40 protein-coding genes and 1 pseudogene (1 of these 41 cut by a window edge) are annotated in these 42,379 nt (G+C 63.4%); 28 read left to right on the forward strand and 13 right to left on the reverse strand.

The window, feature by feature from the left end:
* Positions 1-448 carry the 5' portion of an SDR family oxidoreductase gene (locus BJQ17_RS14720; protein WP_014859677.1) on the reverse strand. The gene continues 257 nt to the left of window position 1, outside the view, so the window shows 448 of its 705 coding nt (coding positions 1-448); it begins with the start codon at positions 446-448; its stop codon lies beyond the left edge, outside the window.
* 99 nt (positions 449-547) lie between these two features.
* A complete protein-coding gene (locus BJQ17_RS14725; RefSeq protein ID WP_070096267.1) occupies positions 548-1,441 on the reverse strand; it encodes a LysR substrate-binding domain-containing protein in 894 nt (297 codons plus the stop codon).
* Between the two features lie 213 nt (positions 1,442-1,654).
* On the opposite strand from BJQ17_RS14725, the gene BJQ17_RS14730 reads away from it, so the two are divergent.
* The 10 genes from BJQ17_RS14730 to BJQ17_RS14775 all read left to right on the forward strand — a co-directional run bounded on the left by BJQ17_RS14730 (position 1,655) and on the right by BJQ17_RS14775 (position 12,761).
* Positions 1,655-2,209 carry a helix-turn-helix domain-containing protein gene (locus tag BJQ17_RS14730; RefSeq protein WP_003248847.1) on the forward strand — a complete coding sequence of 185 codons (555 nt, stop codon included), beginning with the start codon at positions 1,655-1,657 and terminating at the stop codon, positions 2,207-2,209.
* 27 nt (positions 2,210-2,236) lie between these two features.
* Positions 2,237-3,583 carry a glutamine synthetase family protein gene (locus tag BJQ17_RS14735; protein ID WP_003248849.1) on the forward strand — a complete coding sequence of 449 codons (1,347 nt, stop codon included), beginning with the start codon at positions 2,237-2,239 and terminating at the stop codon, positions 3,581-3,583.
* Between the two features lie 84 nt (positions 3,584-3,667).
* Complete coding sequence (locus BJQ17_RS14740) at positions 3,668-4,441, forward strand: gamma-glutamyl-gamma-aminobutyrate hydrolase family protein (protein WP_012053133.1); 774 nt, start codon at positions 3,668-3,670, stop codon at positions 4,439-4,441.
* 69 nt (positions 4,442-4,510) lie between these two features.
* Complete coding sequence (locus tag BJQ17_RS14745; RefSeq protein WP_003248853.1) at positions 4,511-5,869, forward strand: aspartate aminotransferase family protein; 1,359 nt, start codon at positions 4,511-4,513, stop codon at positions 5,867-5,869.
* Positions 5,870-6,052: 183 nt separating this feature from the next.
* The gene (locus BJQ17_RS14750) at positions 6,053-6,607 is read left to right on the forward strand and encodes a helix-turn-helix domain-containing protein (protein ID WP_003248854.1); all 555 of its coding nucleotides are present in this window, start codon (positions 6,053-6,055) and stop codon (positions 6,605-6,607) included.
* Positions 6,608-6,729: 122 nt separating this feature from the next.
* Positions 6,730-7,245, forward strand: a complete 516-nt coding sequence (locus tag BJQ17_RS14755) for a ProQ/FinO family protein (protein WP_003248857.1) — start codon at positions 6,730-6,732, stop codon at positions 7,243-7,245.
* Between the two features lie 401 nt (positions 7,246-7,646).
* A complete protein-coding gene (locus BJQ17_RS14760; protein ID WP_003248859.1) occupies positions 7,647-8,129 on the forward strand; it encodes a formate dehydrogenase subunit gamma in 483 nt (160 codons plus the stop codon).
* Positions 8,123-9,682, forward strand: coding sequence for an NADH-quinone oxidoreductase subunit NuoF (locus BJQ17_RS14765; RefSeq protein WP_003248861.1), 1,560 nt, complete (start codon positions 8,123-8,125; stop codon positions 9,680-9,682). The genes BJQ17_RS14760 and BJQ17_RS14765 overlap by 7 nt, the downstream gene beginning before the upstream one ends.
* Positions 9,679-12,561: a formate dehydrogenase subunit alpha gene (gene fdhF, locus BJQ17_RS14770; protein ID WP_003248862.1), complete on the forward strand. Its 2,883-nt coding sequence runs from the start codon at positions 9,679-9,681 to the stop codon at positions 12,559-12,561. Before BJQ17_RS14765 ends, fdhF begins: the two co-directional genes overlap by 4 nt.
* Positions 12,558-12,761: a formate dehydrogenase subunit delta gene (locus tag BJQ17_RS14775; RefSeq protein ID WP_003248864.1), complete on the forward strand. Its 204-nt coding sequence runs from the start codon at positions 12,558-12,560 to the stop codon at positions 12,759-12,761. Before fdhF ends, BJQ17_RS14775 begins: the two co-directional genes overlap by 4 nt.
* Before the next feature lie 113 nt (positions 12,762-12,874).
* Here the strand turns inward: BJQ17_RS14775 and BJQ17_RS14780 are convergent, their stop codons facing one another.
* On the reverse strand, positions 12,875-13,738 hold the full coding sequence (locus tag BJQ17_RS14780; protein ID WP_070096254.1) for a universal stress protein: 864 nt from the start codon (positions 13,736-13,738) through the stop codon (positions 12,875-12,877).
* A gap of 154 nt (positions 13,739-13,892) precedes the next feature.
* On the opposite strand from BJQ17_RS14780, the gene BJQ17_RS14785 reads away from it, so the two are divergent.
* Positions 13,893-14,510, forward strand: coding sequence for a tRNA-(ms[2]io[6]A)-hydroxylase (locus BJQ17_RS14785; protein ID WP_003248869.1), 618 nt, complete (start codon positions 13,893-13,895; stop codon positions 14,508-14,510).
* A 22-nt stretch (positions 14,511-14,532) separates the two neighbouring features.
* Here the strand turns inward: BJQ17_RS14785 and BJQ17_RS14790 are convergent, their stop codons facing one another.
* The gene (locus tag BJQ17_RS14790) at positions 14,533-14,961 is read right to left on the reverse strand and encodes a YqjD family protein (protein ID WP_012053125.1); all 429 of its coding nucleotides are present in this window, start codon (positions 14,959-14,961) and stop codon (positions 14,533-14,535) included.
* A 22-nt stretch (positions 14,962-14,983) separates the two neighbouring features.
* Here BJQ17_RS14790 and BJQ17_RS14795 point away from each other — a divergent pair, with 22 nt between their 5' ends.
* Positions 14,984-15,247, forward strand: a complete 264-nt coding sequence (locus tag BJQ17_RS14795) for a hypothetical protein (RefSeq protein ID WP_003248880.1) — start codon at positions 14,984-14,986, stop codon at positions 15,245-15,247.
* Positions 15,248-15,267: 20 nt separating this feature from the next.
* Here BJQ17_RS14795 and BJQ17_RS14800 read toward each other — a convergent pair whose 3' ends face one another.
* Positions 15,268-15,747, reverse strand: coding sequence for an LEA type 2 family protein (locus tag BJQ17_RS14800; protein WP_004576763.1), 480 nt, complete (start codon positions 15,745-15,747; stop codon positions 15,268-15,270).
* Between the two features lie 131 nt (positions 15,748-15,878).
* On the opposite strand from BJQ17_RS14800, the gene BJQ17_RS14805 reads away from it, so the two are divergent.
* Both BJQ17_RS14805 and BJQ17_RS14810 read left to right on the forward strand, forming a co-directional pair.
* Positions 15,879-17,003: a sigma-70 family RNA polymerase sigma factor gene (locus BJQ17_RS14805; protein ID WP_014859685.1), complete on the forward strand. Its 1,125-nt coding sequence runs from the start codon at positions 15,879-15,881 to the stop codon at positions 17,001-17,003.
* A 228-nt stretch (positions 17,004-17,231) separates the two neighbouring features.
* The gene (locus BJQ17_RS14810; RefSeq protein ID WP_070096255.1) at positions 17,232-19,658 is read left to right on the forward strand and encodes a TonB-dependent receptor; all 2,427 of its coding nucleotides are present in this window, start codon (positions 17,232-17,234) and stop codon (positions 19,656-19,658) included.
* 502 nt (positions 19,659-20,160) lie between these two features.
* Here BJQ17_RS14810 and BJQ17_RS14815 read toward each other — a convergent pair.
* Positions 20,161-21,051: a LysR family transcriptional regulator gene (locus BJQ17_RS14815; protein WP_019752083.1), complete on the reverse strand. Its 891-nt coding sequence runs from the start codon at positions 21,049-21,051 to the stop codon at positions 20,161-20,163.
* A gap of 102 nt (positions 21,052-21,153) precedes the next feature.
* Between BJQ17_RS14815 and BJQ17_RS14820 the strand changes: the two genes are divergently transcribed.
* The 6 genes from BJQ17_RS14820 to BJQ17_RS14845 all read left to right on the forward strand — a co-directional run bounded on the left by BJQ17_RS14820 (position 21,154) and on the right by BJQ17_RS14845 (position 26,609).
* Positions 21,154-22,233 carry an extracellular solute-binding protein gene (locus tag BJQ17_RS14820; RefSeq protein WP_004576767.1) on the forward strand — a complete coding sequence of 360 codons (1,080 nt, stop codon included), beginning with the start codon at positions 21,154-21,156 and terminating at the stop codon, positions 22,231-22,233.
* 25 nt (positions 22,234-22,258) lie between these two features.
* Positions 22,259-23,224 (forward strand): agmatinase, encoded by a 966-nt coding sequence (gene speB, locus BJQ17_RS14825; protein ID WP_070096256.1) that lies wholly within the window; start codon positions 22,259-22,261, stop codon positions 23,222-23,224.
* Positions 23,225-23,379: 155 nt separating this feature from the next.
* Positions 23,380-23,697 carry a hypothetical protein gene (locus BJQ17_RS14830; protein ID WP_070096257.1) on the forward strand — a complete coding sequence of 106 codons (318 nt, stop codon included), beginning with the start codon at positions 23,380-23,382 and terminating at the stop codon, positions 23,695-23,697.
* A gap of 22 nt (positions 23,698-23,719) precedes the next feature.
* Complete coding sequence (locus BJQ17_RS14835; protein WP_070096258.1) at positions 23,720-24,865, forward strand: PQQ-dependent sugar dehydrogenase; 1,146 nt, start codon at positions 23,720-23,722, stop codon at positions 24,863-24,865.
* 42 nt (positions 24,866-24,907) lie between these two features.
* Positions 24,908-26,014, forward strand: coding sequence for a cell division protein ZapE (gene zapE / locus BJQ17_RS14840; protein ID WP_054889714.1), 1,107 nt, complete (start codon positions 24,908-24,910; stop codon positions 26,012-26,014).
* Positions 26,015-26,027: 13 nt separating this feature from the next.
* Complete coding sequence (locus tag BJQ17_RS14845) at positions 26,028-26,609, forward strand: DinB family protein (RefSeq protein WP_004576772.1); 582 nt, start codon at positions 26,028-26,030, stop codon at positions 26,607-26,609.
* A 74-nt stretch (positions 26,610-26,683) separates the two neighbouring features.
* Here BJQ17_RS14845 and BJQ17_RS14850 read toward each other — a convergent pair whose 3' ends face one another.
* From BJQ17_RS14850 to yegQ, 5 genes and pseudogenes are all read right to left on the reverse strand, one after another.
* Positions 26,684-27,682 (reverse strand): alpha/beta fold hydrolase, encoded by a 999-nt coding sequence (locus BJQ17_RS14850; RefSeq protein WP_070096259.1) that lies wholly within the window; start codon positions 27,680-27,682, stop codon positions 26,684-26,686.
* A gap of 75 nt (positions 27,683-27,757) precedes the next feature.
* Entirely contained in the window at positions 27,758-28,195 is a 438-nt protein-coding gene (locus tag BJQ17_RS14855) for a YqaA family protein (protein WP_003248912.1), read from the reverse strand.
* Positions 28,195-28,623 carry a DUF411 domain-containing protein gene (locus BJQ17_RS14860; protein ID WP_003248913.1) on the reverse strand — a complete coding sequence of 143 codons (429 nt, stop codon included), beginning with the start codon at positions 28,621-28,623 and terminating at the stop codon, positions 28,195-28,197. Before BJQ17_RS14860 ends, BJQ17_RS14855 begins: the two co-directional genes overlap by 1 nt.
* Positions 28,602-28,952 (reverse strand): annotated as a pseudogene (locus BJQ17_RS14865) (copper resistance protein B); the annotation flags it as partial. The gene BJQ17_RS14860 and the pseudogene BJQ17_RS14865, both read right to left, overlap by 22 nt.
* Before the next feature lie 131 nt (positions 28,953-29,083).
* Positions 29,084-30,418, reverse strand: coding sequence for a tRNA 5-hydroxyuridine modification protein YegQ (gene yegQ / locus BJQ17_RS14870; RefSeq protein WP_003248916.1), 1,335 nt, complete (start codon positions 30,416-30,418; stop codon positions 29,084-29,086).
* Positions 30,419-30,551: 133 nt separating this feature from the next.
* Here yegQ and BJQ17_RS14875 point away from each other — a divergent pair, with 133 nt between their 5' ends.
* The gene (locus BJQ17_RS14875) at positions 30,552-31,616 is read left to right on the forward strand and encodes an AI-2E family transporter (protein WP_004576775.1); all 1,065 of its coding nucleotides are present in this window, start codon (positions 30,552-30,554) and stop codon (positions 31,614-31,616) included.
* Positions 31,617-32,298: 682 nt separating this feature from the next.
* Here BJQ17_RS14875 and phnX read toward each other — a convergent pair.
* Positions 32,299-33,126, reverse strand: a complete 828-nt coding sequence (phnX, locus tag BJQ17_RS14880) for a phosphonoacetaldehyde hydrolase (RefSeq protein ID WP_003250077.1) — start codon at positions 33,124-33,126, stop codon at positions 32,299-32,301.
* Between the two features lie 34 nt (positions 33,127-33,160).
* Entirely contained in the window at positions 33,161-34,267 is a 1,107-nt protein-coding gene (locus BJQ17_RS14885) for a 2-aminoethylphosphonate--pyruvate transaminase (protein ID WP_003250079.1), read from the reverse strand.
* A gap of 112 nt (positions 34,268-34,379) precedes the next feature.
* Here BJQ17_RS14885 and BJQ17_RS14890 point away from each other — a divergent pair, with 112 nt between their 5' ends.
* From BJQ17_RS14890 to BJQ17_RS14920, 7 genes are all read left to right on the forward strand, one after another.
* Positions 34,380-35,243 (forward strand): LysR substrate-binding domain-containing protein, encoded by an 864-nt coding sequence (locus BJQ17_RS14890; RefSeq protein ID WP_003250081.1) that lies wholly within the window; start codon positions 34,380-34,382, stop codon positions 35,241-35,243.
* A gap of 200 nt (positions 35,244-35,443) precedes the next feature.
* The gene (locus BJQ17_RS14895) at positions 35,444-36,466 is read left to right on the forward strand and encodes an AraC family transcriptional regulator (protein WP_003250084.1); all 1,023 of its coding nucleotides are present in this window, start codon (positions 35,444-35,446) and stop codon (positions 36,464-36,466) included.
* Between the two features lie 229 nt (positions 36,467-36,695).
* Complete coding sequence (locus BJQ17_RS14900) at positions 36,696-38,342, forward strand: acyl-CoA synthetase (protein WP_003250089.1); 1,647 nt, start codon at positions 36,696-36,698, stop codon at positions 38,340-38,342.
* Between the two features lie 13 nt (positions 38,343-38,355).
* Positions 38,356-39,123: an SDR family NAD(P)-dependent oxidoreductase gene (locus tag BJQ17_RS14905; protein ID WP_070096261.1), complete on the forward strand. Its 768-nt coding sequence runs from the start codon at positions 38,356-38,358 to the stop codon at positions 39,121-39,123.
* 11 nt (positions 39,124-39,134) lie between these two features.
* Positions 39,135-40,328 carry an acetyl-CoA C-acyltransferase gene (locus BJQ17_RS14910; protein WP_070096262.1) on the forward strand — a complete coding sequence of 398 codons (1,194 nt, stop codon included), beginning with the start codon at positions 39,135-39,137 and terminating at the stop codon, positions 40,326-40,328.
* An 8-nt stretch (positions 40,329-40,336) separates the two neighbouring features.
* A complete protein-coding gene (locus tag BJQ17_RS14915; RefSeq protein ID WP_003250094.1) occupies positions 40,337-41,464 on the forward strand; it encodes an acyl-CoA dehydrogenase in 1,128 nt (375 codons plus the stop codon).
* Between the two features lie 13 nt (positions 41,465-41,477).
* Positions 41,478-42,251, forward strand: coding sequence for an enoyl-CoA hydratase (locus BJQ17_RS14920; protein WP_003250095.1), 774 nt, complete (start codon positions 41,478-41,480; stop codon positions 42,249-42,251).
* Positions 42,252-42,379 lie beyond the last annotated feature (128 nt).

The following is a 42,379-nucleotide window of genomic DNA, read 5'->3' on the forward strand; positions in this document are numbered from 1 at the left end:
ACACTGCAGACGTCGGGAACAGCTCACTCGGCTCGAACGCCCAGGCGGTGGAAATGTTGATGATCACGCCCCCTTTCTGGCGCTGCATGTAGGGCGTCACCAGGCGAGTCGGGCGAATGACATTGAGCAGATAGGTGTCCATGCCCTTGTGCCAGTCTTCGTCGCTGATTTCCAGGATTGGCGCGCGCGGACCATGGCCGGCGCTATTGACCAGCACGTCGATGCGCCCCCACTTTTCCACCACGGCATCGACCAGGCGTTTCAGGTCCTCAACCGACTGGTTGCTACCTGTTATACCCACACCGCCAAGCTCGGCAGCCAGCGCTTCGCCCTTGCCCGAGGAGGACAGGATGCCGACCTTGAACCCGTCAGCGGCCAGGCGCCGTGCCGCTGCCGCGCCCATACCACTGCCACCTGCTGTGATGATCGCAACTTTTTCTACTGACATGCTGCCTCCGGAACGTTAATGGCTGAATGCTTAGGTGCACTAAAATTAGCAGCATTCGTGGCCGCGAGGGAGACAGCTAAACTTCACCAAGGCAGTAGATTAACTATTGCCTGCCTGTTGCTTGAACCAGCGCTGGACAATGCCTAGCGACTCCGGCTGCTGCAACTTTCGTGGCCACACCAGGTAGAACGACTTATCGAGCCTGAGTTGCTGAGCGAAGACCTGGGTCAGCCTGCCCGCGACGAGGTCATCACTGACGAACGCCAGGCTTGCCAACGCAATACCCTGACCACTGATGGCCGCATCGATGGCCAATGAAGTCTGGTTGAACCGCAGGTTTTTGGCAGTCGCTTGCCCGTGTTGCGGGAACAGTTGTGCAAGGAACCGAGGCCAGAAATCATGGGCATCGTGAAGCAGGGTGAACGCTTGAAGCTGCTCGAAGCTGGTGGGGACTTTGCTGGCTTCGAACAACGTTGGGCTGGCCACGGCGACGATACGCTGTTCCATCAACAGTTCGCTGTTCAAACCCGCGCCGATGTCGGGCTTGCCATAGCGGACTGCGATATCCACGCCGTCGGTATTGAAGTGGGACAGCCGATCTGTGGCCAGTACACGTAAATCAATGTCCGGATGGCTGTGCGCAAAGCGGCCCAGCCGGGGAATGAGCCATTTGGAGGCAAAGGTCGGTGTCACGCTGACCGTCAGATGAGACGCTTGTGGCCGCAGCAGGCGGGTTGCCTCATCGATCATCGCCAAGGCGTTGCGAATGCTGCCGCTGTAGCCCAGCCCCGCATCGGTCAGTGCCAGGCCCCGGGGCAGGCGCTCGAACAAACGAAGGTTCAGGCTCGCTTCCAGCCCGCGTATCTGTTGTGCAACTGCCGCCTGGGTCACCCCCAGCTCGTCGGCGGCCAGGCGAAAGTTCAGGTGGCGGGCAACCACTTCGAACACACGTAGCGCATTGAGTGAGGGCAAATCAGGGAAACCGTTTGGCATGGCGATGGACAGGGTCGGGCTGGAGGATTCACCCACGAGGCTACTCGCCGAGCGCCTGTAAAGAAACCCGCGCCACCGCAGGCAATCCGCCACGCTGCGCAGCAAGCCCTCTGTTGGCGGCTGCACATTTTCATTGTTCAGCTTGACGCGTGAAATTTTTCATGTAAATTTTCATGAAAAATAAGTCTAAAAATTTCACGGCAGTCCGAAACGATGAAGAGACACGAAGAGGTTGAAGCCCTCGCGATCCTTATTCACGACCTGCGCAAATTCAAGAACCTGACCTTGGGTGAACTGGCCGAGCGCATCAACCGCTCGGTGGGTTTCCTCTCCCAGGTCGAACGCGGCGTTTCGCGCCCGACCGTGGCAGACCTCACCGCTATCAGCGAAGCGCTCGGCGTATCAACCGCGTACTTCTACAACCTGAGCAAGCCCCGCAGCATTGGCTGGGTCACGCGCCCTAACGAGCGGCGTACGCTGTACCTGGAGTCGGGCATCACCGACGTGCTGGCTTCGCCGACCATCGCAGGCGCCTTCTCCATGCTCGACAGCCTTCTCGAGCCGGGCGCCACCAGTGGGGAGGCGTACTTGAGCGACCGTTCCGAGCAGGGCTGTTTCGTGCTCGAGGGCGAACTCACGGTGTGGCTGGACCAGGGCGATGCCGTGACCCTGCAAGCCAACGACTGCTTCCAGCTGCAACCCCATGCGCCGTTCCGTTACGCCAACCTGACGGACAGAACCACCCGTGTGCTCTGGGTCTTCAATTGAATTCGTTCACCTCACAAGGATAAGAAGATGAGTGTCATCTTTCCGGACCTGCTGGCTGAAGTGCGCTCGTTCCGAGCAGAACACCCGGCAATTCGCTATGTCGACCTGATTGCGCTGGACATCCCCGGGCACTTCTACGGCAAGCGCTACCCCATGGACATGCTGGAAAAAGTCGCAGCCGGTGCGCCACTGAAGCTGCCGCAAAACTGCGTGCTGCTGGGGACCCAGGGCGGCCTTTACCCGATTGGTGACTATTGCTTCGCCGACGGCGACCCGGATGCCGCCCGGCGCCTGGTGCCGGGTACGCTGAAACCGGTGCGTTGGGAGAAGGAAGTGATCGCCCAGATGCTGATCACGTCCGACGGCACCGCAAAGCCGATCGAATTCGAGCCCCGTGAAGTGCTGGCGCGTGTGCTTCAGCGTCTGGCCAAGCGTGGCATCCGCCCGGTGGTGGCGTTCGAACTGGAGTTCTACCTGTTCGACCGCAAGCTTGATAACGGCCTGCCACAGTACCCACGTGACACGGCAACCGAGGATGAAGACGATCAGCCGAACATGCACATCGAGCGGTTGTCGCGCTTCTCGTCGGTCCTGCACGAGATGGTCGATGGCGCCAACGAGCAGGGCGTGCCGGCGAACGTCATCACCGCAGAGCTGGGCCCGGGCCAGTTCGAGATCAACTTCTCGCACAGCGACGATGCCCTCAGTGCGGCGGACTGGTCGGCACTGTTCTGCCGCAGTACCCGCGGTATCGCGATGAAGCACGGCTACCGTGCCAGCTTCATGAGCAAGCCCTACCTGGACGCGCCAGGCAGCGGCATGCATGTGCACGTCAGCCTGTACGACGCCGCCGGCAATAACATCCTGGCGGGAAGTGAACAGCGCAAGCTGCGCCATGCGGTGGCAGGCTGCCTGGAGCTGCTGCCGCACTGCATGCCGATCTTTGCCCCCAACCACAATGCCTACCGACGTTATGGCGCCATGGTCAACGCGGCGAGCAAGGCCAGCTGGGGTTTCGAAGACCGTGACGCGTGCATCCGCATCCCCGAGTCCGACCCGCGCAACCTGCGCATCGAGCACCGCCTCGCTGGCGCCGACGCCAACCCGTATCTGGTACTGGCGGCCATTTTGACCGGGATGGAGCATGGTCTGGATCGCGGCGTGGAGCCCATCGCCCCGCTGAACGACAACCGCCAGAGCGGCATCGACTTCCCCAAGGATGCCCTCAGCGCCTTGGCCGCCATGCGTCACCACCCGGTGGTCAACGAAGGCCTGGGCAGCGAGTTCGTGATGGTCTATTGCGAAAACAAATACCAGGAGCAACTGGACTTCATGCACCACATCGATGCCCGCGAATACCGCTGGTTCCTGTAGGTGCCGAGGTTGGAACAGCGACGCTGCACCCTCCCTTTCTACCGTTTCAATACAACGCGCAATATGGATTTGCCGGAGGAAGATATGCCACGTGTGCCCGTGATCGGCATTACCGCATGCACCAGCATGATTGAGCTGCATGCAACCCAGACCATCAGCGAGAAGTACGCGCGCGCGGCAGCCAAGGCGGCGTGTGGGCTGCCCATCGTCATTCCCAGCCTCGGTGAGTTGATGGACAGCGCCGATATTCTTGACGTGGTGGATGGGCTGATCTTCACCGGTTCGCCGTCCAACATCGAGCCGTACCACTACAACGGCCCGGCCAGTGCTGCGGGCACCCATCACGACCCTCTGCGCGATGCCACCACGTTGCCGCTGATGCGCGCCGCCATCGCCGCCGGTGTACCGGTACTCGGCATTTGCCGTGGCTTCCAGGAAATGAACGTGGCGCTGGGTGGCACCCTGCACCAGAAGGTCCACGAGACCGGCATGTTCATGGACCACCGCGAAGGCAAGGATGAGCCCCTCGACAAGCAATATGGGCCGCGCCACACCCTGCATGTAGAGCCTGGCGGCATGCTCGACCGTATGGGCTTGCCGGCAATATTCGACGTCAATTCCATCCACGGCCAAGGCATCGACGTACTGGCCCCCGGGCTGAGGGTGGAAGCGCTGGCGCCCGATGGCCTGGTGGAAGCGATTTCGGTCGAGAACAGCAAGGGTTTTGCCCTGGGTGTGCAATGGCACCCCGAGTTCCAGGTCATGGATAACCCCCATTACCTGGCCATCTTCCAGTCCTTTGGCAAGGCCTGCCGGCACCGCTCGGTACTGCGCCAGAGGCTGTTGCTGTCTGCCTGAGCAGCGGCCTTTCCCACCTGTAAAAAATACCCTCGCAGCGCGGCTGCGCAACTTGATGGAGTGAAGTCAATGAGTGAACAGAATTCGCAGACCCTTGCCTGGCAAACCATGAGCCGCGACCATCACCTGGCCCCGTTCAGCGATGTCAGGCAACTGGCCGAGAAAGGCCCGCGCATCATCACCTCGGCCAAGGGCGTGTACCTGTGGGACAGCGAGGGCAACAAGATTCTCGATGGCATGGCCGGCCTGTGGTGCGTGGCGGTCGGCTATGGTCGCGATGAGCTGGCCGATGTCGCCAGCCAGCAGATGAAGCAGTTGCCTTACTACAACCTGTTCTTCCAGACCGCGCACCCGCCCGCGCTGGAGCTGGCCAAGGCGATCGCCGAGGTGGCCCCGCAAGGCATGAACCACGTGTTCTTCACCGGTTCCGGCTCCGAAGGCAACGACACCGTGCTGCGCATGGTCCGCCATTACTGGGCTCTGAAGGGCCAGAAGAACAAGAAGGTCATCATTGGCCGCATCAACGGCTACCACGGCTCTACCGTGGCGGGCGCCGCCTTGGGCGGCATGAGTGGCATGCACCAGCAGGGCGGGGTGATCCCGGATGTCGTGCACATCCCGCAGCCGTACTGGTTTGGCGAAGGCGGCGACATGACCGAGGCCGACTTCGGTGTGTGGGCGGCCGAGCAACTGGAGAAGAAGATCCTCGAAGTTGGCGTGGACAACGTCGCCGCCTTCATCGCCGAGCCGATCCAGGGCGCCGGTGGCGTGATCATTCCGCCGCAGACCTATTGGCCGAAGATCAAGGAAATCCTGGCCAGGTACGACATCCTCTTCGTCGCCGACGAAGTGATCTGCGGGTTCGGCCGTACCGGTGAGTGGTTCGGCACCGATTATTACGACCTCAAGCCTGACCTGATGACCATCGCCAAGGGCCTGACCTCCGGTTACATCCCCATGGGCGGGGTGATTGTGCGTGACGAGGTGGCCAAGGTCATCAGCGAAGGCGGCGACTTCAACCACGGCTTCACCTATTCCGGCCACCCTGTGGCGGCAGCGGTGGGCCTGGAGAACCTGCGGATCCTGCGTGACGAGCAGATCATCCAGCAGGTGCACGATAAAACCGCGCCTTATCTGCAACAACGCCTGCGCGAACTGGCCGACCACCCGCTGGTAGGCGAAGTGCGCGGCCTGGGCATGCTCGGTGCGATCGAGTTGGTGAAAGACAAGGCCACCCGGGCCCGTTATGAAGGCAAAGGTGTCGGCATGATCTGTCGCCAGCACTGCTTCGACAACGGCCTGATCATGCGCGCTGTAGGCGACACCATGATCATCGCCCCACCGCTGGTGATCAGTATCGAAGAGATCGACGAACTGGTGGAGAAAGCCCGCAAGTGCCTGGACCTGACCTATGAGGCTGTTCGGTAAGGACGGAGGGCCTGGTTAGCTGTTCTCAGCACCTGTGAGATCGAGCGCCGCCTGCGCGGTGCTCGATCGGTGCCGCAATCGTACATTTCACGTCAGGCACCTTCCGCAAAGCATTTTGCTTTGTGAAATGAATCCTGTACTTTTCTGGGCATCCATTTCCCGTCTGAAAGTCGCGATTCAACCATGAAAGTGCACGAAGAAATCGAAGGCCTGGCAGTACTGATTCGCGACCTGCGCAAGTTCAAGGGCCTGACACTGGGCGAGCTGGCACAGCGCATCGGCCGTTCGGTGGGCTTTCTGTCCCAGGTCGAACGCGGCGTGTCACGCCCGACTGTGGCCGATCTCACAGCCATCAGCGAAGAGCTCGGTGTATCCACAGCCTACTTCTACAAGCTGGACAAACCCCGTGAGCTCGACTGGGTCACCCGCCCGCACGAGCGTCGCACGCTGCACCTGGCAGGTGGCATCACCGACGTGCTGGCATCGCCCTCCATAACGGGCGCGTTTTCCATGCTCGATAGCCACTTGCAGCCGGGGGCCAGCAGTGGCGAGGAGTACCTTGACGACAGCTCGGAGCAGGGCTGCTTCGTGCTCGAAGGCGAACTGACCGTATGGTTGGGCGATGCTGACCCGGTCACGCTGTACGCCAATGACAGTTTTCAGTTGCAACCCCACGCCCGTTTTCGGTATGCCAACCTGACCGACAAGCCCACACGCGTGCTTTGGGTGTTCAGCTGAGGGCCGTCGCACAGGCATGCGCTTGTGCCTGGGCTGGCCGGGAAAGTTGGCCTGCAAGCAATGTGCTGGCTGCATGGGGTATCCTTGCACCACGCAATCAACTTCGAAGCAGTGAATGAACAATGGGTTTTGAACAACTAGCTGAGCTACGAGACCGCCTGCGGGCGGAAAAAGGGCAGGTAAAGGCCGAGAGCGCGAAACCGCCCAAGCGCAAGTCGCCCCCGCAGGCGAAGCCGCGTGAGATGGACCCGGCGGTGGCAGCGATCTGGCCACTGCAGAAGCATTTTCCCTTGGCTTTCCCGGTCAACCCGGCCCCCAAGGTGCCGCTCAAGGAGGGCATTTTCAAGGATGCCGAGCAACACCTGGAGCTGCTTGGGTTAACCCGTGAACAGCTCAAGCTGGGCATTTCCACGTGGTGCCGGGGCGCTCGATACTGGGCGAGCATGGTGGAGAATGCTCCGCGCCTTGACTTGAACGGTCAGGCCGCGGGTACTGTGACCGCCGCTCAGGCGCTGCATGCCAAGCAGCAGGCTGCGCGGCAACGCAGCCAGGATCGACGCAATCGAGCGAAGTCAAAGGCCCAGGCCCAGGCTCCAGCCCCCGCCGCCGACACCGCAACGGTGCAGTCTACCGACTGAACTCAGTCGCGTTCTGCCCCGTCGCCATGCTGGATGGCAGCCCATTGCCGGGGCTGCCGTCTGGCAGGCCCGGCAATGGACCAGGTTCGGTTTCGAGGGCCTGGTGCATGCAACGATGGTTTCAAGACCCACCTGATCGGCAAGCCGTGGCAGATGATGCCGGGGCGTAACCACGTTCGTCGGTTTCAGAATGCGCCTGGTCGCTCGCATGCAACCCCTCGGCGCTACAAGTGCCATGCTAGCAGGATGCCCAAGGGTCAGTGCGCGCAGACGTGCGGCCGTGGGCGAGGAGGCCGCCAGTACCACGCAACTGTGACGTGGGCGGTGCGCCGCAGCAGAACACGCCGGAAACCTGCCCCTTAAAAAAAACAGGCAGGGTCCGTGATGCCGAGGTCCGCTGTATGCCTGATGAATTGCTCCACCTGCCTGTAATCCAGCGCATTCTGGCCCGCGACAAGGACACCCCCGGTGCCCTGTTGCCGATCCTGCATGCCGTCCAGCACGAGCTGGGTTACATCCCCGACGCTTCTGTTCCCGAGATCGCCCATGCCCTCAACCTCAGCCTGGCTGAAGTGCGTGGGGTTATCAGTTTTTATCACGACTTCCGCACCGCGCCGCCCGCTCGCCACACCCTGCGCCTGTGCCGTGCCGAGTCGTGCCAGAGCCGTGGCGCCGAAGCCCTGGCCGCGCAATTGCGTGAACAGTTGGCACTGGACGACCACGGCACCAGCGCCGACGGCGCCATCAGCCTGCGCCCTGTTTATTGCCTGGGTGCCTGTGCCTGCTCGCCAGCGTTGGAGCTGGACGGCCAGGTGCACGCGCGCCTCACCCCTGAGCGCCTGCGAGACTTGGTTAACGGTTGCCGGGAGGACTCAGCATGCTGAAGCTGTATATTCCCTGTGATTCGGTAGCCCGTGCCGTGGGTGCCGATCAGGTTGCCGATGCCCTGCTGCATGAGGCCGAGCGCCGCCAGTTGCCACTGGACATCCAGCGCACCAGCTCGCGCGGGCTTTACTGGCTGGAGCCGCTGATCGAGTGCGACAGTGCGCAAGGGCGCCTGGGTTTCGGCCCGATTACGCCACACGATGTGCCGTCACTGCTTGATGCCTTGGCGGGCGAACCCGGTGGCCACTCGCTGGCACTGGGGCCGGTCGAAGAAATACCCTATCTCAAGACCCAGCAACGCTTGCTGTTCGCACGCGCGGGCATCACCCGCCCATTGTCACTGGACGACTATCGTGCCCATGGCGGTTTCGCAGGCCTTGAGGCCGCCGTGGCGCTGGACGGTGCCGAAGTGGTTGCCGCAGTACTCGACTCCGGCCTGCGTGGCCGTGGTGGTGCGGCGTTCCCGGCCGGCATCAAGTGGCGCACCGTGCGTGACGCTGGCGCCGGGCAGAAGTACGTGGTGTGCAACGCCGACGAGGGTGACTCGGGCACGTTCGCTGATCGCATGCTGATGGAGGGCGACCCCTTCCTGCTGATCGAGGGCATGATCATTGCCGGCCTTGCCGTGGGGGCCGACAAGGGCTACGTCTATGTGCGCTCGGAGTACCCCGACGCCATCCGGGTACTTGACCAGGCCTTCGCCATCGCGCGTGACGCTGGCTACCTGGGTGCTGACGTAGCCGGCAGCGGCCAGGCGTTCGACCTGGAAGTGCGGGTGGGCGCCGGCGCCTATATTTGCGGCGAAGAAACCGCGCTGCTCGAATCCATCGAAGGCAAGCGTGGCATTGTCCGCGCCAAGCCACCGCTGCCCGCACTCCAAGGGCTGTTCGGCCTGCCGACGTTGGTGCACAACGTGCTTACGCTGGCTTCGGTGCCCATCATTCTGGCCAAGGGGGCAGCGTTCTATCGCGATTTCGGCATGGGCCGCTCGCTGGGCACCATGCCGTTCCAGCTGGCCGGCAACATTCGCCAGGGTGGCCTGGTCGAGCGCGCGTTCGGCCTGACCCTGCGCGAGCTGGTGGAAGGCTATGGCGGTGGCACGGCCAGTGGCCGGCCGCTGAAGGCCGCGCAGGTCGGTGGCCCGCTTGGTGCCTGGGTACCCCCCAGCCATTTCGACACCCCACTGGACTATGAAGCGTTTGCTGCTGTGGGCGCGATGCTCGGCCACGGCGGTGTGGTGGTGGCCGACGATACGTTGAACATGGCCAGCATGGCGCGTTTCGCCCTGCAGTTCTGTGCCGAGGAGTCCTGCGGCAAGTGCACCCCGTGCCGCATCGGCTCCACCCGGGGCATGGAAGTGGTCGACCGGTTGATCGCCAGCAGCGACATCACCGAGCGCCATGACCAGGCGCTGTTGCTGCGCGACCTGTGCGACACCCTGCAGTACGGTTCGTTGTGCGCCATGGGCGGTATGACTGCCTATCCGGTGGCCAGCGCGCTCAAGTACTTCCCCGCCGATTTTGGGCTGACCACCACGGAGGCCGCACAGTGATCAATTTCTTCGACCCCGCTTGTGATAAAAGCAGCGACCTCGGCACCCCGGCCCGCGAAAGCGACGTGCAGGTCAGCCTGAGCATCGATGGCCGCGCCATCAGCGTGCCTGCTGGCACCTCGGTCATGCGCGCCGCCGCCATGCTGGGCACCAGCATCCCCAAACTGTGCGCCACCGACAGCCTCGAAGCCTTCGGCTCCTGCCGCATGTGCATGGTGGAAATCGAAGGCATGCGCGGCTACCCGGCATCCTGCACCACGCCAGTCAGTGAAGGCATGGTGGTGCGCACCGAAACCCCGCGCCTGGCCGGCCTGCGTCGCAACGTCATGGAGCTGTACATTTCCGACCACCCCCTGGACTGCCTGACCTGTTCGGCCAACGGCAACTGCGAGCTGCAGACCGTGGCCGGCCAGGTGGGCCTGCGTGAGGTGCGCTACGGCTATGACGGCGCCAACCACCTGGACGAGAAAAAAGACGTTTCCAACCCGTATTTCGACTACGAGCCGAGCAAGTGCATCGTCTGCAGCCGCTGTGTGCGCGCCTGCGAGGACATCCAGGGTACGTTCGCCCTGACCATTACCGGGCGCGGTTTCGAATCGCGGGTGGCGGCCGCGGGGGGCGAAAACTTCCTGGCTTCCGAATGCGTGTCGTGCGGCGCCTGCGTGCAGGCCTGCCCGACCGCGACCCTGACGGAAAAGAGCCTGGTGCAGCTTGGCCAGCCTGAGCGTTCGGTCATTACCACCTGCGCCTACTGCGGTGTTGGCTGCTCGTTCCGCGCCGAAATCAAGGGTGACCAACTGGTGCGCATGGTCCCGGACAAGAACGGTGGCGCCAACCACGGCCACGCCTGCGTCAAGGGCCGCTTTGCCTGGGGCTACGCCACCCACCCGGACCGCATCACCAAACCGATGATCCGCAAGCGCCTGGAAGACCCGTGGCAGGAAGTCAGCTGGGACGAGGCCGTGACCTATGCCGCCAGCGAGTTCCGCCGCATCCAGCTCAAGTACGGGCGCGACTCCATCGGCGGCATCACCTCCAGCCGTTGTACCAACGAAGAAGCCTACCTGGTGCAAAAACTGGTGCGCACGGCGTTTGGTAACAACAACGTCGACACCTGCGCACGGGTGTGCCATTCGCCCACCGGTTATGGCCTGAAGCAGACCCTGGGTGAGTCGGCCGGCACGCAAAGCTTCGACTCGGTGATGCAGGCCGACGTTGTGCTGGTGATTGGTGCCAACCCTACCGATGCGCACCCGGTGTTCGGCTCGCAGCTCAAGCGCCGCCTGCGCCAGGGGGCGCGGCTGATCGTGATCGACCCACGGCGCATCGACCTGGTCGACTCGCCGCACGCCCGCGCCGACCTGCACCTGCAACTGCGCCCGGGCACCAACGTGGCCATGCTCAACGCCCTGGCCCACGTGATCGTCACCGAGGGCCTGCTGGCCCAGCGCTTCATCGATGCCCGCTGCGAAACCGAAGACTTTGCCCGTTGGCGCGACTTCGTCAGCCTGCCAGACAACGCTCCCGAGGTGCTCGGCCCGGTTTGTGGCGTGCCACCTGAGCAGATCCGCGCTGCGGCCCGGCTGTATGCCACCGGCGGCAACGCGGCCATCTACTACGGCCTGGGTGTGACCGAGCACAGCCAAGGCAGCACCGCAGTGATGGGCATTGCCAACCTGGCCATGGCCACTGGCAACATCGGCCGTGAAGGGGTAGGGGTGAACCCGCTGCGCGGGCAGAACAACGTGCAGGGCTCGTGCGACATGGGCTCGTTCCCCCACGAGCTGCCCGGCTACCGGCATGTCTCCAACGAGGGCGTGCGCGCCGAGTTCGAACGGGCCTGGGGCGTGACCTTGCAGCCCGACCCGGGTCTGCGCATTCCCAACATGTTCGAGGCGGCGCTGGATGGCAGCTTCAAGGCGCTGTACTGCCAGGGTGAGGACATCGCCCAGAGCGACCCCAACACCCAGCACGTCACGGCGGCCTTGCTCGCCATGGAGTGCGTGGTGGTGCAGGACATTTTCCTCAACGAAACTGCCAAGTTCGCCCATGTGTTCCTGCCGGGCAGTTCGTTCCTGGAAAAGGACGGCACCTTCACCAACGCCGAGCGGCGTATTTCGCGGGTGCGCAAGGTCATGGAGCCGCTGGCCGGCAAGGCCGACTGGGAAGCTACCGTGGCCCTGGCCAACGCTCTGGGCTACCCGATGAACTACCGCCACCCGTCCGAGATCATGGACGAGATCGCCCGCCTGACGCCGACCTTCCGTCGTGTCAGCTACGCGGAAATCGACCGCCATGGCAGCCTGCAGTGGCCGTGCAACGACGCTGCGCCAGACGGCACGCCGACCATGCACATCGACCAGTTCGTGCGTGGCAAGGGCCGCTTCATGCTCACCGGCTACGTGCCCACCGACGAAAAGGTCAACAACCGCTACCCGTTGCTGCTGACTACCGGTCGTATCCTCAGCCAGTACAACGTCGGCGCCCAGACCCGGCGCACTGCCAACGTTGCCTGGCATGATGCCGACCGCCTGGAGATCCACCCGACCGACGCGGAAAGCCGTGGCATCCACGACGGTGACTGGGTCGGCATCGGCAGCCGCGCCGGGCAGACTGTGCTGCGTGCCAAGGTCAGTGCGCGTGTGGCGCCGGGCGTGGTGTACACCACCTTCCACTTCCCGGAGTCGGGTGCCAACGTGATCACCACCGACAACTCCGACTGGGCCACCAACTGCCCCGAGTACAAGGTGACGGCAGTGGAGGTGGTGAAAGTGTTCCAGCCATCGCAATGGCAGAAGCGCTATCAGGACTTCAGTGATGAACAGCAGCGGCTGCTGAAAGAGCGCCGTGCTGCGGAGAAAGCCGAGGTTCGCCGATGAGCAGTGAAAACCTGGTCAAGATGGCCAACCAGATTGCCCATTACTTCGACAGCGAGCCAGACCGGGCGCTGGCGGTGCAAGGGGTGCGGCAGCATCTGAAGAGCTTCTGGACGCCGGCGATGCTCCGGCAATTGGCGGAGTGGAGCGAGGCCCACGCGGGGGAAGGGCTTGACCCGAAGGTGCGGGAGGCGTTGGTCTAGATTCCCGGGCGGCAACGGAACCTTGGGGCGGGTTTGCCTGCGAATGTGGCGTTGAAATCAATGACGCATTCGCGGGTGAACCCGCTCCTACAAGGGGCCTGCATATTGCCTACTTAGCCGCGGGCCAACTCCGCCAGGTGGGCAATGGCTTCTTCGCTCTTGAGCACCAGCACATCGCCCTCCAGCGCATCCAGCACCACTTCCGAGGTATTGCCAATCAACGCCCCGGAAATCCCCGTGCGGCACACCGTGCCTATCACGGTCACCACTGCATCGAGCTTCTTTTCGGTATGCGGAATCAACACATCCGCTGGCCCTTCGGCCACGTGCAGGCACTCATCGCTGATGCCGTACTCGGCCTGGAACGCCTTGCATGCTTCACGGTAGCGTTTTTCGATCTTATCGCTCAGCTGGTAGGCCGGGTCCGACGCTGACAGCATCGGCGACGGGTGGGCACTGATGACATGCAGTTCTCCCTTGGCCAGTTTGGCAATCTCGAAGCCGTGGTCGATGATGCTGGCATGCAGGCGGCGGTGGTCTTCGTCCTGGTTACCCACGTCCACCGCCGCCAAAATCTTGCCCCCGGTCCACGGCCGTTCGCTCTTGACCATCAGCACGGTACCCGGGCATTGGCGCAGCAGCTTCCAGTCGCTGGGGGTGAGCAGGGCCTTTTTCAGCGGGTTGTCCGGGCGGTGTTCCTTGATCACCAGTTCGCAGCCTTCGGCCTGCTGTACATGGATGATGGTGTCGTGCAGGCTGTCGCGCCAGCCCTCTTCATGGGTGACATTGGCGTAGCCGTCATCATGCAACTGGCTGCTCAGCAGGCTGAGCAGCGCACTGTGATCATGCCGCTTGTCACACATCAGCAAGTGCAGGCGTGCGCCCGTGACGCCTGCAATCAGCTTGGCGCGCGTAAGCGCCCGGCTGTGAGCGTGCGCGGGGTCGAGGACGACGAGAATGCTGCGGACGGCTTGCATGGGCGTTAACTCCCTTCGATGATGGCGACCAATGCCTGACTATAGTCGGCGCTTCCCCCTCCAGCGCTTGATGTACATCAAGCATAGTCACTGGCATCGCCAGCCGCCGCCGGTATAATCGCCGGCCCTGCCTGTTCTGTGTGGTTGCACGCTTATGTCCCTGATCCCCGAAATCGACGCCTTTCTTGGCTGCCCGACGCCAGACGCCTGGATCGAAGCGGCGCTCGCCGACCAGGAAACCCTGCTGATCGACCACAAGAACTGCGAGTTCAAGGCCGCCAGCACGGCCTTGAGCCTGATCGCCAAGTACAACACTCACCTTGATCTGATCAACATGATGTCGCGCCTGGCCCGCGAGGAGCTGGTGCATCACGAACAGGTGTTACGCCTCATGAAGCGTCGCGGGGTGCCGTTGCGCCCGGTATCGGCGGGGCGTTACGCGTCGGGGTTGCGCCGACTGGTGCGCGCCCACGAGCCGGTCAAGCTGGTGGATACACTGGTGGTGGGGGCGTTCATCGAGGCGCGCAGTTGCGAACGTTTTGCCGCGCTGGTGCCACATCTGGATGAAGAGCTGGGCCGCTTCTACCACGGGTTGCTGAAAAGCGAAGCGCGCCACTACCAGGGCTACCTGAAACTGGCGCACAACTACGGTGATGAAGCGGACATCGCCCGCCGTGTCGAGCTGGTACGCGCTGCGGAAATGGAGCTGATCCAGTCACCAGACCAGGAGCTGCGCTTCCACAGCGGCATCCCGCAGGCTTTGGCCGCCTGATGTGCACCAGGCGGCGCAGGCCTTAACTGCGCCGACCCAGTAGCAGGCCTACCGCCAACCCGAGGCCGGCGGAAATGGCCACGGTCTGCCAGGGGTGGCCGCCGATGTAGTCCTGAGTGGCGTCCACCACCGGTTGCGCCTTGCTGCGCACGTTGCTCGCCGCCTGGCGTGCCTGGCGCAGCTTCAGGCTCACCTGGGCGCGCAACGTCTCTGCTTCTTCGCCGACCAGTGCGGCACTGTCGTTCAGCAGTTTTTCCGATTCTTCTATCAGCGATTGCAGTTCGCTGAATACCTGGTCCTTGATCTGATCGCTGTCCGCCAGCGTGGCGTTTTTCCGGGCCATGAACTCGTCCTCGTCAATGGGGGTGATGTGAACAATGGATGCCGCCACGTCGGGAAAGTTGCGGCGGCTTTCCGGTGATGCTGTGCCTGGGTGTAAGATAGCGGCCATTTTCAAACCTGCAGGTACCTTCATGAGTTTCAATCTGGCCAACATGAGCTTCGAGGAACGGGCGCAGATCGAGGCAGAGAAGGCCCGGTTGTTCGAGATGTGGCAGAACAACCTGGGCAAAGCCAAGGGCGAAGCCGCCCGGCTGATTGCCGAAAAGCCACGGCGCAAGGGCAAATGGGCCGAGTGGGTGCGCGCCGAACTGGACGGCATGACGCCGCCTGAATACGCCAGCATGGTGCGCAGCGAAGTCAACAAGCTGATGGCCGCAGCCAGCGCCAACCGCTGAGCACACCCGCCCGGCGCTTATCAGTAGGTGCCCTTGGGCAGGTCCAGCTTGCCTTCATCGGTAAAACGCACGGTCCCCAGCGGCCCGCCGGCCAGTTTGCCGCGCAGCTTGTAGGGTAGACCCTGCAGCGAATCTACCTTGCCCAGCCCATAGGCCTGGCGCAGGAAGGAAAACGCCGTGATGCTTACCGGCACCACGATCACCGCTTCGTCGTAGCGGCCAATGTGCCCCTGCTGGTCACTGACACCAGCGGCCAGCGGCTGGCCGTTCACTTCCAGGTTCAAGGCGATGCCGTTGTAATCGATCGGTGACTCATTGGGGTTTTGCACCCGCATTTTCACCGCCATGCGCAGTTCCAGCTCCTGCCCGGGCAGTGGTTCGATGCCGATCACGCTGATGTTCACCGGGTCGCGTGGCTGGAGCAGCGCACAGGCCGCGAGGCCAAAGGCCATCAGCAGGACCAGAAACAGGCGGGTGTAGCGGTACAGACGGGCAGTCATGGGCTGTGACCTTGCCGGAGTGGGGCTGGCAGTGTGGCAAATGTGCGTCGACGTTGAAAGTATCGGTTCATATGAAAGATACTGTTTCTCATTAACGCCCGATAACCTCTCTTACTGGCTGTTCCCCAATCATGCTGACTTCACCCATGTCGGGCCTGCTGGCAAGCTTCCAGGAGCACTACGACGACCTGCTGCAGTTTTTGACGCGGCGCATGAGCGACCGTCAGCGCGCGGCCGATGTGGCGCAGGAAACCTACCTGAAGCTGGTGAACATCGACGAGCAGGCGGTGCCGGTGGTGCACGCGCGCAGTTTCATCTTCCGTGTGGCCGGCAACCTGGCGATTGACGCCTTGCGCCGTGAGCAACGCATCGCCGCCAGCCACGACGACAGCGACGGAGCCTGTGAGGTGGCCTGTCCGGCGCCGGCACCCGAGGCGGCGTTGCTGGCCCGCGAGCGCTTGCAGATTCTTGACCAGGCCCTGTTGCAGTTGCCCGACAATGCCCGCCAGGCGCTGTTGCTCAACCGTGTCGAGGGCCTGACCCAGAAGCAGGTCGCTCAACGCCTGGGGGTTTCCGAGAGCATGGTGGCAAAGTATATCGGCCAGGCCTTGCGCCATTGCCGCGGCCGGCTGAAGCAGGCGGGTGTGGCGGCATCGGTGGTGTTGCTGGTCGCCGCCGTGGCGGGTTGGCAGCAAGCCCCGATGCTGCTGGCCGATTACCACACCGCCGTGGGCGAGCGGCAGGTCATTACCCTGGCAGATGGCACACGGGTGACGCTGAACAGCGCCAGTGCCTTGAGCGTGGCGTTCAGCGAGCATGAGCGGCGTGTGGTACTCGATGCGGGTGAGGCGCTGTTCGAGACCGCCGATGATTCACGTCCGTTCGTGGTCGAAACGGCCGGTGCGCGGGTGCAGGGCAATGCCGCCACCTTCAGCGTGCACCGCGATGGGCACGTCGTGTTGGCACGCGGTGAAGCCAAGGTGGGTGAACATGAACTGGCGGTGGCGGCCGATGCCGGCACGCAGATGGCCTGGCAGCGTGGCAAGCTGATCTTCAACGGCAAGCCGCTGGGGCAGGTGCTGACGGAGCTTGAGCGATACCGGCATGGGCGCATTGTGTTGTCCGACAGCAAGCTGGCTGCGATGGAAGTGAGCGGGGTGTTTGACCTGGATGAACCTGAGGCCCTGTTGCGGACGTTGGAGCAGCGGTATGGCCTGAAGGTGACCTACCTGCCGTGGTTGGCCGTGGTGCATTGATCAGCCTGTGCCGGCCTCTCAACGGGCAAGCCCGTTCCTGCACAGGTCGCACAACTTTCAGGCGGACGCAGTCGTTGCAGGAGCGGGCTTGCCCGCGAAGAGGCCGGACAGAAACAAAAATATTTTCCATTTGCCACTGCAAGTTCCTGCAAGCCAGATCGTCGTAGTGAGACTGATCAGCAACCCATTCTCATTTACGACTTGTCAGGAAGCTCATTCGTGCCTCTGATGCTCAAGCCCTTGCACCGCCGTCGCGGTCCTTTTCACCATGCCTTGATGTCTTGCAGTGCCATGGCCCTGTTGCTCGGCCCCCTGCACGCAGGGGCCGCGACGACTGCCGAACAGACCCAGATGCAAGCTCGCCAGGTCCAGCTCGACCTGCCAGCCCAGCCGCTGGACCAGGCGCTGACCACCTTCGCCGACCAAGCCGGCCTGCACCTGCTGTACACCACAGGCGATGTCGCCGGCCAGGTCAGCCCGGCGTTGCAGGGCAACTACAGTGTCGAGCAGGCCCTGCAGCAGTTGTTGGCCGGCAGCGGCATGAGCTGGCAGTTCAGCGAGGCTCGCACCGTCACCCTGCGCAAGGCCGAGGCCGCGCCGCAGGCGGTCAACCTCAAGCCGATCGAAGTCAGCGTAGCCTCGCGCACCAGCACTGCCATCAGCGAAATCCCTGGGACCGTCTGGGTGGTCGACCAGCAGCAATTGCGCGAGCAGATCGACAGCGGCGTCAGCCTGAAGGAAGCCATTGGCAAGCTGGTACCGGGCCTTGACCTGGCGCCGGAAGGGCGCACCAATTACGGCCAGAACATGCGTGGGCGCAACGTGCTGGTGATGATCGACGGGGTCAGTCAGAACAGCTCCCGCGGCCTGTCTCGCCAGTTCGACAGCATTTCGCCGTTCAACGTCGAGCGCGTCGAAGTGCTGTCTGGCGCCAGCGCCATCTACGGCGGTGGCGCCACTGGCGGCATCATCAACATCGTGACCAAAAAGGGCGAGCCTGGCCCGGCGCGCTTCGAAACCCAGTTGGGGGCCAGCAGCGGTTTCAACAACAGCGACGACCTGGCCACCCGCTTCGCCCAGTCGGTCAGCGGCGGCAACGAACGGGTCAATGCCCGGTTGGGCGTTTCCGGTGAGCAGAACGAAGCCTTCTACGATGGTGCTGGCGACCAGATCTTCATCGACAACACCCAGACCGACCTGCAGTACAACCGCACCATCGACGTACTCGGTACCTTGGGCCTGCAGCTGAACGACCAGCAGAGCCTCGACCTGTTGGCCCAGTACTACGACTCGGGCAACCACGGCAGCACGGGTATCTACTTCCCCAACCTGAACTACAACGCGCCATCCGACCTGGAAGACGCCGAGCTGCGCAGCGGTTATTCATCGGACCTGGAGCCGCGTACGCGGCGCTTGCTGCTCAACGCCAATTACCACCACACCGACGTGCTGGGCCAGGACTTCTACCTGCAGGCCTCGTACCGCAAGGAAGACGACAACTTCTACCCGTTCCCGTACTACAACCGTGCCACGCCCACCGGCTCGCGCGGGGTGTACTTTGCCGCCTCGCAGCAGAACTTCGAAGTCACCAGCCTCAAGGGCCTGTTTGCCAAACAGTGGGATACGCTGAAGCTGACCTACGGCGTCGACCTGGACCGCGAGCGCTTCAATGCCGAGCAAACCACCTTCAACGCCCAGACCTCGTCCGAGTCGGGTGGCCTGGAGCTGGAAAAAGACAGCAAGGCCGCACGCTACCCCAGCTACCGGGTGGATGGTGTGTCGGTGTATGCCCAGCTGGACTGGCATGCCACCGACAACCTGACATTGTCCGGTGGTGCCCGGCGGCAGCAGATGGACGTGGATGTCAGCGACTTCAAGGGCGTGCCAGGTGGCAGTAACGACTATCAGGTCAACCTGTTCAACATCGGTGCCATCTACGACTTCAAGAACGGCCACCAGGTGTGGAGCAACTATGGCGAAGGCTTCGACCTGCCTGACCCGGCCAAGTACTACGGCAAGCCGGGTCTGAGCGTGGCCGATAACCCGTTGGCCGGTATCAAGAGCCGCCAGGTGGAAGTGGGCTGGCGCTATGCCGACCTGGATTGGGATGCACAGGCAGCGCTGTACTACATCTGGTCGGACAAGATCATCAACGTCGATTCGCAAACGCTGACCATCGACGTGGAAGAACAGAAAAGCCGCGACTTTGGCTTTGAAGGTGCACTGACCCGGCACTTCCAGACCGGCTGGGAAACCGGCGGCACATTGCACATGACACGCTCCGAGGAAGAGGCCGAGGACGGCGGCTGGATCAAGCGCGATGCCCGTTATGCCTCGTTGTCCAAGGCCACCGCGTTTGTCGGCTGGAAGGGCGATGGCCGCAGTGCACGCTTGCAGGCCAACCATGCCTTCAGCCTGAAGGACGATGCCGATCACGAGATTGACGGCTACACCACCTTCGACCTGCTGGGCAGCCAGGACACCGGTTTCGGCACCGTCAGTGCCGGTATCCAGAACCTGCTGGACAAGCAGTACAGCACGGTATGGGGACAGCGTGCGACGTTGTTCTATTCGCCGACCTACGGGCCGGCGTATCTGTATGACTACCAGGGGCGCGGGCGGACCTACACCCTGACCTGGAGCATGGCTTACTGATTGTGGTGGCCTGAACGGGCCTGTTCGCGGAGGCAACGGTGAACGGCGGGTGGGTGAACGGCGGGTGGAGATTGGCCAGCAGGGCCGGCCTCTTCGCGGGTAAACCCGCTCCTACACGACGGTGCCTGTGCCCAGCCACCGATGCTTGTCCACCCTCGATCCGGCGTAGGAGCGGGTTTACCCGCGAATACGGTAGCGGCGTCAACGGTGAACGCCTGGTGGAGATTGGCCAGCAGGGCCGGCCCCTTCGCGGGTGAACCCGCTCCTACACGACGGCCTGTGCCCAGCCACCGACCTGTGTCCACCCCCGATCCGGCGTAGGAGCGGGTTTACCCGCGAATACGGTAGCGGCGGCAACGGTGAACGTCTGGTGGAGATTGGCCAGCAGGGCCGGCCCTTTCGCGGGTAAACCCGCTCCTACACGACGGTGCCTGTGCCCAGCCACCGACAGGTGTCCACCACCGATCCGGTGTAGGCGCGGGTTTACCCGCGAAGGGGCCGTTCAGGCAAACGCCGCCAGCAAATCCTGCGCAAATACATGGGCTGCCTCTCCAACCCCCTGTGCCCGGTGCCGGGCCAAGGTGAACGGCACCCCAAAATCAAGCTCAGGGTCCAGCGCCCATAACAGCCCCTCGGCCTCCCAGGCCTGTGCACAATGGCATGGCAAGTAGCCAATATGCCGCCCAGACAGAATGAACGTCAGCACGCTTTCGATCTGCTCCGCCACTGCCGTGCTGCGTCTGCTCTGGAACGGTTCGCCCCCTTTGAGAAAACGGTACGGATGGCGCACCTGGTCCATGTCCAGCAACCGCTCAAGCCCAACATCCGTCTCGCCATACAGCACATGCCCCTTGCCGCAATACAGCCGCTGGCGCTCCGCGAACAAGGGCTGGTAATCAAAGGCCGCCTGGTTGCCGGAAAAGTAGCTGATGGCATAGTCCAGTCGCTGCTCCAGCAACAGCCGTTCCAGCTCCGCCGGCGGTGCACTGACAAGCTCCAGTTGCACCGATTCTTCTCGCCTGCGAAATGCCGCAATGGCCGCCGCCAGTTTCAGGCTCACCGCCTTGTCCTGATTTTCCGCCATGCCTATGCGCACAGTTCCCAGCAGCCGCCCGGCAACGCCGTTGGCCTGCTGGCGAAACTGCTCGATGTTCAGCAGCAGCCCACGCGCCGCCTCCAATAGCAATTCACCTTTTTCCGTCAGGCGAAAACCACCCTTGCCGCGGCTGCACAGGCGGTAACCCAAGCGTGCCTCCAGTTGCGCCATGCGCTGGCTGATGGTGGGCTGGCTCAGGCCCAGCACGCCTTGAGCGGCGCTGAAGCCACCTGCCTCGACTACAGTGACGAACAGCCGCAGCAGGTGCAGGTCGGGGTCGTGCACTTGTCCGAGCATTACATTGCTCCTGATGAATGTCAGCTTTGCAAACTTGCCATTGGTGCAATGTAACCCGGCTGGCATGCTCGCGGCATCCACCCATTTACCGAGGTGTCCGCCATGCGTCGATCGTTGTGCCTTTTGTCTCTGGTTCTGGCCCTGCCGCTGCAGGCCGAAGAAAAGGTCGTCAATCTCTACAGCTGGGCCGATTACGTCGCCCCGCAAACCTTGCAGCGCTTCGAACAGGAAACGGGCTACAAGGTGCGTTACGACACCTTTGACACCCCCGAGGTGCTGGAAACCAAGCTGTTGACCGGTGGTAGCGGCTACGACGTGGTGGTGCCGTCGTCCACCGTGCTGGCCCGAGCGCTCAAGGCCAATGCCCTGCAACCGCTGAACGCTCAGGCCATGCCTGGCTATGGCAACCTCGACAAGGACCTGCTGGGCAAACTGGCCGAGGTTGACCCCGGCAACCGCCATGCTGTGCCGTACACCTGGGGCACGCTGGGCCTGGGGGTAAATGTGGAGGCAGTACGCCAGCGCCTTGGCGATGTACCGCTGGACAGCCTCGACCTGTTGTTCAAGCCCGAGTACGCCACCCGCCTGAAGGGTTGCGGCATCGCTTTGCCTGACTCGCCCCAGGAGGTGATCGGCGTAGCCCTGAACTACCTGGGCAAGGACCCTTACAGCCAGAACAAGGATGACCTGGCTGCCGCGCAGAACCTGCTCAGCCAGTTGCAGCCGTCGGTCAGCTACGTTGCCAACGGCCGGCAGATCAACGACCTGGCCAATGGCAGCGTGTGCCTGGCGCTGACCTACAACGGTGATGCCGCGATGGCCGCCGACCAGGCCCGTCGTGCCGGCAAGCCGTTCGAGGTGATCTACCGCATCCCCCGCGAAGGCACGCTGGTATGGCAGGACAACCTGGTCATCCCCAAGGACGCCCCGCACCCCGAGGCCGCACGGGCGTTCATCGCCTTCATGCTCAAGCCAGAGTCGGTGGCAGCGCTGACCAACACGCTGTTCTTCGCCAATGCCAACCAGGCTGCCACGCCGCTGGTGGACGAAGCGGTGCGCAACGACCCGGATATCTATCCGTCGGCCGAGGTGCGTCAGCGCCTGTATGCCGACCGCAGCATGGCCTTGGCCGACCTGCGACAACGCAACCGTCTGTGGACCGCCTTCCGCAGCCGGCAGTAGCCCATGACAATCAAGGAGCCCGACCGTGGACCAAGCCGCAAGCAATGACCAGGCCATGACCCGCGATAGCCTGTATGGTACCGCCGCAGAAAGCACCTACGCCGGTGTTGTCAGTTTTTCCCGCCGCCGCTACAGCCGCGACTTGCGCGGTGTGGATGTGGTGGTCAGCGGTGTGCCGTTCGACACGGCCACCAGTAACCGCCCCGGCGCGCGCTTCGGCCCGCGGGCGATCCGTGCTGCCTCGGTCCAGCAGGCCTGGGCCCGCCACTGGCCGTGGGCGTTCGACCCGTTCGACCACCTGGCGGTCATCGACTATGGCGACTGCCCCTTCGACAGCGGCACGCCGCAGTCGGTACCGGGCAGCATCGAGGCCCATGCCGAGCACATTCTGCAGGCGGGTTGCTCCATGCTGACCCTTGGTGGCGACCACTTCATCAGCTACCCGCTGCTCAAGGCTCACGCCCGCCGCCATGGCCCGCTGGCGCTGATCCATTTCGATGCGCACAGTGACACCTGGCCGGACGAGACGGGCAAGCGCATCGACCACGGCACCATGTTCTGGCATGCCGCCCGCGAAGGCCTGGTTGACCCGGCCCACTCGGTGCAGATTGGCCTGCGCACGACCAATGACGACAGCCAGGGCTTTGCCATTCTCGACGCCAGGCAGGTGCACCGCCAGGGCACAGAGGCGGTGATTGCAGCGATTCGCCAGCGGGTGGGCGAGCGGCCGGTGTACCTGACCTTCGACATCGACTGCCTCGACCCGGCCTACGCGCCCGGTACCGGAACGCCGGTGTGTGGCGGGCTGAGCACGGTGCAGGCGCTGGAGATTCTGGGTGGGCTGCGTGGCATCAACCTGGTAGGCATGGACTTGGTGGAAGTGGCGCCAGCCTATGACCATGCCGATATCACCGCATTGGCCGGGGCAACCCTGGCCATGGAGATGCTGTGCCTGTATGCGGCGCGGCATAAGGTGGATAACGGCCAGTAGAAGATTGCGGCCATTGGAGGGCGAAGCAGCCCTCCGCGGCCCATACTGAAACATCAGGAATCAACTCCACCCGCATTCACACTTTTGCCGCGAACCCCTCGCGCCTTAGGCTATCAAACCCACCAGGCGCGGCATTTTCGTACAGGAGGTGAAGCATGACCCCGACATTGCCCATCCTGGCCCTCGGCCTGGCGCTATGCCTGCCCGCGCACGCAGCTGCGCAGCAGCCCGTGCAACATGCTGCCGGCAACAGCAACCCTTACAACAGCCCGATCCAGCGGGCCAACCCCAACAGTCGTCAAGGCAGCATGCCAGCTACGCCTCCGGTACGTGGCCCGTCCACCGACCCGTACCAGCGCCCACCCACCCTGGACAACCGCGGCATCGGCAATGGCGACAACCTGCGCCGTCAGCAGCAAACCCCGAACCTGGAACCCACCCGGCCACCGCGCGACAACCCTCGTGCGCCTTAAGCCCACTTGAAAGGAATCCGGCATGCTTCGAGCACCCTGGCTAGTCACCCTGACCGCCGCCGCGCTGCTGCCACTGTGGGCGCATGCGGCGGCCGAACAGCGGTTCCCCAGCGAAGAAGGCACCTTGATCGTCGACACGCTTGCCGATGGCCTGCGCAACCCCTGGGCCCTGGCCTTCCTGCCCGGTGGCAAGGACATGCTGGTGACCGAGCGCGCCGGCAACCTGCGGCTGGTCAATGCCGAAGGCAAGGTCGGCCCGCCGATCAGCGGTGTACCCAAGGTCTGGGCCGAAGGCCAGGGCGGCTTGCTGGATGTGGCACTGTCACCGGAGTTCGGCAAGGACCGCACCGTTTACCTGTCCTACGCCGAGGAGGGCCGTGACGGCAGGGCCGGTACTGCGGTCGGCCGCGGGCAGCTGTCCGAGGACCGCGCCCGGCTGGAGCATTTCACCGTGATCTTCCGCCAGCTGCCCAAGCTGTCGGTGGGTAACCACTTCGGCTCGCGGCTGGTGTTCGACCGCAACGGCTACCTGTTCATCGCCCTGGGCGAGAACAACCAACGCCCCACTGCCCAGGACCTGGACAAGTTGCAAGGCAAGGTCGTGCGTATTCTGCCGGACGGCGAAGTGCCCAAAGACAACCCCTTCGTCGGCAAGGACAACGTGCGCCCGGAGATCTGGTCGTACGGCCACCGTAATCAGCAAGGCGCCGCGCTCAACCCCTGGACCGGCCAACTGTGGACCCACGAACACGGCCCGCGCGGTGGTGATGAAATCAACATCCCAAAGCCTGGCAAGAACTATGGTTGGCCGATTGCGACCCACGGCATCAACTATTCGCTGCTGCCCATCCCCGAGGCCAAGGGCGAGCATGTAGACGGCATGGTCGACCCGCACCATGTATGGGAAAAGTCACCGGGTATCAGCGGTATGGCGTTCTACGACAGCCCAACGTTCAAGGCCTGGGACCACAATCTGTTCATAGGGGCGCTGGCCACGCAGGAATTGATCCGCTTGCAACTGGAGGGCGACAAGGTGGTGCACGAAGAGCGGTTGCTCGGTGACCTGAAGGCGCGTATCCGTGATGTGCGGGTGGGGCCAGATGGTTACCTGTATGTACTGACCGATGACAAGGACGGCGCGCTACTCAAGGTCGGCCTGGCCGACTGACGCGCGCCTGCACCGAGGGTGACAGTCGGGTAGAATGCGGCCATGGCCATCGACCCCCAAACCCTCTACCAGCAAGCCCTGAGCACTCGGGGCTACGTCGCTGACCCCGCCCAGGCCCGCGTCGTCGAGGCCTTGCAAGCCTGCTTCCAGTCCCTCGAGCAGGGCCGCCCCACCCAGGGTCTCTACCTCTGGGGCCCGGTCGGGCGCGGCAAGACCTGGCTGATGGACCAGTTCCACCAGTGCCTGCGCATACCGAGCCGGCGCCAGCACTTTCATCACTTCATGGCCTGGGTGCATCAACGCCTGTTTCAGCTCAACGGCACCGCCGACCCGCTATTGGCCCTGGCGGCGGAGCTGGCGCGGCAAATCCGTGTGCTGTGCTTTGATGAACTGTTCGTCAACGACATCGGTGATGCGATCATCCTCGGCCGCCTGTTCCAGGTATTGTTCGATCAGGGCGTGGTGATTGTTGCCACTTCCAACCAGCCGCCCGAGCAGCTCTACCGCGATGGTTTCAACCGCGAGCGGTTCCTGCCGGCCATCGCCGCCATTGGTCGTCACATGCAGGTCCTGCCGGTAGCGGGCGAGCAGGATCACCGCCTGCACCCCGGTGAAGCGCGGCAGCGCTATTGGGTAGCGGAGGCAGGGCAGACCAGCCCGTTGGCCGAGGTGTTTCGCCAGCTCAGCCCCGAAGACGCCGGCACGGATCAGCCCTTGATTATTGGCTCAAGGCACATTCACGTCGTGCGGCGCAGTGAGCAGGCTATCTGGTGTCGTTTCACGGATCTGTGCGATCAACCCTTGGCGGCCATGGAGTTCATGGCCTTGTGCGACCGTTTTCCCTCGATTCTGGTCTCCGGCATTCCGGCGCTGGGCGGGGAACAGCGGGCGGGGCGTATTGCCCGAGGCACCGAAGATGGCGCGGCGAGGGTCGTGGCGGGTGACCGTGAACTGCCGGCGCTGTCGCCCAAGGACGATGCGGTTCGCCGCTTCATTGCCCTGGTCGACGAATGCTATGACCGTCGGGTGGCGTTGTACCTGGAGGCACAGGTGCCGCTCGATGCCCTCTACACTCAAGGGTATCTGGCGTTCCCGTACCAGCGCACCCTGAGCCGGCTACGGGAGATGCAACTGCAACGCTTCGCCTGAAAAGGAGCCGACCATGCAGCCGCTATCGCATCATCTGCTGACCCAGGCCTATAACAATGGCTGGGCCAACCACCGCCTGTACAAGGCCTGCCTGCAACTGACCCAGGACGAGTTCGTCGCCCCGCGTTGCAGCTTCTTCCCGTCGATCAAGGCCACCCTCAACCACTTGCTGACGGTGGATTGGTTTTACCTGCATATGCTCGAGTGCGAGCAGCGCGGCGAGCAGCCCGATGCCGACGGCGAACGCTTTTTCGACCCGGAGCAGCCGTTTGCCACCTGCACCGATCTGCATGCCGAGCAGGCCCAGGCTGACCACCGTTTGATCGCCTACTGCCGGGGGCTGAGTGATGGCGACCTGGGCCGCTATGTGAGCGTCGTGCGGCCCGATCGGGTGCAGCGCGAGCAGCGGCTGCGGTTGCTGGCGCATCTGTTCGAACATCAGGTGCATCACCGTGGGCAGGTGCACGCAATGCTCAGTGATACAGCGGTCAGGCCACCACAGCTGGATGAGTTTTTCTGCGAGGAAGAGGCCGAGTTGCGGGCGGGCGACTTTGCCGAGCTGGGCTGGACGGAAGCGCAGGTCTGGAACGTGTAAAGGAACCCTGTGGCAGCAGCGGGCGTGCGCAAAATCCCAAAGCCTGCGTGCTCCCACAGGGGCCAATCATTGGCTCACTTGCCCAGCCATTCGACCAGGGTGCGATTGAACCGCACCGGTTCCTCGATTTGCGGCGCGTGCCCCATGCCTTCGAACGTGATCAGCTCACCTTTGGGTATCAGCTTGGCCACCTGCGGCCCCAGCTCTGCATAGTTGCCCAGCTTGGCCTTTACCTCCGACGGCGCGACATCGCTGCCGATGGCCGTGGTGTCCTGGTCGCCGATCAGCAGCAGGGTCGGCATCTGCAGGTGCTTGAACTCGTGGTACACCGGTTGGGTAAAGATCATGTCGTAGATCAGTGCCGAGTTCCACGCCACCGCTTCATGCCCCGGCCCTTTGTTCAAGCCCACCAGCATCTGCACCCAGCGTTCATATTCAGGCTTCCAGCGCCCGGCGTAATAGGTCTTGCGCTCATATGCACGTACGCCTTCGGCATCCAGCTTGAGTTCGCGGGCATACCACTGGTCCACGGTGCGGTAGGGCACCCCCAGCGCTTTCCAGTCTTCCAGGCCGATCGGGTTGACCATTGCCAGGCGTTCCACCTGCTGGGGGTACATCAGCGCATAGCGGGTGGCCAGCATGCCGCCGGTGGAGTGGCCGAGCACAATGGTTTGTTTCACACCCAGCTGTTCGAGCAGGGCATGGGTGTTGTCGGCCAGTTGCTGAAAGCTGTACTGGTAATGCGCCGGTTTGCTCGACGTACAGAAGCCGACCTGGTCGGGCGCGATGACCCGGTAGCCGGCCTTGCTCAAGGCGTCGATGGTGGTTTCCCAGGTGGCGGCGCAGAAGTTCTTGCCGTGCATCAGCACCACGTTGTGGCCGTTGGCCTGGCCCTGGGCGGGCACGTCCATGTAGCCCATCTGCAGGGCCTGGCCCTGGGACTTGAAGTCGAAATGCTTGAGGGGGTGCGGGTAGCTGAAGCCTTCGAGCTGGGGGCCGTAGGTAGGCGACTCGGCAGCGATGGCCGAACTGCTGGCAAGGCAGGCCAGGGCGAGGGCGGTTGCGCGCAGCATGGGGGCACTCCGTGTAGGGCCAGGTTGAATGGGGCGACTCTAACAGGCAGTGGACCACGCGAAACCTGAAAGGTGTTACCAGGCGTGAAACCAGCCCAGGGTGATCATGGCAAGCACTGCATAGCGGCCAGCCTTGGCCAGGGTCACCAGCAACAGGAAGCGCCAGAACGGCTCACGCATGATCCCGGCGATCAGCGTAAGCGGGTCACCGATCACCGGCATCCAGCTGAGCAGCAGCGACCATTGCCCCCAGCGTTGGTAGCGCTGCTGCGCACGCGCCAGCTGGGCAGCGCTGAAAGGGAACCAGCGTTTGTCGCGCAGGTGCTCGATGGCCCGGCCCAGCAGCCAGTTGACCACCGAGCCGAGCACGTTGCCCAGGGTGGCTACCAGCAGCAGGATCGCCCATGCCTCGGGCTGGCGCAGCAACAGACCGACCAGCACGGCCTCTGATTGCAGCGGCAGCAGGGTGGCGGCACCAAAGGCGCTGAGAAACAGCGCCCCCAGGCTGAGCATCAGTAGTTGGCGACCACGGTGTCCTGGCCATCCTGGGTCACCCCGATGACCTGGTAGGCATCCTTGTGGTCACCCATCTCCATGCCGGGCGAGCCCATGGGCATGCCCGGCACCGCCAGGCCCTTGAGGTCGTTGCGCTTGGCCAGCAGGCGCACCTGCTCGGCCGGCACGTGGCCTTCGACGAACTTGCCGTCGATCACCCCGGTGTGGCACGACGCTAGGCGTGGCGCCACGCCGAGGCGTTGCTTGACGGCGCTCATGTTTGGCTCGACGTGGTCGTTGACGGTAAAGCCGTTGTCACGCAGGTGGCTGATCCAGGCCTTGCAGCAGCCGCAGTTGGGGTCGCGGTAGACGTCGATGGTCTCGGCGGCCTGGGCCAGGCCAGTGACGGCCAGCAGGCTCAGGGTCAGCAGGTGTTTGCGCAGCATGGTGAAGCACTCCTTAAAAAACGCAGGCGGATACCGGCGACAAGGCGGGTCTGGCCCAGCTCTTCGCCGTCTTCCAGGGCCTGGTTGGCACGTGAGCCGCGCAGGCGGTTGAAGCTGAGCCCGACGTAGGGGGCGAAGCCGTGCGTGATCTCGTCGCGCAGGCGCAGGCCCACCACGCTGTCGGCCAACCCCGCGCCTTGCTCGCGCCCGGCGTCGTTGCGCCCGTAGAGGTTGGCCTCCAGGGTCGGCTCCAGTATCCAGCGGTTGGTCAGCAGCATAGCGTAAGCGGCTTCCAGGCGCAGCGCGGTTTGTTGCCGCCCGCCTGCGTGCTGGCGGCGCCCAGGCCTTTGACAAACGTACGGCGGGAGGGGTTGCGCAACATGGCGTGGCCTCATGCGGAAGCGCCACGATGTTCGCTGCCGCCGGCTGTCAGGTAGCTGATGTGCACATTACAGTGTTGTCAGCTTGCTGCTTCGTCGATGCGGAGGTCGCGCATCAGCAGGCCGTAGTCGAGGGCAACCTGTTCCGGGATCGGCAGATACACCACGTGGCCATCGCCCGGTGCTACCTCGATGGCGTGCTGCTGGCGGTTGCACAGGCGGTGCAGGTCGAAGTGGTAGTTACCGCGCGGGGTCATCAGCTCCAGATGGTCGCCCACGGCGAAGCGGTTCTTCACCTTGACCTCGGCCAGGCCGTCGACGCGCACGCCGGTCAGCTCGCCAACGAATTGTTGGCGCTCGGACATCGAGTTGCCGCGCTGGTAGTTCTGGTACTCGTCGTGCACGTGGCGGCGCAGGAAACCTTCGGTGTAACCGCGTTGCGCCAGGGATTCTAGGTTGCCCATCAGGGCGCGGTCGAATGGTCGCCCGGCCACCGCGTCGTCGATCGCCTGGCGATACGACTGTACCGCGCGGGCGCAGTAGAAGTGCGATTTGGTGCGGCCTTCGATCTTCAGCGAATGCACGCCCATCAAGGCCAGGCGCTCGACGTGCTGAATGGCGCGCAGGTCCTTGGCGTTCATGATGTAGGTGCCGTGCTCATCCTCGAACGCCGGCATTTCAGTGCCGGGGCGGTTGCTTTCCTGCAGCAGGAACACTTGGTCGGTGGGCGCACCCAGGCCCAGGGTGGGCTGCACTTGGCGCACGATGTCACCGGTGGCGTTCTCGGTGGCCGGCGTGGCGTCGTACTTCCAGCGGCAGGCATTGGTGCAGCTACCCTGGTTGGCGTCACGCTTGTTGAGGTAGCCCGACAGCAGGCAACGGCCGGAATAGGCCATGCACAGGGCGCCGTGCACGAACACTTCCAGTTCCATGCCCGGCACCTGCTGGCGGATTTCCTCGATTTCGTCCAGCGACAGCTCCCGCGACAGGATCACCCGGCTCAGGCCAAGTTGCTGCCAGAACTGCACGCTGGCCCAGTTGACGGTGTTGGCCTGCACCGACAGGTGCACCGGCATCTGTGGGAAGTGCTGGCGCACCAGCATGATCAGCCCGGGGTCGGACATGATCAGCGCGTCCGGCGCCATCTCGATCACGGGTGCCAGGTCCTTGAGGAAGGTTTTGAGCTTGGCATTGTGCGGGGCGATGTTGACCACCACGTAGAAGCGCTTGCCCAAGGCGTGCGCCTCCTCGATCCCCAGCGCCAGGTTGGCGTGATCGAACGCGTTGTTGCGCACCCGCAAGCTGTAACGCGGCTGGCCGGCGTAGACCGCATCGGCGCCGTAGGCAAACGCGTAGCGCATGGTCTTGAGGGTGCCGGCGGGGGCCAGCAGTTCGGGCTTGGCAGTAGGGTTCATGTGCGCACCGGGGCAAAAAGGCCGGGATGCTAGGGGCGATGGACAAGGCGCGTATTGATTTGCGTCAAGTGAGCGCGGCACTTTTGTCCAGGTGCGGTGCACTAATCACTCATAAGCCATTTGAGGAACTGCGATGAACGAAACCGCGCTACAGAACAAAGCCCTGGCAGTACTCTTGGCGTTGGTGACCATTGCCTTCTTCTGGATTCTTCTGCCGTATTACGGCGCAATCTTCTGGGCGGTGATTCTCGGCATTTTGTTCGCCCCGCTGCAGCGTCACTTGCTGATCCGCTGCGGTCGGCGGCGTAACCTTGCCGCGGCCACGTCCACGCTGGTGTGCCTGCTTGTGGCGATCCTGCCGGTGATCATCACCAGCGCCCTGCTGGTTCAAGAGGGCGCCACGCTGTACCAGCGCATCGAAAGCGGGCAACTGGACATCGCCGGTTACGTCGAGCGCGGCAAGGACATGCTCCCGGCATTCGCCCAGCGTGGCCTGGACAATATGGGCATGGGTAACCTCGACGGGTTGCGTGACAAGATCGCCAAGTGGGCAACCCAGGGTAGCCAGGTATTGGCCAGCCAGGCGTTCAGCTTTGGGCAGGGCACATTCGAGTTCCTGATCAGTTTTGGCATCATGATGTACTTGCTGTTCTTTTTCCTGCGTGATGGTCCGGAAGTCGCGCGCCGGGTGCGGATGGCCGTCCCGCTGCCCGAGCACCAGAAGCGTCGTTTGCAGTTGAAGTTCAATCGTGTGGTGAGGGCGACGGTGAAGGGCAACGTGCTGGTGGCCATTACCCAAGGTGCGTTGGGAGGCTTTATTTTCTGGGTGCTGGATATCCCGAGTGCGTTGGTGTGGGCGGTGCTGATGGCGTTTCTGTCGCTGCTGCCGGCGGTGGGCGCGGGCATTATCTGGGCGCCGGTAGCGGCGTATTTCCTGCTGACCGGGGCGATACTGCCAGGGGTGGTGCTTACCGCGTTCGGGGTGCTGGTGATCGGCCTGGTGGATAATGTGTTGCGGCCAATCCTGGTGGGCAAGGATACGCGCATGCCGGATTACCTGATCCTGGTGTCGACCCTTGGCGGGCTGGCGGTGTTCGGCCTAAACGGCTTCGTGATCGGTCCGTTGATCGCGGCGCTGTTCGTCTCCAGCTGGGCGATCTTTGCCGCGACCAAACCGCGGGTGCAATTGCCACAATAACGTTCTAGCTCAGGTTTGTCGGCCGTAGGAGCGGGTTTACCCGCGAAAGGGCCGGGCCTGCTGGCCAATTACCACCCGCCGTTCACCGTTGCCGCCGCTACCGTATTCGCGGGTAAACCCGCTCCTACGCCGGATCGGGGGTGGACACAGGTCGGTGGTTGGGCGCAGGCCGCGTGTAGGAGCGGGTTCACTCGCGAAAGGGCCGGGCCTGCTGGCCAATTACCACCCGCCGTTCACCGTTGCCGCCGCTACCGTATTCGCGGGTAAACCCGCTCCTACACCTGATCGGGGATGGACACAGGTCGGTGGTTGGGCGCAGGCCTGTGTGTAGGAGCGGGTTCACCCGCGAAAGGGCCGGGCCTGCTGGCCAATTACCACCCGCCGTTCACCGTTGCCGCCGCTACCGTATTCGCGGGTAAACCCGCGCCTACGCCGGATCGGGGGTGGACACAGGTCGGTGGTTGGGCACAGGCCGCGTGTAGGAGCGGGTTTACCCGCGAAAGGGCCGGGCCTGCTGGCCAATTTCCACCAGGCGTTCACCGTTGTTGCCGCCACCGTATTCGCGGGTAAACCCGCTCCTACACCTGATCGAGGGTGGACACAGGTCGGTGATTGGGCGCAGGCCGCCGTAGGCGCGGCCTTGTGTCGCGCAAGGGCCGCTACCACTGCGAAAACGCAAGGGTCAGAAGGCTTGCGGCATCTCGCCCTTGGCCAGGCGCCGGTTGATGTCGGCAATCACTTCGGGCAGGTCGTTGATGGTGTCGATCAGGTAGTGCGGGCGGGAGCCGGCAAACAGTGCATGGATGCGCTGGCGCTCGCTTTCCAGTTTCTCGGCACTCAACGCCCGGAAGCCTTCCCAGGTCAGGCCCAAGGCATTGCCCGAGCAGACCAGCGCCACGGTCCACATGCCGGCACGGCGGCCTTCAAGAATGCCTGGCACGGTGTCGTCCACCTTCACGCAGGCCGCTACATCGTCAATCCCCAGCGCAATCACGTTGGCCAAGGCCTGGGCCGGCCATGGTCGGCCGTTCGGGGTTTCGTCGGTGGCCACGACATGGTCGGCTACGTAGCCGTTCTGCGCCGCCAGTTCCACCACCTTGTCCATCACCACTTTCGGGTAACCCGAGCACGAGCCGATCTTCAGGCCGTCCTGGCGTAGACCGGTGAGGGTGTCCAGCGCACCGGGGATCAGTGCCGAGTGCACGGCGATCTTCTCGATCTGCAGCGGCATGAAGCGGTTGTAGATGGCGGTGACGTCATCATCGGTCGGGGTACGGCCGAACACCTTGCGGTAGCGCTCGGCAATTTCCGGTACGTCGCACAGGGTGCGGATATGGTCCCATTTGCCCATGCCCATCGGGCCTCGGGCTTCTTCGATGGACACCTGCACGTCGAACTCGGCAAAGGCCTCGACAAAGATCTGGGTGGGGGCGAATGAGCCGAAATCGACCACGGTGCCAGCCCAGTCGAGGATGGCGGCTTGCAGTTGGGTGGGGTTGTTGTAGTTCATGTGCGCTAACTCCTGAATTCGGGTGGGCAAAGCGTCAGATGTCCAGCACTTCCATTTCCCGCAGCACCTCGGCCACGGCATTCACGGCGGCCTGCATGCCGTCCGCCCCGACCACGCCGATGCAGCCGACGCGGAAGGTTTCGACCTGGGTCAACTTGCCCGGGTAGAGAATGAAACCCTTGGCCTTGACCCGCTCGTAGAAGTCCTTGAACTGGTAGCGGGCATCGGTGGGGGCGTGGAAGGTGACGATGATTGGCGCCTGGATTTCGGCGGGCAGGAAACTGCGCAGGCCGATGGCTGCCATGCCGTCGAGCAGCGTCTTGCAGTTGTCTGCGTAGCGCTGGTGGCGGGCCGGAAGGCCACCTTCCTCGTTGTATTGCTGCAGTGCTTCGTGCAGGGCCGCGACCACGTGGGTAGGCGGGGTGAAGCGCCATTGCCCGGTCTTGGCCATGTAGGCGTGCTGGTCGTGCAGGTCCATGGCCAGCGAGTGGGCATTGCCTTCGGCGGCCACCAGGGCGTTTTTTTCGGCGAAGACGAAGCCCATGCCGGGTACGCCTTCCAGGCACTTGCCGGAGGCTGCGATCAGCGCTTCGAAGGGGATTTCGCGGGCATCGATCGGCAGCGCACCGAACGAGCTCATGGCATCGATGATCAGGCGCTTGCCATGGTGTTTGATCACCTGGGCGATTTCGGGCAGCGGGTTCAGGATGCCGGTGCTGGTTTCACAGTGGATCAGCGCCACATGGGTGATGGCCGAGTCTTCGGCCAGCAGCCGGTCGACGTCGGCGGCTGTGGTCGGCTGGTCTTCGGCCGTTTCGAAGGTGCTGTAAGTGCGACCCAGCACTTTGCAGATCTTTGCCAGGCGCTGGCCGTACGCGCCGTTGATCAGTACCAGAACCTTGCCATCGCGTGGCACCAAGGTGCCGATGGCCGCTTCCACGGCGAAGGTGCCGCTGCCTTGCAGGGGCACGCAGTGGTGGCTGCTGGCGCCGTCGATGATGGCCAGCAGTTGTTCGCAGACGCTGGCAGTCAATTGGTTGAAGTCACGGTCCCAAGAGCCCCAGTCCACCAGCATGGCTTGGCGGGTGCGGATTGATGTGGTCAGGGGACCTGGGGTCAGCAGAATCGGGGCGTTGCTCATTCCGTTATTCCTCACAAGCGGTGGGCTGAAACTACGAGGCCTAGGTTGCAATTCGCGCTGCCATCAATCAAATTGTTTGTTGTTATCTCAGCTATAAGTCAGGCCGATAAATATGAACCTGTTCCAGCTGCGCGCCTTCGACGCCGTGGCCCGTGAGGGCAGCTTTACCCGTGCTGCCGAGCGCCTCTTCATCAGCCAGCCGGCGGTGACCGGGCACGTCAAGGCTCTGGAGGAGCACTACCAGATCACCTTGCTGCGGCGTACTGCACGGCGCGTGGAACTGACCGAAGAGGGCACGCGCCTGGCGGCCATCACGCGCGCCATGTTCGGCCTGGCTGAAGAAGCGCAGGCCATGCTCGAGGCCAACCGCCAGTTGCTGACCGGGCGCCTGGAGGTAGCCGCCGACGGCCCGCACCGGGTCATGCCGATGCTGGCGCTGCTGCGTGAGCGGTACCCTGGCGTCACCGTCAACTTGCGTCTGGGCAATGCACAGGAGACGTTGGCTGCGCTGCTCGGCGAGCATGCCGACGTGGCAGTGCTGACCGAAATCGAGCCGCGCAAAGGGCTGCACCTGCAAAATCTCTGTGAGTCGCGCCTGTGTGCGTTGTTACCCGTGGGGCACGCCTGGGCCAGCGAGCGGGAGGACTTGCCGTTGGCCGAGCTGCACCAGCAGATCATGGTGCTGCGCGAACCCAGCTCCACCACCCGGCGCACCTTCGACAAAGCCTGCATCAAGGCGGGCGTGCAACCGCGTGTATTGCTGGAGCTGGACAGCCGGGAGGCGGTAACCGAGGCAGTGGCCTCGCAGCTGGGTATTGGCGTTGTTTCTTCCACTGAAGTGGCCAATGATCCCCGTGTGGTGGCACGACCCTTGGCCGGCGAGGGCCTTGTCAACCAACACGTGATCGGCTGCCTGGAGCGCCGTCGCGAACTGCGCCTGATTCAGGCATTCCTGAGCCTGGCAGCGGGGCTGTGATGGCTGTTTGCTGCGGGGCACCCTAGGCTCTGTATGAAAAGCCTTGATACTCGGTGATGCTGCGTTGAAAACAGCCTCGGAATGCTCATTTACAACCCGTAAACTCCGCTTCCTCGGCTGTTTTCGCCTTGCCTGACCTTCGTCTCAAGGCTTTTCATACAGACCCTAATATGGCCGGCAATCAGCCGACAGGACCGTCGATGAGCGACAAAGACACCATTTCCATGCAGCTGGTGCGCGAAGCGCTGTTGCAGACCTGCCCTGCCGGTGAGCCTGACAGCGGCTTGCTGGCCAGGGCGGGCATCGCCGTTGAACAATTGCACCTGCCAGAGGCAAGGGTCAGTGCCGAGTCCTATGCCCGCCTGTGGCGCTTGCTGGCCCGGCGCTGCAACGACGAATTTTTCGCGATGGACCCGCGCGGTCTGCGCAGTGGCAGCCTGGCATTCATGTGCCGTGCCAGCATGGGCCAACCAACCCTGGGTGCAGGCCTGGACACCTCGCTGGCATTTCTGTCGCTGATGCTTCAAGACATGCAGCCCAGCCTGGTGCGCCAGCAAGGCCTGGCCGAAATTGTCATCAATGAGCCGCGTGACGAACCGCGCCGCGCGTTCACCTATTTCACGTTCTGGATGATCGTGCATGGCGTGACCTGCTGGCTGGCCGGGCGGCGTATCCCGATTCTGAGCATTGATCTGCGTTGTACCGAACCACCCTTTTGCGACGACTACCGGGTCATGTTTTCGGAAAACCTGCATTTTGAGCGTCCACGCACACGCATGATCATCGCTTCGCAATGCCTCGACTTGCCCCTGCGGCGCAGTGAAGAGGAACTGCAGCGTTTTCTGGCCGAAGCGCCGGGCAATATCCTGGTCAAATACCGTGACCCGGCCAGCCTCGGGCGGCGTATCCGCACCGACCTGCTGCGCCTTGCCCCTGCGCAATGGCCCGATGCTGACCGCCTGGCCCGGCAGCTGTGCCTGTCGCCATCGACCCTGCGGCGGCGCCTGGCAGAAGAGGGGCAGAACTACCAGGGCTTGAAGGACAGCGTACGACGGGAGCTGGCGATCGCCTGGCTCAGCCAGGAAGACGTGGCCATGGGCGAGCTTGCCGAGCGTTTGGGGTTCGCCGACAGCAGCTCGTTCTATAAGGCATTTCGCAAGTGGTTCGGCTGCAACCCAGGGCATTATCGGGCATTGATCCAGGCGCGAGGGGCAGGGCACTGAAGGGCGAACGCTTGCGGCAGCAGGTATGACACGGCGTCCATGTCGAGCGCCTGGTCGCAGCGCTCACCCAGTCCTACCTGCGTGCAGCCGAGCGCGCAGAGGGGTGACTGGCGGCGGCCAAACCAGTCATCCAGATTGACAGCTTTGGCCATTGCCGCCGCGCATGAGCGGCGCGAACATCGTCGGACCGATGCTTCAACTCCAAAAACAAGAAACCAGGAGTCCGATGATGCGCGATTACGCCGAGGCCGCTCGCACGTTTGACCATGACCAGGCCGTTGTGGCGGCATTGCACGGCAACCTTGAAGCCCTTAATGCCTGTGTCGAATGCTGTGACCGCCATGCCGGTGACGGCAAGCTGGCACTGATTCATGAAGACCGCGATGGTAACAGCGCGCGCTATAGCTTCGATCAGCTTCAGGTGCAGGCTGCCCGGTTCGCCAATGTGCTAAAGGCGCAGGGGGTAGGCGCAGGCGACCGGGTTGCCGGCTTGATGCCGCGCACCCCCGAACTGTTGGTGACCATCCTCGCTACCTGGCGCCTCGGGGCGGTTTACCAGCCCTTGTTCACCGCGTTCGGCCCCAAGGCCATCGAGCACCGGCTTGAGCAATCCCATGCCCGAGTGATAGTCACCGATAGCCACAACCGCGCCAAGCTGGACGATGTGCACGTCTGCCCGACCATCATCACTGTCAAGGCCCGCAGTGGTGAGCTGGACTTCCAGCAATGCCTGGAGCGCGCAGCGGACGTATGTGAGCCGGTGATGCGCTCAGGCAACGATCCATTCCTGCTGATGTTCACTTCTGGAACCACTGGCCCGGCAAAACCCCTGGAAGTGCCACTGCGTGCGATCGTCGCGTTTCAGGGCTACATGCGTGATGCCATCGAGCTGCTGCCCGAGGACAACTTCTGGAACCTGGCCGACCCGGGTTGGGCGTACGGCTTGTATTACGCCGTTACCGGCCCATTGTCGCTGGGGCATGCCACCACGTTCTACGATGGCCCGTTCAGTGTCGAGAGCTGCGCCCGGGTGATCGACAAGCTGGGCATCACCAACCTGGCCGGCTCGCCCACCGCGTATCGCTTGCTGATTGCGGCGGGCAAAGATTTCTCGGCACCGATCAAGGGTCGTCTGCGGGTGGTCAGCAGTGCCGGCGAACCGCTTAACCCCGAGGTGATCCGCTGGTTCGCCGACGAGCTGGGCGTGACCATTCACGATCACTACGGGCAGACCGAACTGGGCATGGTGCTGTGCAATCACCATGGTCTGCAGCACCCGGTGCACCTGGGCTCTGCCGGCTATGCCATCCCCGGTCACCGCATCGTGGTGCTGGACGAGCAGGGCAACGAGCGGCCAGCCGGCCAGCCAGGCATCCTCGCCGTTGACCGCGAGCAGTCGCCGCTGTGCTGGTTCGGCGGTTACCACGGCCTGCCGACCAAAGCCTTCGTCGGCAAGTACTACCTCAGCGGCGACACTGTCGAGCTGAACCCGGATGGCAGCATCAGCTTCGTTGGCCGTAGCGACGACGTGATCACCACCTCCGGTTACCGGGTGGGGCCGTTCGATGTGGAAAGCGCGTTGATCGAGCACCCGGCGGTGATCGAGGCCGCGGTGATCGGCAAGCCCGACCCGGAGCGCACCGAGCTGATCAAGGCGTTCGTGGTATTGGCCAGCGGCTACGCCGGCAGCGTCGAGCTGGAAGAAACCTTGCGCCAGCACGTGCGCCAGCGCCTCTACGCGCATGCCTACCCCAGGGAAATCGAATTCGTCAGCGAGCTGCCCAAGACCCCGAGCGGCAAGCTGCAACGCTTCATCCTGCGCAACCAGGAAGTCGCCAAACAACAAGCGCAACAGGCCACCCCTGTCAGCGTCTGAAAGGAAAGTACTCATGCACATCGCCAATAAACATTTCATCGTCAGCGGCGCCGCTTCAGGGCTGGGTGCCGCGACTGCACAGATGCTGGTCGAGGCTGGCGCCAAGGTCATGCTGGTCGACCTCAATGCCCAGGCTGTCGAAGCCAAGGCCCGCGAGCTGGGCGACAACGCCCGTTTCGCCGTGGCTGATATCAGTGACGAGCAAGCGGCCCAGTCGGCTGTCGATGCAGCTGTCAGCGCCTTTGGCAGCTTGCATGGGTTGGTCAATTGTGCGGGCATCGTCGGTGCCGAGAAGGTGCTGGGCAAGCAGGGCCCGCATGGCCTGGCCAGCTTCGCCAAGGTCATCAACGTCAACCTGATCGGCAGCTTCAACCTGTTGCGTCTGGCGGCGGCGGCCATGGCCGAAGGGGCTGCCGATGAGAGCAGCGAGCGAGGGGTCATCATCAACACGGCCTCCATTGCCGCCTATGACGGCCAGATTGGCCAAGCCGCCTACGCTGCCTCCAAGGGGGCCATTGCCAGCCTGACCTTGCCGGCTGCGCGCGAACTGGCACGCTTCGGCATCCGCGTGATGACCATCGCGCCGGGCATCTTTGAAACCCCTATGATGGCCGGCATGAGCGATGAGGTACGTGCTTCACTGGCTGCCGGCGTACCGTTCCCGCCCCGCTTGGGCCGCCCGCAGGAATACGCCGCGCTGGCCCGCCACATCATCGAGAACAGCATGCTCAACGGTGAGGTCATCCGCCTCGACGGTGCGCTGCGCATGGCTGCCAAGTAAGGAGAGCGAACATGACCCTCGCCAATGACCCCATCGTTATCGTCAGCGCCGTGCGCACGCCCATGGGCGGGTTGCAGGGCGACCTCAAGAGCCTGACTGCGCCGCAACTGGGCAGCGCCGCCATTCGTGCTGCCGTGGAACGGGCCGGCATCGATGCCGCCGGTGTCGAGCAGGTACTGTTCGGCTGCGTGCTGCCGGCCGGCCAGGGCCAGGCACCGGCACGCCAGGCCGCGCTGGGCGCCGGGCTGGACAAGCACACCACCTGCACCACCCTGAACAAGATGTGCGGCTCGGGTATGCAAGCCGCGATCATGGCCCATGACCTGCTGCTGGCCGGCACCGCAGACGTGGTAGTGGCGGGTGGCATGGAAAGCATGACCAACGCGCCGTACCTGCTGGACAAAGCCCGTGGCGGCTACCGCATGGGCCACGGCAAGATCATCGACCACATGTTCATGGACGGCCTCGAAGACGCCTACGACAAAGGCCGCCTGATGGGCACCTTTGCCGAGGACTGTGCCCAGGCCAATGCCTTCAGCCGCGAGGCCCAGGACCAGTTCGCCATCGCCTCGCTGACCCGAGCGCAGGAAGCCATCAGCAGCGGCCGTTTTGCCGCCGAGATCGTGCCGGTGGAAGTCACCGAGGGCAAGGAAAAGCGCGTCATCAAGGATGACGAGCAGCCGCCCAAGGCACGCCTGGACAAGATTGCGCAGCTCAAACCGGCGTTTCGTGAAGGCGGCACCGTGACGGCGGCCAACGCCAGTTCGATTTCCGACGGTGCTGCGGCGCTGGTGCTGATGCGCCGCTCCGAGGCCGACAAACGTGGCCTCAAGGCATTGGCCGTCATCCACGGCCACGCCGCCTTTGCCGACACCCCGGCGCTGTTCCCGACCGCCCCGATCGGCGCGATCGACAAACTGATGAAACGCACCGGCTGGAACCTGGCCGAAGTCGACCTGTTCGAGATAAACGAGGCCTTCGCCGTGGTCACCCTGGCGGCCATGAAACACCTCGACCTGCCACACGACAAGGTCAATATCCACGGCGGCGCCTGCGCCCTCGGTCACCCGATCGGCGCTTCTGGCGCACGTATTCTGGTCACCCTGTTGTCGGCCTTGCGCCAGAACAATCTGCGTCGGGGTGTGGCGGCCATCTGCATCGGCGGTGGCGAGGCCACGGCCATGGCTGTTGAATGCCTGTACTGAGGTGAACCATGCTGGTAAATGACGAGCAACAACAGATCGCCGACGCGGTACGTGCGTTCGCCCAGGAACGCCTGAAGCCGTTTGCCGAGCAATGGGACAAGGACCATCGCTTTCCGAAAGAGGCCATCGACGAAATGGCCGAACTGGGCCTGTTCGGCATGCTGGTGCCCGAGCAGTGGGGTGGCAGCGACACGGGTTATGTGGCCTATGCCATGGCGCTGGAGGAAATCGCTGCGGGTGATGGCGCCTGCTCGACCATCATGAGCGTGCACAACTCGGTGGGTTGCGTGCCGATTCTGCGCTTCGGCAACGAGCAGCAGAAACAGCAATTCCTCACCCCGCTGGCGACAGGTGCGATGCTCGGTGCTTTCGCCCTGACCGAGCCGCAGGCTGGCTCTGATGCCAGCAGCCTGAAGACCCGTGCACGCCTGGAGGGCGACCATTACGTGCTCAATGGCAGCAAGCAGTTCATTACCTCGGGGCAGAACGCCGGCGTCGTGATCGTGTTTGCAGTCACCGACCCGGAGGCCGGCAAGCGTGGCATCAGCGCCTTCATCGTGCCGACCGATTCGCCGGGCTACCAGGTAGCGCGGGTCGAGGACAAACTCGGCCAGCACGCCTCCGACACCTGCCAGATCGTTTTCGACAATGTGCACGTGCCAGTGGCCAACCGGCTGGGTGCGGAGGGTGAAGGCTACAAGATCGCCCTGGCCAATCTTGAAGGCGGCCGTATCGGCATCGCCTCGCAAGCGGTGGGTATGGCCCGCGCGGCGTTCGAAGTGGCGCGCGACTATGCCAACGAGCGCCAAAGCTTTGGCAAACCGCTGATCGAGCACCAGGCCGTGGCGTTTCGCCTGGCTGACATGGCAACGAAAGTTTCCGTTGCCCGGCAGATGGTATTGCACGCCGCTGCCCTTCGTGATGCGGGGCGTCCGGCGCTGGTGGAAGCGTCGATGGCCAAGCTGTTCGCCTCGGAAATGGCCGAAAAGGTCTGTTCGGATGCCTTGCAGACCCTGGGTGGTTATGGCTATCTGAGTGACTTCCCGCTGGAGCGGATCTACCGCGACGTTCGGGTTTGCCAGATCTACGAAGGCACCAGCGACATTCAGCGCATGGTCATTGCGCGCAATCTTTGAAGGAGCAGACTGCATGGCATTCGAAACCATCCTGTTGGACATCCACGGCAAGGTCGGCTTGATCACCCTCAACCGCCCGCAGGCGCTCAATGCGCTGAACGCGCAGATTGTCGGTGAGATCAACCAGGCCTTGGACCAGCTTGAGCGCGACCCGAACATCGGCTGCGTGGTGCTGACAGGCTCGGCCAAAGCCTTTGCCGCTGGCGCCGACATCAAGGAAATGGCTGAGCTGCAATACCCGCAGATCTACGTCGACGACCTGTTCAGCGACGCCGACCGCATTGCCAATCGCCGTAAGCCGATCATTGCTGCAGTGTCTGGATTTGCCCTGGGCGGCGGCTGTGAGTTGGCGATGATGTGCGACTTTATCCTCGCGGCGGACAATGCCAAATTTGGTCAACCGGAAATCAACCTGGGCGTGCTGCCGGGCATGGGCGGTACCCAGCGGCTGACGCGTGCGGTGGGCAAGGCGAAGGCCATGGAGCTTTGCCTGACCGGCCGCCTGATGGGGGCGGAAGAAGCCGAGCGTGCAGGTTTGGTGGCGCGGATCGTGCCGCAGGCAGAGCTGGTGGAAGAGGCGCTGAAGGTGGCGGCGACCATTGCCAGCAAGTCGATTCCGGTGAGCATGATGGTCAAGGAGAGCGTCAACCGAGCATTTGAAGTCACCCTCAGCGAGGGGGTTCGCTTTGAGCGTCGGGTCTTCCATGCGGCGTTCTCCACCGAAGACCAGAAAGAAGGCATGGCCGCATTCATCGCCAAGCGTGAGGCACAGTTCAAGGACCGTTGATCAGACTCGGTTCGTTGCCGTTGCCGTTGCCGTTGCCGTTGCTGTGGCTTTTGCTTCTAAGTGCGCGATAGTTCAGACGACGCAGATTGCGACTTCAGGAGGCCGAGCGTAGGGCTTGCGAAGGGAGG

Source organism: Pseudomonas sp. NBRC 111139 (assembly GCF_001753955.1).
In the GTDB taxonomy this organism is placed as follows: Bacteria; Pseudomonadota; Gammaproteobacteria; order Pseudomonadales; family Pseudomonadaceae; genus Aquipseudomonas; species Aquipseudomonas alloputida.

Coding starts and splice junctions, on each gene's coding strand:
- BJQ17_RS14735 (WP_003248849.1), top strand. CDS start 2,237: ATGAGTGTCATCTTTCCGGACCTGCTGGCTGAAGTGCGCTCGTTCCGA.
- BJQ17_RS14740 (WP_012053133.1), top strand. CDS start 3,668: ATGCCACGTGTGCCCGTGATCGGCATTACCGCATGCACCAGCATGATT.
- BJQ17_RS14830 (WP_070096257.1), top strand. CDS start 23,380: ATGACCCCGACATTGCCCATCCTGGCCCTCGGCCTGGCGCTATGCCTG.
- BJQ17_RS14835 (WP_070096258.1), top strand. CDS start 23,720: ATGCTTCGAGCACCCTGGCTAGTCACCCTGACCGCCGCCGCGCTGCTG.
- BJQ17_RS14875 (WP_004576775.1), top strand. CDS start 30,552: ATGAACGAAACCGCGCTACAGAACAAAGCCCTGGCAGTACTCTTGGCG.
- BJQ17_RS14860 (WP_003248913.1), bottom strand. CDS start 28,623: ATGCTGCGCAAACACCTGCTGACCCTGAGCCTGCTGGCCGTCACTGGC.
- BJQ17_RS14895 (WP_003250084.1), top strand. CDS start 35,444: ATGAGCGACAAAGACACCATTTCCATGCAGCTGGTGCGCGAAGCGCTG.
- BJQ17_RS14820 (WP_004576767.1), top strand. CDS start 21,154: ATGCGTCGATCGTTGTGCCTTTTGTCTCTGGTTCTGGCCCTGCCGCTG.
- BJQ17_RS14850 (WP_070096259.1), bottom strand. CDS start 27,682: ATGCTGCGCGCAACCGCCCTCGCCCTGGCCTGCCTTGCCAGCAGTTCG.
- BJQ17_RS14910 (WP_070096262.1), top strand. CDS start 39,135: ATGACCCTCGCCAATGACCCCATCGTTATCGTCAGCGCCGTGCGCACG.
- BJQ17_RS14790 (WP_012053125.1), bottom strand. CDS start 14,961: ATGGCCGCTATCTTACACCCAGGCACAGCATCACCGGAAAGCCGCCGC.
- BJQ17_RS14805 (WP_014859685.1), top strand. CDS start 15,879: ATGCTGACTTCACCCATGTCGGGCCTGCTGGCAAGCTTCCAGGAGCAC.
- zapE (WP_054889714.1), top strand. CDS start 24,908: ATGGCCATCGACCCCCAAACCCTCTACCAGCAAGCCCTGAGCACTCGG.
- BJQ17_RS14745 (WP_003248853.1), top strand. CDS start 4,511: ATGAGTGAACAGAATTCGCAGACCCTTGCCTGGCAAACCATGAGCCGC.
- yegQ (WP_003248916.1), bottom strand. CDS start 30,418: ATGAACCCTACTGCCAAGCCCGAACTGCTGGCCCCCGCCGGCACCCTC.
- BJQ17_RS14845 (WP_004576772.1), top strand. CDS start 26,028: ATGCAGCCGCTATCGCATCATCTGCTGACCCAGGCCTATAACAATGGC.
- phnX (WP_003250077.1), bottom strand. CDS start 33,126: ATGAACTACAACAACCCCACCCAACTGCAAGCCGCCATCCTCGACTGG.
- BJQ17_RS14765 (WP_003248861.1), top strand. CDS start 8,123: ATGCTGAAGCTGTATATTCCCTGTGATTCGGTAGCCCGTGCCGTGGGT.
- BJQ17_RS14905 (WP_070096261.1), top strand. CDS start 38,356: ATGCACATCGCCAATAAACATTTCATCGTCAGCGGCGCCGCTTCAGGG.
- BJQ17_RS14800 (WP_004576763.1), bottom strand. CDS start 15,747: ATGACTGCCCGTCTGTACCGCTACACCCGCCTGTTTCTGGTCCTGCTG.
- BJQ17_RS14890 (WP_003250081.1), top strand. CDS start 34,380: ATGAACCTGTTCCAGCTGCGCGCCTTCGACGCCGTGGCCCGTGAGGGC.
- BJQ17_RS14915 (WP_003250094.1), top strand. CDS start 40,337: ATGCTGGTAAATGACGAGCAACAACAGATCGCCGACGCGGTACGTGCG.
- BJQ17_RS14795 (WP_003248880.1), top strand. CDS start 14,984: ATGAGTTTCAATCTGGCCAACATGAGCTTCGAGGAACGGGCGCAGATC.
- BJQ17_RS14810 (WP_070096255.1), top strand. CDS start 17,232: ATGCTCAAGCCCTTGCACCGCCGTCGCGGTCCTTTTCACCATGCCTTG.
- BJQ17_RS14760 (WP_003248859.1), top strand. CDS start 7,647: ATGCCTGATGAATTGCTCCACCTGCCTGTAATCCAGCGCATTCTGGCC.
- BJQ17_RS14775 (WP_003248864.1), top strand. CDS start 12,558: ATGAGCAGTGAAAACCTGGTCAAGATGGCCAACCAGATTGCCCATTAC.
- BJQ17_RS14725 (WP_070096267.1), bottom strand. CDS start 1,441: ATGCCAAACGGTTTCCCTGATTTGCCCTCACTCAATGCGCTACGTGTG.
- BJQ17_RS14780 (WP_070096254.1), bottom strand. CDS start 13,738: ATGCAAGCCGTCCGCAGCATTCTCGTCGTCCTCGACCCCGCGCACGCT.
- BJQ17_RS14730 (WP_003248847.1), top strand. CDS start 1,655: ATGAAGAGACACGAAGAGGTTGAAGCCCTCGCGATCCTTATTCACGAC.
- BJQ17_RS14920 (WP_003250095.1), top strand. CDS start 41,478: ATGGCATTCGAAACCATCCTGTTGGACATCCACGGCAAGGTCGGCTTG.
- BJQ17_RS14750 (WP_003248854.1), top strand. CDS start 6,053: ATGAAAGTGCACGAAGAAATCGAAGGCCTGGCAGTACTGATTCGCGAC.
- BJQ17_RS14900 (WP_003250089.1), top strand. CDS start 36,696: ATGCGCGATTACGCCGAGGCCGCTCGCACGTTTGACCATGACCAGGCC.
- BJQ17_RS14855 (WP_003248912.1), bottom strand. CDS start 28,195: ATGCTCAGCCTGGGGGCGCTGTTTCTCAGCGCCTTTGGTGCCGCCACC.
- BJQ17_RS14885 (WP_003250079.1), bottom strand. CDS start 34,267: ATGAGCAACGCCCCGATTCTGCTGACCCCAGGTCCCCTGACCACATCA.
- BJQ17_RS14815 (WP_019752083.1), bottom strand. CDS start 21,051: ATGCTCGGACAAGTGCACGACCCCGACCTGCACCTGCTGCGGCTGTTC.
- BJQ17_RS14755 (WP_003248857.1), top strand. CDS start 6,730: ATGGGTTTTGAACAACTAGCTGAGCTACGAGACCGCCTGCGGGCGGAA.
- BJQ17_RS14785 (WP_003248869.1), top strand. CDS start 13,893: ATGTCCCTGATCCCCGAAATCGACGCCTTTCTTGGCTGCCCGACGCCA.